This window comes from Flexivirga sp. B27, assembly GCF_052905685.1.
The window spans coordinates 225,878-282,572 of the sequence record NZ_JBPYUM010000003.1; the positions used below are offsets into that span (position 1 = coordinate 225,878).

The 56,695-nt window shown below is 66.5% G+C and carries 50 protein-coding genes, 1 tRNA gene and 1 riboswitch (2 of these 52 cut by a window edge); of the genes, 30 read left to right on the plus strand and 21 right to left on the minus strand.

Annotated elements, in window-relative coordinates; genetic code table 11:
* Window positions 1-1,582 carry the 5' portion of an LCP family protein gene (locus tag ACSZL9_RS13375; protein ID WP_446665998.1) on the minus strand. It extends 62 nt beyond the left edge of the window, so only the first 1,582 of its 1,644 coding nucleotides appear in the window; the start codon lies at window positions 1,580-1,582; its stop codon lies beyond the left edge, outside the window.
* A 202-nt stretch (window positions 1,583-1,784) separates the two neighbouring features.
* Here ACSZL9_RS13375 and ACSZL9_RS13380 point away from each other — a divergent pair.
* Window positions 1,785-1,875: transfer RNA gene (locus tag ACSZL9_RS13380), tRNA-Ser, on the plus strand.
* A 264-nt stretch (window positions 1,876-2,139) separates the two neighbouring features.
* Here the strand turns inward: ACSZL9_RS13380 and ACSZL9_RS13385 are convergent.
* The 3 genes from ACSZL9_RS13385 to ACSZL9_RS13395 form a co-directional block, all read right to left on the minus strand.
* Window positions 2,140-2,517 carry a GtrA family protein gene (locus ACSZL9_RS13385; protein WP_446665999.1) on the minus strand — a complete coding sequence of 126 codons (378 nt, stop codon included), beginning with the start codon at window positions 2,515-2,517 and terminating at the stop codon, window positions 2,140-2,142.
* Window positions 2,518-2,702: 185 nt separating this feature from the next.
* The gene (locus ACSZL9_RS13390; RefSeq protein ID WP_446666000.1) at window positions 2,703-4,283 is read right to left on the minus strand and encodes a sensor histidine kinase; all 1,581 of its coding nucleotides are present in this window, start codon (window positions 4,281-4,283) and stop codon (window positions 2,703-2,705) included.
* A gap of 30 nt (window positions 4,284-4,313) precedes the next feature.
* Window positions 4,314-5,036 carry a response regulator transcription factor gene (locus ACSZL9_RS13395; RefSeq protein WP_446666001.1) on the minus strand — a complete coding sequence of 241 codons (723 nt, stop codon included), beginning with the start codon at window positions 5,034-5,036 and terminating at the stop codon, window positions 4,314-4,316.
* A 194-nt stretch (window positions 5,037-5,230) separates the two neighbouring features.
* Here ACSZL9_RS13395 and ACSZL9_RS13400 point away from each other — a divergent pair, with 194 nt between their 5' ends.
* On the plus strand, window positions 5,231-6,337 hold the full coding sequence (locus tag ACSZL9_RS13400; protein WP_446666002.1) for a PQQ-dependent sugar dehydrogenase: 1,107 nt from the start codon (window positions 5,231-5,233) through the stop codon (window positions 6,335-6,337).
* 152 nt (window positions 6,338-6,489) lie between these two features.
* Here ACSZL9_RS13400 and ACSZL9_RS13405 read toward each other — a convergent pair whose 3' ends face one another.
* The 3 genes from ACSZL9_RS13405 to ACSZL9_RS13415 form a co-directional block, all read right to left on the minus strand.
* The gene (locus tag ACSZL9_RS13405) at window positions 6,490-8,217 is read right to left on the minus strand and encodes a glycerol-3-phosphate dehydrogenase/oxidase (protein WP_446666003.1); all 1,728 of its coding nucleotides are present in this window, start codon (window positions 8,215-8,217) and stop codon (window positions 6,490-6,492) included.
* 132 nt (window positions 8,218-8,349) lie between these two features.
* A complete protein-coding gene (gene glpK / locus ACSZL9_RS13410) occupies window positions 8,350-9,867 on the minus strand; it encodes a glycerol kinase GlpK (RefSeq protein ID WP_446666004.1) in 1,518 nt (505 codons plus the stop codon).
* A 47-nt stretch (window positions 9,868-9,914) separates the two neighbouring features.
* A complete protein-coding gene (locus tag ACSZL9_RS13415; protein WP_446666005.1) occupies window positions 9,915-10,874 on the minus strand; it encodes an MIP/aquaporin family protein in 960 nt (319 codons plus the stop codon).
* Window positions 10,875-11,050: 176 nt separating this feature from the next.
* Between ACSZL9_RS13415 and ACSZL9_RS13420 the strand changes: the two genes are divergently transcribed.
* Entirely contained in the window at window positions 11,051-11,812 is a 762-nt protein-coding gene (locus ACSZL9_RS13420) for an IclR family transcriptional regulator (protein WP_446666006.1), read from the plus strand.
* Between the two features lie 42 nt (window positions 11,813-11,854).
* The gene (glpK, locus tag ACSZL9_RS13425) at window positions 11,855-13,354 is read left to right on the plus strand and encodes a glycerol kinase GlpK (RefSeq protein WP_446666007.1); all 1,500 of its coding nucleotides are present in this window, start codon (window positions 11,855-11,857) and stop codon (window positions 13,352-13,354) included.
* Window positions 13,355-13,466: 112 nt separating this feature from the next.
* On the opposite strand, the gene ACSZL9_RS13430 is transcribed toward glpK (ACSZL9_RS13425), so the two are convergent.
* From ACSZL9_RS13430 to ACSZL9_RS13440, 3 genes are all read right to left on the minus strand, one after another.
* Complete coding sequence (locus tag ACSZL9_RS13430) at window positions 13,467-14,378, minus strand: hypothetical protein (RefSeq protein WP_446666008.1); 912 nt, start codon at window positions 14,376-14,378, stop codon at window positions 13,467-13,469.
* Entirely contained in the window at window positions 14,365-14,880 is a 516-nt protein-coding gene (locus ACSZL9_RS13435) for an RNA polymerase sigma factor (RefSeq protein ID WP_446666009.1), read from the minus strand. The genes ACSZL9_RS13430 and ACSZL9_RS13435 overlap by 14 nt, the downstream gene beginning before the upstream one ends.
* Window positions 14,881-15,169: 289 nt before the next feature.
* Window positions 15,170-15,808 (minus strand): nucleoside/nucleotide kinase family protein, encoded by a 639-nt coding sequence (locus ACSZL9_RS13440; protein WP_446666010.1) that lies wholly within the window; start codon window positions 15,806-15,808, stop codon window positions 15,170-15,172.
* Window positions 15,809-15,891: 83 nt separating this feature from the next.
* Window positions 15,892-16,029, plus strand: a riboswitch (cobalamin riboswitch).
* Between the two features lie 79 nt (window positions 16,030-16,108).
* Here ACSZL9_RS13440 and ACSZL9_RS13445 point away from each other — a divergent pair.
* Genes ACSZL9_RS13445 through ACSZL9_RS13460 form a run of 4 tightly spaced genes read left to right on the plus strand, consistent with a single transcriptional unit; the run spans window position 16,109 to window position 20,734 of the window.
* Window positions 16,109-17,149 (plus strand): hypothetical protein, encoded by a 1,041-nt coding sequence (locus ACSZL9_RS13445; protein WP_446666011.1) that lies wholly within the window; start codon window positions 16,109-16,111, stop codon window positions 17,147-17,149.
* Window positions 17,146-18,279, plus strand: coding sequence for an energy-coupling factor transporter transmembrane component T (locus tag ACSZL9_RS13450; RefSeq protein WP_446666012.1), 1,134 nt, complete (start codon window positions 17,146-17,148; stop codon window positions 18,277-18,279). Before ACSZL9_RS13445 ends, ACSZL9_RS13450 begins: the two co-directional genes overlap by 4 nt.
* The gene (locus tag ACSZL9_RS13455) at window positions 18,276-19,871 is read left to right on the plus strand and encodes an ABC transporter ATP-binding protein (protein ID WP_446666013.1); all 1,596 of its coding nucleotides are present in this window, start codon (window positions 18,276-18,278) and stop codon (window positions 19,869-19,871) included. The genes ACSZL9_RS13450 and ACSZL9_RS13455 overlap by 4 nt, the downstream gene beginning before the upstream one ends.
* Window positions 19,868-20,734, plus strand: a complete 867-nt coding sequence (locus tag ACSZL9_RS13460) for an ECF transporter S component (RefSeq protein ID WP_446666014.1) — start codon at window positions 19,868-19,870, stop codon at window positions 20,732-20,734. The genes ACSZL9_RS13455 and ACSZL9_RS13460 overlap by 4 nt, the downstream gene beginning before the upstream one ends.
* Before the next feature lie 95 nt (window positions 20,735-20,829).
* Here the strand turns inward: ACSZL9_RS13460 and ACSZL9_RS13465 are convergent, their stop codons facing one another.
* Together ACSZL9_RS13465 and ACSZL9_RS13470 are read right to left on the minus strand one after the other, a co-directional pair.
* Window positions 20,830-21,669, minus strand: a complete 840-nt coding sequence (locus ACSZL9_RS13465) for an aldo/keto reductase (protein WP_446666015.1) — start codon at window positions 21,667-21,669, stop codon at window positions 20,830-20,832.
* A gap of 10 nt (window positions 21,670-21,679) precedes the next feature.
* On the minus strand, window positions 21,680-22,867 hold the full coding sequence (locus tag ACSZL9_RS13470) for a serine hydrolase domain-containing protein (RefSeq protein WP_446666016.1): 1,188 nt from the start codon (window positions 22,865-22,867) through the stop codon (window positions 21,680-21,682).
* A 237-nt stretch (window positions 22,868-23,104) separates the two neighbouring features.
* On the opposite strand from ACSZL9_RS13470, the gene ACSZL9_RS13475 reads away from it, so the two are divergent.
* The 4 genes from ACSZL9_RS13475 (at window position 23,105) to ACSZL9_RS13490 (ending at window position 29,049) form a co-directional block, all read left to right on the plus strand.
* Window positions 23,105-23,839: an HAD family hydrolase gene (locus ACSZL9_RS13475; protein WP_446666017.1), complete on the plus strand. Its 735-nt coding sequence runs from the start codon at window positions 23,105-23,107 to the stop codon at window positions 23,837-23,839.
* Between the two features lie 4 nt (window positions 23,840-23,843).
* Window positions 23,844-26,216 (plus strand): glycoside hydrolase family 65 protein, encoded by a 2,373-nt coding sequence (locus ACSZL9_RS13480; RefSeq protein ID WP_446666018.1) that lies wholly within the window; start codon window positions 23,844-23,846, stop codon window positions 26,214-26,216.
* Window positions 26,217-26,351: 135 nt separating this feature from the next.
* The gene (locus tag ACSZL9_RS13485) at window positions 26,352-27,767 is read left to right on the plus strand and encodes a class II fumarate hydratase (protein WP_446666019.1); all 1,416 of its coding nucleotides are present in this window, start codon (window positions 26,352-26,354) and stop codon (window positions 27,765-27,767) included.
* A 130-nt stretch (window positions 27,768-27,897) separates the two neighbouring features.
* Complete coding sequence (locus tag ACSZL9_RS13490; RefSeq protein ID WP_446666020.1) at window positions 27,898-29,049, plus strand: magnesium and cobalt transport protein CorA; 1,152 nt, start codon at window positions 27,898-27,900, stop codon at window positions 29,047-29,049.
* 136 nt (window positions 29,050-29,185) lie between these two features.
* On the opposite strand, the gene ACSZL9_RS13495 is transcribed toward ACSZL9_RS13490, so the two are convergent.
* Window positions 29,186-30,409, minus strand: coding sequence for a calcium:proton antiporter (locus ACSZL9_RS13495; protein ID WP_446666021.1), 1,224 nt, complete (start codon window positions 30,407-30,409; stop codon window positions 29,186-29,188).
* Between the two features lie 142 nt (window positions 30,410-30,551).
* The gene (locus ACSZL9_RS13500; protein ID WP_446666022.1) at window positions 30,552-32,228 is read right to left on the minus strand and encodes an HAD family acid phosphatase; all 1,677 of its coding nucleotides are present in this window, start codon (window positions 32,226-32,228) and stop codon (window positions 30,552-30,554) included.
* Window positions 32,229-32,495: 267 nt separating this feature from the next.
* On the opposite strand from ACSZL9_RS13500, the gene ACSZL9_RS13505 reads away from it, so the two are divergent.
* Window positions 32,496-33,548: an alpha/beta hydrolase gene (locus ACSZL9_RS13505; RefSeq protein WP_446666023.1), complete on the plus strand. Its 1,053-nt coding sequence runs from the start codon at window positions 32,496-32,498 to the stop codon at window positions 33,546-33,548.
* Between the two features lie 126 nt (window positions 33,549-33,674).
* Here ACSZL9_RS13505 and ACSZL9_RS13510 read toward each other — a convergent pair whose 3' ends face one another.
* A complete protein-coding gene (locus ACSZL9_RS13510; RefSeq protein ID WP_446666024.1) occupies window positions 33,675-34,589 on the minus strand; it encodes an SH3 domain-containing protein in 915 nt (304 codons plus the stop codon).
* Window positions 34,590-34,825: 236 nt separating this feature from the next.
* On the opposite strand from ACSZL9_RS13510, the gene ACSZL9_RS13515 reads away from it, so the two are divergent.
* From ACSZL9_RS13515 to ACSZL9_RS13565, 11 genes are all read left to right on the plus strand, one after another.
* Window positions 34,826-35,737, plus strand: a complete 912-nt coding sequence (locus ACSZL9_RS13515) for a LysR family transcriptional regulator (RefSeq protein WP_446666025.1) — start codon at window positions 34,826-34,828, stop codon at window positions 35,735-35,737.
* 368 nt (window positions 35,738-36,105) lie between these two features.
* The gene (locus ACSZL9_RS13520) at window positions 36,106-37,671 is read left to right on the plus strand and encodes a 4-hydroxyphenylacetate 3-hydroxylase N-terminal domain-containing protein (RefSeq protein WP_446666026.1); all 1,566 of its coding nucleotides are present in this window, start codon (window positions 36,106-36,108) and stop codon (window positions 37,669-37,671) included.
* Between the two features lies 1 nt (window position 37,672).
* On the plus strand, window positions 37,673-38,608 hold the full coding sequence (locus tag ACSZL9_RS13525; RefSeq protein ID WP_446666027.1) for a VOC family protein: 936 nt from the start codon (window positions 37,673-37,675) through the stop codon (window positions 38,606-38,608).
* The gene (locus ACSZL9_RS13530) at window positions 38,605-39,345 is read left to right on the plus strand and encodes a ribonuclease activity regulator RraA (RefSeq protein ID WP_446666028.1); all 741 of its coding nucleotides are present in this window, start codon (window positions 38,605-38,607) and stop codon (window positions 39,343-39,345) included. Before ACSZL9_RS13525 ends, ACSZL9_RS13530 begins: the two co-directional genes overlap by 4 nt.
* A gap of 5 nt (window positions 39,346-39,350) precedes the next feature.
* Window positions 39,351-39,779, plus strand: a complete 429-nt coding sequence (locus ACSZL9_RS13535) for a cupin domain-containing protein (RefSeq protein WP_446666029.1) — start codon at window positions 39,351-39,353, stop codon at window positions 39,777-39,779.
* A gap of 79 nt (window positions 39,780-39,858) precedes the next feature.
* Window positions 39,859-41,376 carry an aldehyde dehydrogenase family protein gene (locus ACSZL9_RS13540; RefSeq protein ID WP_446666030.1) on the plus strand — a complete coding sequence of 506 codons (1,518 nt, stop codon included), beginning with the start codon at window positions 39,859-39,861 and terminating at the stop codon, window positions 41,374-41,376.
* A 5-nt stretch (window positions 41,377-41,381) separates the two neighbouring features.
* Window positions 41,382-41,780 carry a RidA family protein gene (locus tag ACSZL9_RS13545; RefSeq protein ID WP_446666031.1) on the plus strand — a complete coding sequence of 133 codons (399 nt, stop codon included), beginning with the start codon at window positions 41,382-41,384 and terminating at the stop codon, window positions 41,778-41,780.
* A gap of 70 nt (window positions 41,781-41,850) precedes the next feature.
* Window positions 41,851-43,347, plus strand: a complete 1,497-nt coding sequence (locus ACSZL9_RS13550) for a purine-cytosine permease family protein (protein ID WP_446666032.1) — start codon at window positions 41,851-41,853, stop codon at window positions 43,345-43,347.
* 76 nt (window positions 43,348-43,423) lie between these two features.
* The gene (locus tag ACSZL9_RS13555; protein WP_446666033.1) at window positions 43,424-43,999 is read left to right on the plus strand and encodes a flavin reductase family protein; all 576 of its coding nucleotides are present in this window, start codon (window positions 43,424-43,426) and stop codon (window positions 43,997-43,999) included.
* The gene (locus ACSZL9_RS13560) at window positions 43,996-45,183 is read left to right on the plus strand and encodes a hypothetical protein (RefSeq protein ID WP_446666034.1); all 1,188 of its coding nucleotides are present in this window, start codon (window positions 43,996-43,998) and stop codon (window positions 45,181-45,183) included. Before ACSZL9_RS13555 ends, ACSZL9_RS13560 begins: the two co-directional genes overlap by 4 nt.
* Window positions 45,184-45,389: 206 nt before the next feature.
* Complete coding sequence (locus tag ACSZL9_RS13565) at window positions 45,390-46,412, plus strand: MBL fold metallo-hydrolase (RefSeq protein WP_446666035.1); 1,023 nt, start codon at window positions 45,390-45,392, stop codon at window positions 46,410-46,412.
* 27 nt (window positions 46,413-46,439) lie between these two features.
* Here the strand turns inward: ACSZL9_RS13565 and ACSZL9_RS13570 are convergent, their stop codons facing one another.
* Window positions 46,440-47,132 (minus strand): SDR family NAD(P)-dependent oxidoreductase, encoded by a 693-nt coding sequence (locus ACSZL9_RS13570; protein WP_446666036.1) that lies wholly within the window; start codon window positions 47,130-47,132, stop codon window positions 46,440-46,442.
* A gap of 217 nt (window positions 47,133-47,349) precedes the next feature.
* Here ACSZL9_RS13570 and ACSZL9_RS13575 point away from each other — a divergent pair, with 217 nt between their 5' ends.
* On the plus strand, window positions 47,350-47,691 hold the full coding sequence (locus ACSZL9_RS13575) for a RidA family protein (RefSeq protein ID WP_446666037.1): 342 nt from the start codon (window positions 47,350-47,352) through the stop codon (window positions 47,689-47,691).
* On the plus strand, window positions 47,688-48,572 hold the full coding sequence (locus tag ACSZL9_RS13580) for a fumarylacetoacetate hydrolase family protein (protein WP_446666038.1): 885 nt from the start codon (window positions 47,688-47,690) through the stop codon (window positions 48,570-48,572). The genes ACSZL9_RS13575 and ACSZL9_RS13580 overlap by 4 nt, the downstream gene beginning before the upstream one ends.
* 26 nt (window positions 48,573-48,598) lie before the next feature.
* Here the strand turns inward: ACSZL9_RS13580 and ACSZL9_RS13585 are convergent, their stop codons facing one another.
* Both ACSZL9_RS13585 and ACSZL9_RS13590 read right to left on the minus strand, forming a co-directional pair.
* Window positions 48,599-49,303 (minus strand): GntR family transcriptional regulator, encoded by a 705-nt coding sequence (locus ACSZL9_RS13585; RefSeq protein WP_446666039.1) that lies wholly within the window; start codon window positions 49,301-49,303, stop codon window positions 48,599-48,601.
* A 96-nt stretch (window positions 49,304-49,399) separates the two neighbouring features.
* Entirely contained in the window at window positions 49,400-49,819 is a 420-nt protein-coding gene (locus tag ACSZL9_RS13590) for a MarR family winged helix-turn-helix transcriptional regulator (protein ID WP_446666040.1), read from the minus strand.
* Between the two features lie 139 nt (window positions 49,820-49,958).
* Between ACSZL9_RS13590 and ACSZL9_RS13595 the strand changes: the two genes are divergently transcribed.
* Window positions 49,959-51,794, plus strand: coding sequence for a chloride channel protein (locus ACSZL9_RS13595; protein ID WP_446666041.1), 1,836 nt, complete (start codon window positions 49,959-49,961; stop codon window positions 51,792-51,794).
* 120 nt (window positions 51,795-51,914) lie between these two features.
* Here the strand turns inward: ACSZL9_RS13595 and ACSZL9_RS13600 are convergent, their stop codons facing one another.
* Both ACSZL9_RS13600 and ACSZL9_RS13605 read right to left on the minus strand, forming a co-directional pair.
* A complete protein-coding gene (locus tag ACSZL9_RS13600; protein ID WP_446666042.1) occupies window positions 51,915-52,580 on the minus strand; it encodes a response regulator in 666 nt (221 codons plus the stop codon).
* Window positions 52,577-53,542, minus strand: coding sequence for a HAMP domain-containing sensor histidine kinase (locus ACSZL9_RS13605; RefSeq protein ID WP_446666043.1), 966 nt, complete (start codon window positions 53,540-53,542; stop codon window positions 52,577-52,579). Before ACSZL9_RS13605 ends, ACSZL9_RS13600 begins: the two co-directional genes overlap by 4 nt.
* A 254-nt stretch (window positions 53,543-53,796) precedes the next feature.
* Here ACSZL9_RS13605 and ACSZL9_RS13610 point away from each other — a divergent pair, with 254 nt between their 5' ends.
* Complete coding sequence (locus ACSZL9_RS13610; protein ID WP_446666044.1) at window positions 53,797-54,645, plus strand: CBS domain-containing protein; 849 nt, start codon at window positions 53,797-53,799, stop codon at window positions 54,643-54,645.
* A 78-nt stretch (window positions 54,646-54,723) separates the two neighbouring features.
* On the plus strand, window positions 54,724-56,016 hold the full coding sequence (locus ACSZL9_RS13615; protein ID WP_446666045.1) for an SLC13 family permease: 1,293 nt from the start codon (window positions 54,724-54,726) through the stop codon (window positions 56,014-56,016).
* Window positions 56,017-56,111: 95 nt separating this feature from the next.
* On the opposite strand, the gene ACSZL9_RS13620 is transcribed toward ACSZL9_RS13615, so the two are convergent.
* Window positions 56,112-56,438, minus strand: a complete 327-nt coding sequence (locus tag ACSZL9_RS13620) for a rhodanese-like domain-containing protein (protein WP_446666046.1) — start codon at window positions 56,436-56,438, stop codon at window positions 56,112-56,114.
* A 62-nt stretch (window positions 56,439-56,500) separates the two neighbouring features.
* Between ACSZL9_RS13620 and ACSZL9_RS13625 the strand changes: the two genes are divergently transcribed.
* Window positions 56,501-56,695, plus strand: partial view of a resistance to Congo red protein gene (locus tag ACSZL9_RS13625; protein WP_446666047.1) — the 5' end (the start) only. It continues 228 nt past the right edge of the window; 195 of the gene's 423 nt are visible here — the first part of the coding sequence; it begins with the start codon at window positions 56,501-56,503; the stop codon falls past the right edge of the window.

Sequence of the window (56,695 nt, forward strand, 5' to 3'; positions counted from 1 at the left end):
ACGACGTGGAGCTGCTGGTGCTGGAGGTCGCCCTGCCCTTCTTCGGCGTCGGTGCCTTCTTGCTGTGCTTGGCGGTGATGGCCTTCTTCACCAGCTTGTGGATCTTCTGGTAGTCCGGGTCCCAGTTGCTGCGCGGGTTGGAGATGTCGACCGTGCGCATGTTGCCGCTCTTCATCCTGTTGGCGAGTTCGGCGAAGGCGGGCAGGTCGTCCTGGCTGATGTCGATGCGGATGTTGTCCGAGGCGACCTGCATGATGCTGGAGAACTTCTTCACCATCTGGAAAGGGTTCACTTGGGAGACGAGGCTGTTGATCATGCAGCGTTGCCTGCGCATCCGGTTGTCGTCACCAGTCGCGGATCCGACCCGACTGCGGGAGTACCACAGCGCGTCGTGGCCGTTGAGCTTCTGGTAGCCGGGCTTGATCCAGCCGGTGATGGAGCCCGGCTTGATCACGCCGTTCTCGATCTCGCCACCGATCGGGATGCCCTTCTTGGGGTCGAAGGTTGACCCGGGGTCGGCCTTGACGTTGACATAGACGCCGCCCATGGCGTTGACCAGCTCCTCGAAGCCGTCCATGTCGACCGTGGCGGTGTAGTCGATCTTCAGGCCTGTCACGCCAGAGACAGCGTCTCTGGTCGCAGTGAGGCCAGGATTGGGGTCGTCCTTGGGGAAGAGGTCCTTGTGCTCGTTGCCGAGCAGCCACACAGCCTCCATGAGCCCGGCGGCGTTGTCGGTATCACCGGGTCGCTTGGTGTATCCGTTCGGGTAGAGCTTGTGCAGCGGGTCGTCCTTCGGGAAGGGCACGTGACCCATGTTGCGCGGCACGCTGACCAGCACGGTGTCGCCGGTCTTGGTGTCGACGCTGGCCACGATCAGCGAGTCGGGACGTTGATTGATGCGGTCGGCCCCCGCGTCCGAGCCGAAGAGCAAGATGTTGACGCGGGGCACGTCCGCCCACGGGTTGCTGCCCCCGCCGGGAGTAGCGGCGTCGGTATTGGAGGTGTAGCGGTCGTGGAAGATGTTGTTGAACGCGTTGCGGGTGACCCACACGTCGCGTGCGGCATAGGCAGCCGGAGTGGCGACGACGAGGCACATGACGGTGGCGAAGATCCGGTGCATCCAGCGGGTCTGCTCCGGCCAGCGCTTCCCGCTCGTCGTGACCGCCGTCAGCACGATGCCGGCGACCCAGAGCAGGCCACCGCCGATCGTGCACATGAGCAGCAGGACCAGGCCCTTCTTGGTCAGCAACTGGGCGGTGCCGTGGATGAGCCCGCCACTGGAGACGATGATGCCGAGGCAGATCGCGCCGATGAGTGTCACGCCGATCATCGCGAGGCCGACCATCTTGCGCCTGGTCCAGACCAGTCCGAGTCCGGGCAGCAGCACCGACAACGCGGTCAGGCCCAGGGCGCGGCGGACGTCGCGCGCACGCGCGGTGCGAACCTCGTGGCGTGATCGGGCACCGGACTGGCCAGCGGCCTGACGCCGAACGAGCTCACGCCGCGTGGCGATGATCGTCTCGTCCGGGTCATGGTCCGGTATGTTGCGTCGTCCTCCGACGCCCCCGACGTTGCCCGTCATCCGCCCGCCTTCATTGTGCTGCCGTTACCGTTCTGTGATCATTCGACCAACGAGTCTGACCGACGGAAAGTGCCGACCACAAATCGAGGGCCCCGTCACAGTAGACGCCGAACCTTTGCCCGGGGTTGCTGGCCGGAGGACCCGTTTTGAACTCCGGCCCCTCCCTTGGGTAGCCTTGCCACGCTTCACCCCGGTGAGGCATGGAGGCGTCGCCTAGTCTGGTCTATGGCGCCCGCCTGCTAAGCGGGTTTGGGGATAAAACCCCATCGAGGGTTCAAATCCCTCCGCCTCCGCAAAACGACGATTGACCCCCGACGCGCACTTTGGCGGGGGTCAATCGTCGTTTTATCGGACGCTGCGGGATTTGGGAGGAGTCCGCGAGGTGCCGAGGAACGAGGCAGCTCACGGACGACGGCTCCCTCCGCCTCGACGCCCCGGGACACGCTGGTGCCATCGCTCGGCGGGGGCCTCGAGACGCTCGTTCCTCGCTCCTCGGCCACCTCCAGACACTCGCTCGTGCCTCACGAGTTCCTCGGCCACCTCGGGACGGCGTGACGTTACTCCTGCGCGGCGACCGTACGCTGCGGCGCGAACCACCGCCGCAGCATCACGAAGCGGATGACGGTCGCGACCACGTTGCCGACCAACTGCACCACTGACTGCGCGGTGTGTGACGCGTCCGGGCTCGCGCGCAACAGGAGGAAGAGTGCCAGCGCCGTCGCTGCCCACATGATCAGCCACAGCACGAGGCCTTGCAGTTGCGCACGCGCGGCGCCTCCGCGGGATCGGACACCGAACGTGAAACGCCGATTGGCGGCGGTGTTGAAGATCGTGGTGATGATCAGCGACAACGCATTGGCCACCTGCGCGTTCATCGTCAGGTTGAGCAGGTAGAAGAGGACGACGTTGGCGAGCGTGCTCGCGACACCGATCACCGCGAAGCTGCTCAGTTGGTGCTTCAGGCGGGTATGGCGAGGGGACCTCGAGACGCTCGTACCTCGCTCCTCGGCCACCTTGGGGAAGCCGCTCGATCCTCGCGGTCCCTGAGGAGTCCGTGAGGTACGAGCGGACGTCTCGAAGGGCTCGGCCGCCCCGGGGGACGTATGGCGCGGCGCGCCCGTCATACGGCGGGTTGGGGGGTCGCGGGTGCGGGGGCCGCCTGACGACGCGGCAGCCAGATGGCGAAGACGGTCTCGCCCGGCCGGGAGGTGACGTCGACCTTCCCGTGGTGAGCGGCGACGACGGCCGACACGATCGACAGGCCGAGACCGGTCGAGCCCTCCGTGCGGGTGCGAGCGGCGTCGCCGCGGATGAAGCGCTCGAAGATGCGCGGGACGAGTTCGGGATCGATCCCGGGGCCGTTGTCGCGCACCTGCAGCAGCACGCCGGACCCTTGCGGATGCACCGAGAGGACGACGTGCGTGCCCGCAGGGGTGTGCTTGCGGGCATTGCCGAGCAGGTTGATCAGGATCTGCCGGATGCGTGCTTCGTCGGCCTCGATCTCCAGGCCCTCCTCCGGCAGGTCCAGGCCCCACACGTGATCGGGGCCGGCCGCACGCGCGTCGCTGATGGTCTCGATCGCGACGATCGGCAGCTCCACAGGCTGGAAGTCGAGCTGGCGTCCGGCGTCGAGTCGGGCGAGCAGCAGCAGGTCCTCGACCAGCGTGGTCATCCGGCCGGCTTCGGACTCGATGCGACCCAGTGCATGCGTGATGCCCTGCGGGACGGGCTCGGTCTCGCGGCGGGAGAGCTCGGCATACCCGCGGATCGAGGCCAGTGGGGTGCGCAGCTCGTGGGAGGCGTCGGCGACGAACTGCCGCACCTGCATCTCGCTGGCCTGCCGCGCGGTCAGCGCGTGGTAGACGTGATCGAGCATGTCGTTGAGTGACGCCCCGACCTGGCCGACCTCGGTGCGTTCGTCGGTGTCGCGTGGTTCGACGCGTTCGGGCATGACGACCTCGCCGGAGGAGAGCGGCAGCTTGGAGACGCGAGTCGCGGTCGCGGCGACGCGGCGCAGCGGCTCCAGGTTGCGGCGGATGATGTATGTCGTCGCGAGCGCGACCAGGATCACGCCCGACCCGCTGAGCAACGCGACGGCGATGGCAGTCTTGGCCACCGTTGTCCGGTTGGCGTCCAGTGGCAGGCCGATGACAGTGATGACGGCTTCGGGCTCAGTGTTCACCTGCGTCCCTGCGGCATTGATTGCGGTGATCACCGTCATGTTGTGCTTGACAGCGACCACCCGGTAGTCACCGAGGTGTCCGCCGAGGTGCACGGTCATCGGGCGACGACCGATGTCGGCTGCTTTCAGCGCATGGACCTGCGCTCTGGTCAGGCTGTCGGTCCTGCCGTAGCCGGACACGAAATTGTCGGGCTTCGGCTGCACGAGATGGCTCTGGCTATCGCCATACGGGATCGGCAGTTGGACGATCTGACCGTTCGACACCTGGAAGCTCAGCCGGAGCGAGCGGCCCGCAGTGGGCTGCGGACCACCCGGTGCAGAGTCTGCCAGCTGGTTGCCGACGTTCACGGCGGATTGGACGAGCTGATTGTCGAGTTGGCCCCGCAGCGTTCGGCTGAGCTGCCAGACGGTCAACGCACCGACGGCCAGCGTCACCACGATGAAGAGCAGCAGCATCCAGGCGACGAGCTTGGTGCGCAGGGTCCATCGTCGGGGTCGCCAGAATGCGGTGGTGGTCATCGGGGAGTCGGGTCAGCGGCCGGGCCCGGCTCAGCTGGCGGGTTTGAGGACGTAACCGGCGCCGCGCATGGTGTGGATCATCGGATCGCGGCCGGCGTCGATCTTCTTACGCAGGTAGGAGATGTAGAGCTCAACGACGTTGGCCTGGCCACCGAAGTCGTAGTGCCACACGCGGTCCAGGATCTGTGCCTTGGACAGCACCCGCTTGGGGTTGCGCATGAGGTAGCGCAGCAGCTCGAATTCCGTTGCGGTCAAGGAGATCTCGGTGTCGCCGCGGAAGACCTCGTGGCTGTCCTCGTCCAGTCGCAGGTCGCCGACGACGAGCATGGACGAGGCGTCCTCGGTCATCGCGACCGAGCGACGGAGCAACGCCCGCACACGAGCAACGACCTCCTCCAGGGAGAAGGGCTTGGTGACGTAGTCGTCGCCGCCGGCGGTCAGTCCGGCGACACGGTCCTCGACCGCGTCGCGTGCGGTGAGGAAGAGCACCGGCACCGTCGGGTCCTCGTCGCGCAGCCTGCGCAGCACCTCCATGCCGTCGAAGTCCGGCAGCATGATGTCGAGCACGACGGCGTCCGGTCGGAACTCCTTGGCGGTGCGCACCGCGCTCGTGCCGGTGCCCGCACTCTTGATCTCCCAACCCTCATAGCGCAGTGCCATCGAGAGAAGCTCGGTCAGGTTGCTCTCGTCGTCGACGACGAGGACACGCACGGGGGATCCGTCAGGGCGTCTCAGGCCGGATTTGTCGCTCATGATGCCGCCCTCCTGCGTCGGGCAGCATCACCCGCCGACATTGGGCGCTCGCTTCGCTCGCTCATGATCCTCACCCTTTCGTCGCACGCTGTGTGCGGACGTGGTCGAGTCTATGGCTCACCTGTGTGAAGTCTGTATGACGACAGCTCGCCCTCCGTAGGCTGGACCGGACCGTGATTGTGGAGGTGGTGGCTGTGTCCGCAGCGTCCGGACCGAGCCGGCGAGCACTCATGGGGGTGCTCGGAGCCGCATCGGTTGCCACCATCGCCAGCGCCTGCACATCCGACAGTCCTGCGAGCACAACGGATTCGAGCAGCACCGGCACCGGACGGGCTGACGGCGTCACCGACGTCGTGACCGACCTGAAGGCGCCCTGGTCGGCGGTGTGGGTCGACGGTGCGCCGCTGATCAGCCAGCGCGACGACGCGCGGATCCGGCAACTCGTCGACGGCAAGCTGCGTGACGTCGTCACCGTGCCCGGGGTGAAGCACGGTGGCGAGGGCGGGTTGCTCGGCATGGCCGTCCGGTCGGGATCGCTGGTCGTCTATTACACCGGTGAGGACGACACCAACCGCGTCGTGCGCTACGGCTGCGACATGCGTGGCGATGCCGTGCGACTCACCGGGCGGAAGCAGATCCTTGGCGGCATACCGGCCGGTGCTGTGCACAACGGCGGGCGTGTGGAGTTCGGCCCGGACGGCAAGCTCTATGTCTCGACGGGTGACAGCACGCAGCGCGAACTCGCCCAGGACAGAACGAGTTTGGCGGGCAAGATCCTCCGCGTCGATCCGGACGGACGGGTGCCGGCGGACAATCCCTTCCCGAAGAGTCCGGTTTGGTCGATGGGGCACCGCAACGTGCAGGGGATGGCCTGGGCGTCCGACGGCACGATGTTCGCGGTGGAGTTCGGTGAGAACACCTGGGACGAACTCAACGTCATCGTTCGCGGCGGCAACTACGGGTGGCCGGTGCACGAAGGGCGGTCGGACGACACTCAATCGGCCAACTATCGCAATCCGGTGCAGCAATGGCCGACGTCCGACGCCAGCCCGAGCGGTATGGCGATCCTGCGCGACACCATCTACATCGCGGCACTCGGCGGCGAGCGACTGATTGTGGTGCCGGTGAAGAAGCCGTCGACGTCGAAGGAGTTCTTCGTCGACACCTACGGCCGGCTGCGGGATGTCGTCGTCGCGCCGGACAAGTCGTTGTGGGTGCTGACGAACAACACCGACACCCGCGGCTCGCCGCGCCCCGGTGACGACCGCATCCTGCGCGTCGACCCGAAAAAGCTGACCTGAGGGAGACCGAGACGGGACATGCCGTCAAACCCACTACTGTCGCGAGTTATTCGCCGAAATCGTCGGGAAGTGGCGAATAACTCGCGACAGTAGCGAGCGGCTCGGCGGTCCGAGCGGCTCTGCGGTGTCCCCCGGCACTCGACCAGCTTGTGCTACGTGGTGGCGGTCACCCGGCGCAGGCCCTGGCGCATCTCAGGGGCACGCAGGCGGGCCGCGTCGCTCTCGGTGTCGGTGTCCAGCTCCTGCGAGGCCCGCTCGGCTGAGACGCGCTCGGTGTAGGTCTCGATCTCCCTTTGCTTGGTCGCGTCGTCCCAGCCGAGCACCGGCGCCATGATGTCCGCGGCCTCCTGCGCCGCGTCGACACCGCGGTGCTTGGTCTCGATCGACATCCGGGTGCGGCGCGCGAGCACGTCCGCGAGGTGCAGCGCTCCCTCGTGCGTCACCGCGTATTTCAACTCCACCCGCAGGTAGGTCTCCGCGGACTCGACCGGCTCCAGCAGCGTCGAGTCCTCCGCCGCGAGGGCGAGCAGCTCGTCCAGCTTCGATCCGTATCGGTTGAGCAGGTGCTCGATCCGCCACGGCGGCAAGCCGGTCTGCTCGGACAGCTCATGAGTGAGGTTGCGCATGGCGGCATACCCGTCGGCACCGACCAGCGGCACCCGGTCGGTGACCGACTCCTTGATCTCGCCGATGTCCTTGCCGGCAATGTCGATCGCGTCCTTGGCCATCACCCGGTAGGTCGTGTACTTGCCGCCCGCGATCGAGACCAGGCCGGGTTGCGGCCGCGCGACGGCGTGCTCACGTGACAACTGGCTGGTGTCCTCGCTCTCACCGGCGAGCAGCGGCCGGAGGCCGGCATACACACCGAGGATGTCGTCCTTGGTGATCGGTGTCGCGAGCACCGTATTGGCATGCTCCAGAAGGTATTCGATGTCCGACGCAGTCGCGGCGGGGTGTGCCAGGTCGAGGGTCCAGTCGGTGTCGGTCGTGCCGATCAGCCACTGCTGTCCCCACGGTATGACGAACAGCACCGACTTCTCGGTGCGCAGGATCAGCCCGACCTCACCGGCGATCCGGTCCCGCGGCACCAGGATGTGCACGCCCTTCGACGCGCGCACCCGGAAGCGCCCCCGGCCGCCGCTCATCCGCTGGACGTCGTCGGTCCAGACGCCGGTGGCGTTGACGACGACCTTGGCGCGGACGGTGATCCGCTCGTCGGTCTCGACGTCGCGGACCACGGCCCCGACGACCCGGTCCGCCTCCTTGACGATCTCGACGACCTCGGTCGACGTGCGAAGGACCGCGCCGTAGTGAGCGGCGGTGCGCGCGACCGTCATCGTGTGCCGGGCGTCGTCGGCCTGCGCGTCGTAGTAACGCACCGCGCCGACCAGTGCGTCTGATTTCAGGCTCGGGAAGAGCTTGAGCGCACCACCACGGGTGAGGTGCTTCTGGCGCGGCACCGAGCGAGCGCCGCCCATCTGGTCGTACATCGCCAAACCCGTTGCGACATAAGGGCGTTCCCATCCGCGGTGTGACAATGGATAGAGGAACGACACCGGGTGCACCAGGTGTGGGGCGATCGTCGTCAGCATGAGCTCGCGCTCCCGCAGCGCTTCTGCGACGAGGCCGAAGTTCATCTGCTCGAGATAGCGCAGCCCGCCGTGGAAGAGTTTGCTGCTGCGTGACGACGTGCCGCTGGCGAAGTCACGCGACTCGACCAGCGCGGTGCGCAGCCCGCGGGTTGCCGCATCCAGGGCAGCACCGGCGCCCGTGACCCCACCGCCGATGACGAGCACGTCGAACTCGCGCTCTTGCAAGTCTTTCCAGGCTTGTTCGCGTTCCTCCGGTCCGAGCCGGGCGCTGTTGGGCTGCATCACCATGAAAATTCCTCCTGGCTTCCGGGCGTCTGACCGCCGGTGTTGTCCACCTTAGGTATGTGCTGGTCTGGCTTGTCGGGGGTGTGGTGGTTGAGCCTGTCGAGGCCGGGTGGCCTCGACAGGCTCAACCTCCTGCTACTCGACGTCGACCCAGTCGAGCGTGCGCTGCACGGCCTTCTGCCAGCCGGCATACCCGGTGGAGCGCTGCTCGGCGTCCCACTCCGGCGACCAGCGCTGGTCCTCGTTCCAGTTCTGTCGCAACTCGTCGGTGTTGTTCCAGAAGCCGGTCGCCAGACCCGCCGCGTATGCCGCACCCAGCGCCGTGGTCTCCGCGACGACCGGTCGGGAGACCGGCACGCCGAGGATGTCGGCCTGCAACTGCATGCACAGGCTGTTGGCGGTGACGCCGCCGTCGACCTTGAGCACGTCGAGCTTGACGCCGGAGTCCTTCTCCATCGCGTCGGCGACGTCCTTGCTCTGGTAGCAAATGGATTCGAGCGTCGCCCGGGCGAGATGCGCGTTGGTGTTGAAGCGCGACATACCGACGATCGCGCCGCGTGCGTCCGAGCGCCAGTAGGGGGCGAAGAGCCCGGAGAACGCCGGAACGAAATACATCCCGCCGGTGTCCTTCACCTGCCGGGCGAGCTGCTCGGTCTCGGCGGCGCCGGAGATGATGCCGAGCTGGTCACGCAGCCACTGGACCGCGCTGCCGGTCACCGCGATGGAGCCCTCCAGCGCATAGACCGGCTTGTTGTCGCCGAACTTGTACGCCGGTGTGGTGAGCAGTCCGCTCTTGCTGCGGACGATCTCCTCACCGGTGTTCATCAGCAGGAAGTTGCCGGTGCCGTAGGTGTTCTTCGCCTCGCCGGGGGAGAAGCACACCTGGCCGACGGTGGCTGCCTGCTGGTCGCCGAGGTCGCCGCAGAGCGGGACCTCGCCGCCGATCGGGCCGCTGCGCAGCGTCATACCGTAGTAATTCGGGTCGGAGCTGGGCCGGATCTCCGGCAGCATCGAGCGTGGTATGTCGAAGAACGACAGCAACTCGTCGTCCCAGTCCAGCGTCTCCAGGTCCATCAACATGGTGCGGCTGGCGTTGGTCACGTCGGTGACGTGCACACCGCCGTCGGTGCCACCGGTGAGGTTCCACAGCACCCAGCAGTCGGTGTTGCCGAAGATGGCGTCACCGGCCTCGGCCGCCTGCCGGAGCCCGTCGACGTTCTCCAACATCCACTTGATCTTGCCGCCGGAGAAATAGGTCGCCGGCGGGATGCCGGCCTTCTGCCGAATGACGTCACCCTTGCCCTCGCGTTCGAGTGCAGAGGCGATCTTGTCGGTGCGGGTGTCCTGCCACACAATCGCGTTGTAGTAGGGGCGGCCGGTCTTCTTGTTCCAGACGACCGTCGTCTCTCGCTGGTTGGTGATGCCGATCGAATCCAGGTCGGATGCCTGCAGATTGGCGTTGGCCAGAGCCGCGCCCATGACGGTGCGGGTCCGGTCGATGATCTCCAGCGGGCTGTGCTCCACCCAGCCGGCCTCCGGCATGATCTGCTCGTGCTCGAGCTGCCGCTTGGCGATCTCGTTGCCGCCATGATCGAAGATCATGAAGCGGGTGCTCGTCGTGCCCTGGTCCAGGGCCCCTACGAAGTCGGGCATGGTGCCTCCTGAGAATTGTTGCTGATGTTCATTGTCGGGTGGGACGACTACTCGGCGTCGTCGATCGGTGGCACCTGCTCCGGCGCTTCCTCTGGTGCACCGAGCGCTTCGCGTGCTGCCAGCGCCTTCCCGATGAACAGGTCGTAGACCACGATGCCGATCACTCCACCGATCAGTGGGCCAACTATGGGCACCCACATGTAGCCGGTGAAGCCGCCCGGCCCGTGCAATGTGCCGGGTAGTGCCAACTCACCGAATCCGGCGAAGTAGGCCAGGACACGCGGGCCGAGGTCACGCGCGGGGTTGATCGCATAACCGGCGTTCGCTCCGAAGCTCATGCCGATCGCGGCGACGGAGAAGCCGATGATCAGCGGCCCGAGGTTTGCCTTGACGATGGTGTTCTTCGCGTCGACCACGGCGGCGATGCACAGCAGGAGCAGTGCTGTGCCGATGATCTGGTCGAGCAGCGGACCCCACATCGACCCGTTGAAGGCAGGTGACGGGAAGGTCGCGAAGATCGAGAACGTCGCGTTCGTGTGGCCGCTGACCAACTCGGCTCCGCCCTTGGCCGCCGCCTTGTCGTAGGCGTTGATGGAGTCGTGATAGTTCCACCAGACCAGCGCGGCTCCGACGAAGGCGCCGACGAGTTGAGCGCCCCAGTAGGGCGCGACCTTGCGCCAGGGGAACTTGCGACGTACGGCGAACGCGAGGGTGACGGCTGGGTTGAGGTGCGCGCCGGTGACGCCACCTGCGATGTAGACGCCGAAGCAGACCGCGAAGGCCCAGCCCCACGTGATCAGCAACCAGTCGCCGGAGGCGAGGAAGATGGTCGTGGCGTTCTCGGCTCGACCGGAGCCGGGGAGGGCGGCGACCGCCATGGCGACGACGCCGTCACCGAAGAGGATCAGGACGCAGGTGCCGAGGAACTCGGCTGCGCACTCACCCCACAGGCCGCCCATCTGTTTGAGTCCCCACCCGCGCTTCAGCGGTTCGGTCACGGCGCTCATCGCGTCACCTCGGCGGGTGGGTGGAAACCTGGTCGTCTCATGATGGGCCTGCCTTTCGATGATGTGAGGAGAGTCACAAATCGCTTGCGCAGCATCAACGTAGGTCGGGCCGGAGAGGCAGGGTTGCTCGTCGTTCGACATTGTCGAACCAGCTGTCCGGTCCTACGCTCGTGGGTATGCCGGGCAGCGTGCAATCGGTCGAGCGGGCGGCGGCGATCCTGCGCTTGCTTCGGGTCGGTCACGGGCGTGCCCTGGGGGACCTGTCCGACGCGCTGGGGCTTCACAAGAGCACCGTTCACGGCCTCCTGCGGACTCTCGTCGAGGTCGGATTCGTCGAGCAGGACACCGTCACGGGCGTATATCTGCTGACGCCCGAGACGTTCGAAGAACGCCCAAAACCCATGGATATCAACGAAATGCGCTCGCGAGCGACAAACTGGGTGGACGGCTTGGCAGCGCGCACCCGGCTGGCGACGCGGCTGGTGGTCCTACCCGACGCACCGGCGGCACGGATCGTCACCGGGCTGATCGCACACCACGTCTTCAGCGCGTCGAACGCGCCACAACGGGTCGAGATCGGCGACGTCGTCGACCTCGAGTCCGCGGCGGAGGGCAAGGTGCTGCTGGCACTCAGTCCGATCGGTGGACAGGTCCTCGACGGGCTGCAAAAACGCGGCGGGGCGGCGGGCGACGATAAATTCCGGGACGAGATCACCCGCGCCCGCCGCCACGGTTTCGCGATCTGCACCCGCTCCGACAGCTCCGGCGTGGCGGTGCCGGTGCGCAGCCACGGCGGAGTCGTTGTCGCGGCCCTCGGGGTGCGCGGCACGATCGAGCAGGTGCTCACCCCCGCACGCCGGGCGCGGCAGGACATTCTCCGCACGCTGGACGAGGCCGCTCGCGGCACCAGCCACGCACTGATGGCCAGGCGCTGGTAGTCACCCCACGAAGTTCTGCGCCAGTTTCGAGGAGGTACACAGATGAGCGCGAAGTATGTCGTGAGCATCGACCAGGGCACGACCTCGACGCGGGCCATGGTCTTCGACCAGCACGGGCGCCTCGCCGGCATGGGGCAGCGCGAGCACCGGCAGATCTTCCCGCAGCCCGGCTGGGTCGAGCACGACGCGGCGGAGATCTGGCACAACACCCGCCGCGTCATACCGGAGGCGCTCGCGGACCTGGGCATATCGGTCGCGGACGTGGCCGCTGTGGGTGTGGCCAACCAGCGCGAGACCTTCGTGCTGTGGGAGAGGGTCACCGGCCGCCCGGTGTGTCCGGCGATCGTCTGGCAGGACACCCGCACCCGTGCGTCCGCCGAGCAACTGCTGGCCGATCCCGGAGCGGGCTTCTTCCGCGAACGCGCCGGCATCCCGCCCGCCTCCTACTTCACCGCGGTGCGCCTGGCGTGGTTGATGAAGGACCGGCCGGACCTGCGGGAGCGTGCCCGACGTGGCGACCTGTTGGTGGGCACCATGGAGACCTGGCTGATCTGGAACCTGACCGGAGGGGTGGACGGCGGCATACACGTCACGGATGTGACCAACGCCAGCCGTACGTTGTTGATGAATCTCGAGAGACTCCAGTGGGATTCGGAGTTGCTCGACTTCTTCGACATTCCCGAGTCGATCCTGCCGCGCATCGTGCCGTCGTCGAGCGTCATAGGTATGGCGACCGGTGCGCTCGCCGGCGTCCCGGTCGCTGCAGCGGTCGGTGACCAGCAGGGCGCGCTCTTCGGTCAGACATGCTTCGAGGCCGGCGAGGCCAAGTGCACCTATGGCACCGGTGCCTTCCTGCTGATGAACACGGGCGACGAGATCGTCAGCTCGACACACGGGATGTTGCCGACCGTCGCGTATCAGCTCGGCGACGGCTCGAAGGCCTACGCGCTGGAAGGCTCGATCGCCGTGGCCGGCGGCCTCGTGCAGTGGGTCCGTGACGGGCTCGGGCTGATTGACACCGCGCCGGCGATCGAGACGCTTGCCCGGACCGTCGACGACAGCGGGGGCTGCGTCGTCGTGCCGGCGTTCACCGGGCTCTTCTCGCCCTACTGGTCCTCGAACGCGCGCGGTGTGATCGCGGGGCTCACCAGCTTCGTCACGGCCGGACACCTGGCACGGGCGGTGCTCGAGTCGTGTGCCTGGCAGACCAGTGATGTGGTGGAGGCAATGACCGCCGACAGCGGAGTTCCGTTGAAATCATTGCGTGTTGACGGCGGTATGACGGCCAACCACCTGATGATGCAGATGGTCGCAGACGTGCTCGACGTGTCGGTCGTGCGTCCGACGATGAGTGAGACCGTCAGCCTGGGTGCGGCATACCTCGCCGGCCTGGCGGTCGACTACTGGTCCGACATCCGCGTGCTCCGCCGCAACTGGCACCGTGCCGGTCAATGGGATCCGCAGATGTCACCTGAGATGCGCGAAATGCAGCGTGGCGCTTGGCGATCCGGCATCAAGCGTGCATTGCAGGACAACGCCTGACCGCTCGAGCGACAGGTCGGCCACCTCGCCGCCGAGTGACGGCGAGATCGCCGACTGACGGCGCCATACAACCGTCACTCGGCGAGGAAGCCGTCACTGGCGAAAATGGGTGTTACCAGGTGACGGTGAAGCTGCCCTTGTCGGTGATCGCACTGACCGTGTAGCCGGTGTGGGGGAAGCTCCAGCCGCCCCCGCTGCGGACCCAGCCCTGACCTGGCAGCGTCTGCTGCCAATAGGCCTCGATGTCGGTCGGCAGGTCGGTGATCCGGACGGTCAGGCTGTTGCCGCTCTCGGCCGTGCGCTCCCACTTGGTGCCGGACGGCATCGAGAGCTCCCGCAGCGAGCCGCCGGACGGGTCGCGCAGCGGGACGGCCCCGACATACTCCTGGTCGCCGAGCGGGCTGGCCTGCGGCAGACCGGCAGGCAACATCGGAGGCTGCCGCGCGGTGAGCGTCATCGACTCACTCGACGCGCGGCTCGGCGGACTGCTCGAAGCGGTCGGGCCGGTCGCGCCGGACATCGCACTGCTGCTCGGCGCGGTCGAGCCGGTGGCGCTGGACGGCGCCGTGGACGGCCCGGTGGCCGCACTCGACTGCGGCAGGGATGGCTGCGCGCCGCTCTGCTGGTTGGGGCGCATTGTCTTGCCGGTCGCGGTCTGCGGCGCAGACGTCGGTGACGTGGACGACGACGTGGCCGGGCTGTTGCCGGATGCGGTTGCCGGCGACGACGTCGTGCTGGCCGGCGGCAGCCCGTCGATGATCTCCGGGTGCCCACTGTCCTGTAGGCCGACGAAGGTGATGCCGACGATCGCAGCAGCGGCCGCGGCGGCACCGACGCCCGCGAACCAGCGGGTCGCCCGGTGACCGCGACGCTGCTCACTCAGTGCCGCAACCACCTCCTCCTCGCGCTCGCGGTCCAGGTCCGCGTCGGAGATCTGCAGGGCCTTCGCGCTGAACGCCTCCCGCAGGCGACGCTCGAGATCGGTCGTGTCGGTCTTGTCGTCATCGTGATCAGACGGATGCATCGTTGTCGCCTCCCTGCATGATCGTGCCCAGAGTCGCCATCGCACGACTCGCCTGTGACTTCACGGTCCCCTTGCTGATGCCGAGCGCCTCGGCGATCTCCGCCTCGGACATGTCCGACCAGTAGCGCAGCACGAGCACCTCACGCTGCCGTGGCGGCAGCTGGTCGACCGCCCGCAGCACCTCCTGATGCTCCTCGGAGAGCAGCACATCGGTGTCCGCCGGTGGTGCGATCTCCGGCTCGGCGACCTTCAGGTGCGCGCGCACGGTGCGCCGCCTGCGCAGCATCGAGCGGGACTGGTTGACCACGGCCCGACGCAAGTAACCGACAGCAGCGCGTGAGTCGCGCAGCGCCGCACGGTTGCGGTGCATCCCGAGGAAGGCGTCCTGCACCACGTCCTCGGCGCTGGCCATGTCGTCCACGAGCAGCCGCGCGAGCCGCACCATCTGCAGATGGTGCGTTCGATAGAGCTCGGCCAGGTCGACCGTGTCGTCGTCCGTCATCGCTTCATGGGCAGCGGTCGACCCGGAGTCATGGATCGGACCTCCCAAGCGATACGGCCTCTCGGCATACACGGCAGGTGCAGTGAGTGTCACGGCACGTCAACCCCTCGCCCAGACCCTAACCAGTCATCGCTCGATGAGGGAACGCCTCGTCGCGGTGAGCCGAGGCCCGGCTGCCGCTCGTCGACATACGCGTTGCGCCTCATGGTGGGAAGACGCATCACGGGCGCGAAGGTTGCCTCGCGGGCCGCGGCAGACGGCATTCGCCCGCGTGGGATCGGTCACATGCTCACGGCAGCAGGAGTATGGCGCCGGCGCGGTGCCGGGTGGAGCGCACCAACTCGGCGTTGCGCTCGTCGGTGCCCAGTGCCCGCTCCGCGGCCTCGGCCCGGCTGCGGCCGTATCGACGGTGCCGCTGGATCAGCCGGTCCTGGCGTAGCGGGTCGGGGGTGTCGACATACCAGACGGAGTCCAGCAGTCCGGGCAGTTCGCGCCACGGGGACTCGTCCAGCAACAGGTAGTTGCCCTCGGTGAGCACGACCTGCGTGTCCGGCGCGACGGCGATGGAGCCCGCGATCGGCTCCTCCAGCGACCGGTCGAACGCCGGCGCCCACACGGTCCGGTCGTGATCGCGCCGAATGCGCTGCAGCAGCGTGAGATAACCGTCGGCGTCGAAGGTGTGCGGCGCGCCCTTGACCGGCCCGAGACCGCGTTCGTCGAGCACGGCCTGGGCGAGGTGGAACCCGTCCATCGGCACCACAACGGTCCGCAGGCCGCGCTCGCGGCATCCGCGCTCCAACAGGTCGGCCGCGGTGGACTTGCCGGTGGCCGGCGGGCCGGTCAGGCCGACGACGACTCGGTCATGCGTGGCGGACAGGTCCACGAGGGTGCGCAGTGCTGCGTCGAGGTCGAGAGAGGGCTGGGTCACTCGCGAGACTCTGCGGCATACGGGCGCACTGCACAAGTTGACTGCACAAGCCGCAGCGAGTGTCCGGAGGCACCCTCGGACGCTGCTAATCTCGTGGGTGGCGTCCGTCGAGGGCGTCCAGGTGCGAGCAGGGGAAGCCGGTGCAAATCCGGCGCTGTCCCGCAGCCGTGAGTGACCAACGGGTCACGAGTCGGAATACCTGCGCCACCCGTCAACCGGATCGACTGTCGTGGACTGCAGTCGCGGGCGAGATCGTGTCGCACGCGTGGAAGTCCTGACACGAAAGGACCCACACCCGTCATGCCCAGCCGCTCGGTGCGCACCGCCGCCGCTCTCGCGCTCGCCACATCGGCGACCACCTTCGCGTATGTCGGATCGGCCGCGCCCGCACACGCGGAGGCCTACAACGGCTACTGCAAGACCAGCTCCGGGGTCACCGTCGTGGTCGACTTCCGCGGGCTCGGCGGTGGCGTGGCGATCCGGTGCTCGCCGGTCGGGAGCGGAGCGAGCGGCCTGGATGCGCTGCAGGCGGCCGGGATCCCGGTGGAAGGCACCAGGGACGTCGGCCTGTCGGTGGCGTGCCGGATCTACGGCAAGCCGACTGCGACGCAGGAGCTGCCGGGCGGTTACCACGAGTCGTGCGCGCGGATGCCTCCGACCAAGGCCTTCTGGAGCTATTGGCAGGCCCCCAACGGCGGGTCGTGGAGCTTCAGCCAGAAGGGCCTGTCGACCAGCCAGGTCATCCCGGGCGGGTTCGAGGGCTGGTCGTTCAGCGAGGGCTCCACGGTCGCGCCGGGCAAGGCACCGACGCGACCGTCCGAGCCGACGTCGCCGCCCGCGACCACCACCACGCAGCCGCCGCGTCATACGACCACGACCGCGCCGAAGCACGACCCGGCACCGGGCACCAGCACCAGCACCGCCGGAGACGCGGGCGGTGGCTCCGAGGCGAAGTCGACCGCGTCCGGCAAGGCTGCCGAGAGCAAGGCGGCCAAGTCCGCGGCAGCGAAGGGCAAGGCCGGCAAGAGCAAGGCCGCCGCCTCGAAGGCCGCGGCCAAGTCGAAGGCTGCGAAGAGCAAGAAGGCGAAGGCCTCGCACTCCTCGAGCAGCTCATCGAGCAAGTCGGCCAGCTCGTCCGCCGGCGCCGCCACGGGCGCCTCATCGGGCGCAGGCACCAACGCAGCCGGCGGCCCGGTCGCCAACAGCGACGACCTGATCAAGGACTCCAAGAAGGACTCCTCGGGCATCAACGCGACGACCGTGGTCGGCGGCGGAGTCCTCGGCGCGCTGGCCATCGGCGGTGGCGTGGTCGCGATCATCCGCAAGCGCAACCTGGGGTGAGCCGGCTACCCACTTCTGTGCACCCCGTCGCCTGGTGGCTCTGGGCGATCGGGCTGGCTGTTGCGGCGTCCTTCACCACCAACCCGCTGCTGCTGTTGCTGCTGGTCGGTGTCGCATGTTTCGTCGTGGTGCTCCGGCGCGGCAACGCACCGTGGGCGCGGTCGCTGCGCGTCTATCTGCTGCTCGGGGCGTTCGTGGTGCTGATCCGCGTGGCGTTCCGGTGTTTCCTCGGCGCGGCCGGTGGCGGACCGGTGGTGCTCGACCTGCCGGAGATCCCGTTGCCGGACTGGGCGGCCGGGATCACCTTGCTGGGGCCGGTGCACCTGTCCGACATCCTCGACGGCCTGTATGACGGACTGCGTCTCGCGACCATGATCATCTGCATCGGTGCGGCCAACTCGCTGGCCAACCCGAAGCGGCTGCTGAAGGTCGTGCCGATCGCGCTCTACGACATCGGCACGGTGGTCGTCGTCGCGGTGTCGGTCTTCCCGCAGATCGCCGACAGCCTGCGCCGGGTGCGGCGGGCACAACGGCTGCGGTCGGACAGCGACGGCGGCAAGTGGCATCTGGTCCGTCGGATCATGATCCCGGTGCTCGCCGACGCACTGGACCGGTCGCTGCACCTCGCGGCGGCGATGGACTCGCGCGGATACGGGCGTCGCGGGGCGACGCCGGAGCGCAGCCGGCGGGTGCTCGGTGTGCTGACCGTCGTCGGGCTGATCGCCCTGTGCATCGGGATCTTCGGTGTGCTGGACGAGCACTCGCCGGCGATCTTCCGCTGGCCGGCCTTCGTGGTCGGTGTCGCGCTGGCCGCTGCAGGACTGGCGTTCTCCTCCCGGGAGCGCACCGTCACGCGGTATCGACCTGATCCTTTCGACCTGATAGCTGCGGCCGTCGCGGTGAGTGGTCTGCTGTCGGGTGCGTTGATGATCGCAGCGACGAAATACGCTCCGGCACACCTGAACCCGTCGACGACACCCGCGGTCTGGCCCGTGGTGGACCTGTTGCCACTGGTCGCCGCGGTGGTCGGGCTGGTCGCTGCGGTGGTGTCGCCGCCCAGCGTCATACCGGATGGGTCGGGTGGGCCGGATGGGATCGAGTCGAAGCAGACCGAGGAGGTGGCGGCATGATCGAGCTGCGCAAGGTGTCCGTGCAGTATGACGAGGCGACTGCCCCCGAGCTGGCAGACGTCGACCTGCACATCGACGAGGGGGAGCTGGCGCTGGTCGTCGGCCGCACCGGCGTCGGCAAGTCCACGCTGCTCGGGACGATCAACGGGCTCGTGCCGCACTTCACCGGCGGCAGGTTGTCCGGGCACGTCACCGTCGCGGGCCTGGACACCAGGGATCACCCGCCGCGGGAGATGGCCGACGTGGTCGGCCGGGTTGGTCAGGACCCTGTCGCCGGCTTCGTCGCAGACACCGTCGAGGACGAAATCGCCTATGGAATGGAGCAATTGGGCGTGTCTCCGGCGATCATGCGGAAGCGCGTGGAGGAGACCCTGGATCTGCTCGGCATCGCGGAGCTGCGCCGTCGCGCGCTGATGACGCTGTCGGGCGGGCAGCAGCAGCGCGTCGCGATCGCCGCCGCACTGGTCACTGCGCCCAAAGTGTTGGTGCTCGACGAGCCGACCTCCGCGCTGGACCCCGGCTCGGCCGAGGAGGTGCTCGCGGCCATCACGCGTCTCGTGCACGACCTCGGCACGACAGTCGTCATGGCTGAGCACCGGCTGGAAAGAGCTGTGCAGTATGCCGATTCGGTGGTCGCTCTGACCGCCGGCGGGCTCGTGCGCAACGGTGATCCCGCGACGATGATGATCGACGCGCCGGTGGCCCCGCCGGTGGTGGAGCTGGGCCGGCTGTGCTCCTGGTCGCCGCTGCCGTTGTCGGTCCGAGACGCGCGCCGTGCGGCGCGTCCGTTGCGCGGCCGGCTGCCCGATCCCACGCCGCGCACCCGACCGGCGGGCGAGGTCGCGCTGCAGGCGAAGGGCGTCACCGTCCGGTATGCCGAGCGGATCGCCGTCCGGGAGGTCGACCTGGAGCTGCACGCCGGCACCGTCACCGCCCTGATGGGACGCAACGGATCCGGCAAGTCGTCGCTGATGTGGGCGCTGCAGGGCAGTGGCCGGCGCAGTGCCGGCTCGGTGCTGATCGACGGGGTCGAAACGGCGTCGAAGAGCGGCAAGCGGCGCGCCGACGACGGTCCGGCGCCGGTCGCGCTCGTCCCGCAGACTCCTGGCGACCTGCTCTATCTGGAGACCGTGGGTGAGGAGTGCGCGACCGCCGGCCCGGGTGCCCGGCAGCTCCTCGACGAGCTCGCGCCGGGCATCGCCGACGACCACAATCCGCGCGATCTGTCCGAGGGGCAACGACTTTCGCTGGTGCTCGCTATACAGCTGGCGGGGCGGCCGCGAGTGCTGTTGCTGGACGAGCCGACCCGCGGGCTGGACTACACGGCCAAGATGCTGCTGGCCGACCAATTGGACTCGCTGGCCCGCGACGGGCGAGCGGTGCTGGTGACCACACACGACGTGGAGTTCGTCGCGCGCCTGGCCGACCGGGTGGTCGTGCTGGCCGAGGGGGAGATCATCGCGGACGGACCGACCGCTGACGTCGTCGCCGCGTCGCCGATCTTCGCGCCCCAGGTCGCGAAAGTCCTGGCGCCGCAGGAGTTCCTGACGGTGGACGACGTGGCTGCTGTGCTGCCAGAGGGCACGTCGTGAAACAGGTCACCGATCCGGCAACGCCCCGAGGCGACGGTGACGGTCAGGGAGACTTCGTCGCGGCGCTGAGTCGGCGCGCGGTCCCGATCCGGTCCCGGTCCGCCCTGGTGCTGGTCCTGATCAGCATCGCCGGCCTGGCGATGTTCTGCTGGCCGCTGTTGACCCAGCACAGCGGGACCGACGCTGCTCACGTGACCGACGCCCCGATCATCTTTGCGATCACGCTGCCGCTGCTGGTCTTCGTCGTGCTCGCCGAATTCGCAGACGGGGGAATGGATTCCAAGGCCCTGGCGCTGTTGGGCGTGCTGTCGGCGGTCGATGCCGCGCTGCGACCGACCGGTGGCGGCACCGGTGGCGTCGAGACAGTCTTCTTCCTGCTCATCCTGGCCGGACGCGTCTTCGGACCGGGCTTCGGTTTCGTGCTCGGGTGCACCTCGCTCTTCGCGTCCGCACTGATCACTGCCGGCGTCGGGCCCTGGCTGCCCTTCCAGATGCTCTGCTCGGCGTGGATCGGGATGGGCGCCGGGCTGCTGCCGCGGCGCGTGCGCGGCACCCGTGAGGTGGTGATGCTGATCGGCTACGGCATCGTCGCGGCATACCTCTTCGGGTTGCTGATGAACCTCTACAGCTGGCCGTTCCTCGCCGGGACGGACATCTCCGGACACGCGAATCTCGCGTATGTTCCGGGCGATTCGCTGCTGGAGAACTTGCACCGCTTCGGCATCTACACCCTCGTCACGTCGACGGGCGGCTGGGACACCGGCCGCGCGATCACCAACGCCCTGGCCATCGCCCTGCTGGGCCGACCGGTGCTCGTCGTGCTGCGCCGCGCCGCACGGCGCGCGTCATACGACCCGCACTGAGAGTGGCCCCCCGCGGAGAACTTCGCGGGGTGCGGATTCGGGGTCCCCGCGAAGTATCGGGGGAGCGAAGCGGAGGAGAACTTCGTGGGGTGAACTTACATCTCCTCGTGGGTGTTGGGGTCGCCGCCGAAGAGTCGTCCGTCCGGGCGGCCGAGGCCGGTGATGGCGTTCATCTCCGCCTCGGACAGCTCGAAACCGAAGATGTCGATGTTGGACCGCTGCCGCCCCGGCGTGGCCGATTTCGGCAACGGCAGGCTGCCGAGCTGGTGATGCCACCGCAGGATGACCTGGGCCGGTGTCACGTCGTGGGCGCGCGCCGCGTCGGCGACCGGCGGCTCGTCGAAGGGCGCCTGCCGCTTGCCCATGGGGCTCCACGCCTCGGTCTGAATGCCCAGCTCCGCGTTGACCTTGCGCATCTCGTCCTGCGGGAAGTAGGGGTGCAGCTCGATCTGATTGACCGCCGGAGTCACGCCGGTCGCGTCGATGATGCGATCCAGTTGTGCAGCAGTGAAGTTGGAGACACCGATGGTTGTCACCAGGCCCTCCTGCTGCGCGGTGACCAGCGCCTTCCACGCTTCGACGTACTTGTCGACGCTGGGGTTCGGCCAGTGGATGAGATGGACGTCGATGCGGTCGAGCTGCAGTGTCTCCAGCGAGGTCCGGATCGACTCCAGCGCTTCGTCATACCCGTGGTGGCGCCCGGGGATCTTGGTCTGGATCTGCACCTCGTCGCGCGGGATGCCCGACCGGCGCAACGCATCACCGACCTCGGCTTCGTTCTCGTAATTGACTGCGCTGTCGAGCAATCGGTATCCCGCGGTGAGCGCGCTCTCGATCGCCGCGGTGCCGTCGTCGTCCCTGAGCGGGTAAGTGCCGAAACCGATTGCGGGCAGGGTCGTGCCGTCATTCAGGGTGTATGTCGGAAGGCTGCTCATCGAGCCAACGTTACGCGGGGCCGCCCGTCGCGCCATCGCCAGCGGTGTTGTCGCCTGTGTTGTCGCTGAAGTCGCCGGTGCCGCTCGCCAGGTCGAGGAAGGCGGCACGCGCCACGTCGGAGGGGAAAGCACCCGACGTGCCCTCCGGCGTGGTGTTGGTGAGCGCCACCACGACCGTGCGGGTGGCCGGGTCGATGGCCCAGGAGTGCCCGTAGGCACCGCCCCAGTGCACTGCGTCCAGCGGCAGGCCGTAGAGCGGGCTGGTGTCCGGAGAGGTCACCGCCCAGCCACGCGCGAAGGAGTCGCGCACCGCCGGAGTCAGCTGCCGCCCGATCCGCGCGGCATACATCTCGGTGACCGTGGAGGAGTGCAGGATCGGGGCGCCACCGAGTGCGACGGTGTTGAGGAAGCGCAGGACGTCGGGTGCGCTGGCGGCCGCGCCCGCTCCGCCGGACGGCCACTGCGAGCGGTCGAAGATCCGCTCGGGGGAGTAGCGAACAACGTTGACGTCGTTGGAAATCGGCTCATCGGTGATGGGGCTGAGTCCGTCGCTGTATGCCGTGGCCACCTGTGCCCGCTCACCGACCGCGAAGTCGAAACTGTGCAGTTGCAGTGGACCGCTGACGATCTCGTGCACGGCTCGCGGCAACGTGCTGCCGGTCGCGGCCTCGATGACGCCGCCGAGCACGTCATACGCCACGGAATAACGGAATTCGGTGCCGGGGACGCTGCGCAACTGGGCTTGACCGATGCGGGCGAGGTTGTCCTGCAGCGTCAACGAGGTCCGGTCCAGGCCATCGGAGACGCGCAGCGTGTCGTAGTCGCTGCCGGGCGGCTCGTGCATCCGATAGCTGAGTCCCGCGGTGTGGGTGAGCAGGTGGTCGACGGTGATGTCGGGGGTCGAACCGTCGGCGAGTGCGGGCCGGAAGTCGGGCAGCCATCGCGTGATCGGACTGGTGAGGTCGAGCGTTCCCTGCTCCACCAGGTGCATCGTCACGACGGCGATGACCGGTTTGGTGACCGATGCGAGGCGGAAGACGGTGGTCGGCGTCATCGGGGTCTGCGACTCGAGGTCGGCCATCCCGGCCGCCTGCTCATGAACGAGCCGGCCGTCCCTGGCGATGAGCACCACCGCACCGGCGATGCGCCGGTCGGCGACGGCGCGATCGATCGCTCGGGCAACTCCGGGAAGCGACATACGGTCAGCGTATGCCGCCGACCCTCCGCCAGTGACGGCTTCCTCGCCGAGCGACGGCGCCATTCGACCGTCACTCGACCGATCAGCCGTCACTCGGCGGGCGGCAGGCGTGCCGTGGTCCGGAAACACCGTCCGGATCTTCTGTGCTCTGCACGACTTCCGGTCTACCCTGCCAGGAGCCCACCAGAGATGCTGGACCGTCACGACACGCGTGCAGATGCGCCAAAGGAACGTTCGATGCTTGGACTGCCGGACTCGATCACGACCTGCCTCTTCGATCTCGACGGTGTGCTGACCGACACCGCCAGGGTGCACCGCACGGCGTGGAAGCAGATGTTCGATGCTTACCTGGAGTCCAAGGACGGCAAGGGTTTTCAACCCTTCACCGATGACGACTACAACAAGTATGTCGACGGCAAGCCACGCCAGGACGGGGTGCGTGACTTCCTCGCGTCGCGCGACATACACCTGCCGGACGGGTCACCGGACGACGGTGGCGACGCCGAAACGGTCTGGGGGCTGGGCAATCGCAAGAACGACAAGCTGCAGGACGAGATCGAGCGCAATGGCGTCGAGGTCTACGAAGGAAGCCGGCGTTATCTGCAGCTCGCCCAGGAGCAGGGCCTGCGTCGGATCGTGGTGTCCTCCAGTGCCAACACCGAGAAGGTCCTCGAGGTCACCGGGCTCGGTCAGTATGTCGAGGGACGTGTCGACGGCGTGACCCTTGCCGAGCAGCACATAAAGGGCAAACCGGCGCCGGACTCCTTCCTGGCCGGCGCGAAACTCGTTGGTGCCGCACCGGATCAAGCCGTTGTCTTCGAGGACGCCGTCTCCGGAGTCGCCGCCGGACGCGCCGGCGGCTTCGGCTACGTGGTGGGTGTCGACCGGGTCGGTCACGCCGACGCGCTGCAGCAGAACGGCGCCGACATCGTCGTGCGTGATCTGTCCGAACTCATCGACCAGAAAGGCTGACGCGATGACCGACAACGCCAAGAGCGAGTTCACCGTCGAGCCGTGGCGAGTCCGCGAGATCGGCGTCCACCCGGGCAATCTCGCCCAGTCCGAGTCAGTCTTCGCGCTGGCGAACGGGCACATCGGGGTCCGCGGCAACTACGACGAGTCGACACCCAACGCACTGCTCGGCACCTACCTCAACTCGTTCTACGAGGAGCGCCCGCTGCCGTATGCCGAAGCCGGTTACGGCTACCCCGAAGAGGGGCAGACGATCGTCAACGTCACTGACGGCAAGATCATTCGACTGCTCGTGGATGACCAGCCGCTCGACCTGCGCTACGGCGTGGTCCGCCATCAGGAGCGCTCCCTCGACCTGCGGGACGGCCTGTTGCACCGCGACCTGCTCTGGGAGACGCCGGCAGGAGCGCAGGTGCGCATCCGCTCGACTCGCTTGGTGTCCTTCACCCAACGCGCGATCCTCGCGCTGCGCTACACGGTCGAAGCCGTGAACCGGCCGGTGCGCATCGTCATGCAGTCGGAAATGGTCGCCAACGAGAACCTCGAGACGACGTCCAAGGATCCGCGGGTCGCGGCAGCGCTGAAGGACCCGCTGGACCCGGAGGAGCACTCGCACACCGACAACCGCTCCCTGCTGATCCACCGCACCCGGCGGAGCAAGCTGCGGATGGCGGTCGCCTGCGACCACGAGATCCACGCCGAGACCGACTTCCACAGCAACACCTACATCCAGCCCGACTGGACACGCACGACGGTCGGCACCGAGTTGCAGCCGGGCGAGACCGTCGGTCTGACGAAATTCGTTGCCTACGGCTGGAGTTCGCAGCGCACCTTGCCCGCGCTGCGGGACCAGGTGGACGCCGCCCTCTCGGCCGTGCTGCACACCGGATGGGACAGTCTGGTCGCCGAGCAGCGCAACTACCTCGACGAGTTCTGGGACGGAGCCGATGTCGAGGTCGACGGTGATCCGGTGATCCAGCAGGCCGTGCGTTTCGGGCTCTGGCACGTGCTGCAGTCCGGCGCCCGGTCGGAGGGCCGCGCCATACCCGCCAAGGGCCTGACCGGTCCGGGGTATGACGGGCACTGTTTCTGGGACAGCGAGATGTATGTGCTGCCGGTGCTGACTGCCACCGCGCCGCAGGCCGCGCGGGACGCACTGATGTGGCGCCTGTCGATCGCGAACCTTGCCGAAGAGCGCGCGCAGACTTTGAAGCTGAAGGGAATCACCTTCCCCTGGCGCACGATTCGCGGTCAGGAGTGTTCGGCCTACTGGCCGGCAGGCACCGCAGCCTTCCACATCAACTCGGCCGTCGCAGTGGCCGCGGCGCGCTATGTCTACTGGACGTTGGACGAGGAGTTCGACCGCGACGTCGCCCTGCCGCTGCTGGTGCGGACCGCTCGCTTGTGGGCCGACATCGGCTATCACGGCAGCGACGGCCGGTTCCACATCGACGGTGTCACGGGACCGGACGAATACAGCGCAATCGTGGACGACAACCTCTACACCAACCTGATGGCGGCGCGGAACATGCGCTACGCGGCCGAGGCCGTCGAGCGCTGGCCCAAGGCGGCGAAGGAGCTCAAGGTCACCGAGGCCGAGCGCGCGGACTGGTGGACAGCCGTCGAGACGATCGCGGTGCCCTATGACAGCGAACGCGACGTGCACATGCAGGACTCCGCCTTCACCGGGCACCGGGTCTGGAACTTCCAGGAGACGCACGACAACAAGAGCTACCCGCTGCTGTTGCACTACCCATATGTCGACATCTACCCGCGGCAGGTGATCAAGCAGGCCGACCTGGTGCTCGCAATGCATTGGTGCGGCGACGAATTCACCGCTGAGCAGAAGGCGCGTGCGTTCGCTTACTACGAGCCGTTGACCACCCGGGACTCGTCGTTGTCGGCGTGCACCCAGGCGGTCATCGCCGCGGAGGTCGGACACGTCGACCTGGCACACGACTACGCGACCGAAGCCGCGCTGATGGATCTGCACGACCTCGAGCACAACACCAAGGACGGTGTGCACGTCGCGTCACTGGCCGGTGCCTGGCTCGCGCTGGTGTGCGGTTTCGGCGGAATGCGCGATCATCACGGTCAGCTCAGCTTCGCCCCCGCGCTGCCGGAGGGCATCGAACGGCTGGCGTTCACGATCCGCTGGCAGAGTTGCAAGATCCGGGTCGAGATCACCCACGAGCGCACGGTCTACGAGTTGGTCGACGGTCCGGACGGGCACGCCAGCATCAAGCACTACGGCCGAAAGTTCACCTTGCGATCGGGCAAGCCGACCTCGCGGGCGACGAAGGCGGCGAAGCCACTCACGCCTCGACCGGAGCAACCGGCCGGTCGAGCGCCGATGAAGGCCGGTTCAGGCGGCTGAACGCGTCGCGTGGCTCAGTGGCAGACTTGCTGAGTAGGTCCGAAGTAGGTCCGAAGTCTGCTGTGGTCATGGTGCTCGAGGCTTCGGTCACGACAGCGACGGGAGCCGAGAACAATGACTGCACAGGATGATTCGATGTCCGATTCGGTGTCCGATCCGATGCCCGCAACCCGCATCGAGCACGACTCGATGGGTGAGGTCGAGGTGCCGGCCGACGCCAAGTGGCGCGCTCAGACGCAGCGAGCCGTGGAGAATTTCCCCATCTCCGGCAAGCACATCCAGCGGGAGCTGATCGGTGCGCTGGCGTCGATCAAGGGCTGCTCGGCGGTCGTGCGCGGTGAGAACGGCGCGCTCTCCGCCGAGAAGGCGCGCGCGATCCAGGAAGCTGCCGCCGACGTGGCACGGGGCGCCTGGGACGACGAGTTCCCCATCGACGTCTTCCAGACAGGCTCGGGCACGTCGTCCAACATGAACGCCAACGAGGTGATCGCCACGCTGGCGCAGGACTCGCTCGGTGCACCGGTCCACCCCAACGACGACGTCAACGATCCCTTCTCCTCCAACGACCAGTTCCCTGCCGCCATACACATCGCTGCTGCACGTTCGGTCGTGCAGCAGCTCCTGCCGTCGCTTGCGCATCTCGCAGAAGCCTTGGAGCGCAAGGCGACCGAGTTCTCGGACGTGGTCAAATCCGGGCGCACACACCTGATGGACGCGACGCCGGTGACGCTCGGTCAGGAGTTCGGCGGGTATGCCGCCCAGGTCCGCCAGGGCATCGTCCGGCTGGAGAGCGTGCTGCCCAGGGTGGGTGCGCTGCCGCTCGGCGGGACAGCCGTCGGCACCGGCATCAATGCACCGGAAGGTCTTGCCGCAGAAGTGATCTCGCGTCTCGCGAAGGATCTGGGTCTCCCGCTCACCGAGGCCGCGGATCACTTCGAGGCACAGGGTGCGCGCGACTCGCTGGTCGAGCTGTCCGGTGTGCTGCGGACGATCGTGGTCGGGCTGATGAAGATCGCCAACGACATCCGGTGGATGGGCTCCGGTCCGCGCACGGGCCTGACCGAGATCTTCCTGCCCGACCTACAACCCGGCAGCTCGATCATGCCCGGAAAGGTCAATCCCGTGCTGGCAGAGGCCGTTTGCCAGGTCGCGGCACAGGTCGTCGGCAACGACGCCGCGGTGGCGTGGGGCGGTGCGGCCGGCAACTTCGAGCTCAACGTGATGCTCCCGGTCATTGCCGACAACCTGCTGGAGTCGATCGAGCTCATCGCCAATGTCAGCGTGCTCTTCGCGGATCGGTGCATCGACGGCATCACCGCCAACGTCGAACGCTGCCGGGTCTTCGCCGAGTCGTCACCGTCGATCGTCACGCCCCTGAACCATTACGTCGGGTATGACGAGGCGTCCGCCATCGCCAAGCAGTCCCTCAAGGAGGGCAAGACCATCCGGGAAGTGGTCGTAGCTCGCGGGCACGTGGCGAACGGCTCGATCAGTGAGGCCGACCTCGACCGCGTGCTGGACGTGCTCGCGATGGCCCACCCGCACGACTGATCCATCCTCACCGAGCGGACACCATCGGGACCGAGCGGACACGAAATTTGGCCCTGAGCGGCCAAATTTTCGTGTCCGCTGAGTGCATTTGGTGTCCGCTCGGTCGGTGGGGTGGCATTAGGCTCGGGGCGTGCCCAACTGGAGGAATCGCGCATTCCGAGCGACTGACGTGCTGGCGACCCGCCGGCACGCGTCGACGCGCGACGACGCACCCGAGCGGATCCTGCAGCCGCGACGCGAGCAGGACGCTGTGCCGGTCGAGGAGTCGGTGGTCGAGAAGGCCCTCTACTGCAACGGTCAACGGGTGGAGGCGCCACACTCGTTGCGCGAGGCGATGCACCGGCTGCGCGGGCCGGACAAGCCGATGGCCTGGATCGGTCTGTTCCACCCGACCGAGGACCAGATCAATGACATGGCAGAGGTTTTCGACCTCCACCCGCTGGCCGTCGAGGACGCGATCGTCGCCCATCAGCGCCCCAAGCTCGAGCGGTATGACGACACGCTCTTCGCGGTGTTGCGCCCGGCGATCTACTTGGATGCCTCCGAGACGGTGCAGATCGGAGAGTTGCACCTGTTCATCGGCCCGGACTTCGTGCTGACCGTCCGGCATTCCGACCGGCCGAAGCTGGCTCCGGTGCGGGAGCGGCTCGAAGGCGACCCCGAGCTCCTGGCCCGTGGCCCGGAGGCCGTGCTCTACGCGATGATCGACTTCGTCGTCGACCGCTACGCCCCGGTCGTCGCCGGGCTGGAGAACGACATCGACGAGATCGAGAACCAGGTCTTCGAGTCGGACCCGGCCGTGTCGCGCCGCATCTACGAGCTGTCCCGGGAGGTCGCCGAGCTGCAGCGCGCCACCAAGCCGTTGCTGCAGATCATGCGTGACCTCGAAGCCGGTTTCGACAAGTACGGCACCGACGAGGAACTGCAGCGCAACCTGCGCGACGTGCAGGACCACGCCACCAGCGTGGTCGAGCGCGTCGACGGTTTCCGCAGCACGCTCGCCGACATACTCAGCCTGAACGCCACGCTCGTCGCCCAGACCCAGAACGAAGAGATGCGCCGGCTCGCCGAAGCCGGTATGGAGCAGAGCGACGAGGTCAAGAAGATCTCCGCGTGGGCGGCGATCCTCTTCGCACCGTCACTGATCAGCGGCATCTACGGCATGAACTTCGACCACATGCCGGAGTTGCACTGGGCGTTCGGATACCCCTTCGGGATCGCGCTGATGCTCACGGTCTGCTGCGTGCTGTTCATCATCTTTCGCAAGCGCAACTGGTTGTGACCCCACGCCGGTCGAGTAGGCAACCCAAGCTGGTCGAGTAGGCGAGCCGCTAGGCGAGCCGTATCGAGACCCTCGGAGGTTCGAGACCCGTCGGAGGTCTCGATACGGGCTCGTTCCTCGCCCTACTCGACCACCTTTAGGGGTTCGCGGCCAGGAAGACGAACGCCGCCAGCAGCACCAGATGTATGCCGCCCTGCAGGCGCGTCGCGCGTCCGGGCATGACGGTGAGCACGCCGATGATCGCGGTCACGGCGAGAAGCACGATCTGCACCGTCTCCAGGCCGAGGTGCAGATCGGTCGGCAACCAGATCGAGGCGACGGCAAGCACCGGGATCGTCAGTCCGATGGAGGCCATCGCCGAGCCGTAGCCGAGGTTCATGCTGATCTGGATGCGGTCGCGGCGCGCGGCATTCACGGCCGCGAGGGTCTCGGGGGCGAGGACGAGCAGGGCGATGATCACGCCGACGAACGACTGTGGCAGGCCGATCGACGCGATGCCGTCCTCCAGCGGTTTGGACTCCACTTTCGCCAGGCCGACCACCGCGATGAGCGAGACGAGCAGTAACACCAGACTCTGCAGTGCGGCCCGCGTGCTCGGTGGCGGAGCGTGGTCACCCTCCGACTCCTGGGTCGAGGGGTCATCGAGGTCGGCGAGGGCATTGACGCTCTCGCCCGCGCCGTGGGCGGCCAACGCCTCCGACATACGTCCCGGCGTGACACCGCCGGCGCCGTTGCGTGCCAGCGGGCGGTAGTCCTCTCGGCGCACGGGCAGGAAGAAGTCGCGGTGGCGGACGGTCTGCGTCACCACGAAGAGTCCGTAGACGGCGAGTGACGCGACAGCGGCGAAGGTGAGCTGTGACCCGGAGAACTCCGGGCCGGGGACGCTGGTGGTGAAGTTCGGCAGCACGAGTGTCAGGGTCGCCAAGGTCAGCACGCAGGCGAGGGCGGCGCCGGTGCCCTCGGCGTTGAAGGTCACGGTGTGATGGCGAATACCACCAACCAGCAACGAGATTCCGATGATGCCGTTGCAGGTGATCATCGCCGCGGAGAAGACGGTGTCGCGTGCGAGCGTGTTGGTGTCCGGGCCACCACCGACCATCAGCGTCACGATCAGCGCGACCTCGATGACGGTCACCGCCACCGCCAGCACGAGCGACCCGAAGGGTTCGCCGACCCGATGTGCGACCACTTCGGCGTGATGCACGGCCGCGAGCACGGACGCCCCGAGCAGCGCCGCGACGATGACGATCCAGGCGACGCCGATGTGATGTCCCCAGGTCAAGGGCAGCGGCACGAGCGCCAGGATCGGAACCCAGACGGTCCAGCGGGTCAGGGCGGTGCGCAGTCGAGTCGGGTTCACTCGCGCCATTATCCAGGGCGGCGGAGGTCATGTTTTTGCCGACAGGCCCACCGATGCACTGACAGGCCCGGCAATTCCGCGTCATACGGGGCGGAATCGCTGGGCCTGTCGGAATTTGCCGGGCCTGTCGGTGAGGTAGTGGTTACGGGAGGTAGTAGGTCGGGTTCGGCAGCTTGACCGGGACGAGCGCGTTCCCGCCGATCAGGTCGCTGAACTGGTCACCGAAGTTCGCGATGATCGTGTAGTCACCGCCGGAGGGGGACTGCACGTGCGCCCGGGTCTGCGACTTGTATTCGATCGTCGTGCACTTGTCGGTCGCGCACTTGATGTATGACGGCTGCTGGCTGTCACCCTCGCCGGTCCACTTGGTGTAGTAGTTGCGGGTGGCGAAGCCGGAGTAACCGACCTTCTGCAGGTTGCCGATGGTCGCGGCTTTCTGGTCGTCGTTGCGACCGGTCAGGCCGATCAATGTGCAGCCGGACTTCTTCGCGGCATTCACCAGGCTCACCATGCCCGGGGTCGCCGGGAATTTCTGACCCTGCACCCACACGTCCTGCAGCGGCGGGTCGAAGTTGAAGTTCATCGCCCCGTCCTCCATGTCGTAGGTCATCAGCGTCGTGTCGTCGGCGTCCAGCACGATGGCCGGCTTGGCGCCGAAGACGCTGCCGAGAGCGCAAGCGGCCGTCAGCGCCGGGGTGATTCGCTTGGACATCTGGGTCATCTCGGTGATGTATGGCGATGAGGTCTTGTTCGCGATGCCGTCCGAGTCGGCGTTGTAGTAGGTGCGGATCGTCGACTTCACCGAGTCGATGTTCGGGATGCCTTCTCCACCAACGGTTTTCCCGCTCGACCCGTCAGCCTTCATGGTGAAGTGCGTGCGCGGTGCGAGTCGTGGCTCGTGCTTGCCGGGCAGGTCGGGGGAGGGCAGGTAGTAGGTCGGGTTGGGCAGTTTCAGCGTGTGGTCGGCATACCCGCCCTGCAGGTCGGAGAACTGATCGCCGACGTTGAGTGCGATGTCATAGCCCATCGACTCGATGTGCTTGCGCGTGCCCGCCTTGTATTCCACGGTCGTGCACTTGGCGGTCGCGCACTTGATGTATGACGGCTGCTGGCTGTCGCCCTTGCCGGTCCACTTCGTGTAGAACCGGTCGGTGGTGAAGCCGGTGTAGCCGACCTTCTTCAGGTTCGCCACGGTGGCGGCCTTCTGGTCGTCGTTGCGGCCGGTCAGCCCGAAGATGGTGAAGCCCATCTTCTCGGCGGCCTTGACGAAGCCGACCATCGCCGGCGTGGCCGGGAACTTCTGGCCCTGCACCCACACGTCCTGCAGCGCAGGATCGAAGTTGAAGTGCATGGCAGCGTCTTCCATGTCATAGGTCATCAGCGTCGTGTCGTCGGCGTCGAAGACGATGGCCGGCTTCTTGCCGTGCGCCTTGCTGCTCTGGTAGAGGCCCTTGAGCTTCTTCTCCTGCTTGGCGACGATCGCATTCATCTCGCTGATGTATGGCGACGAGGTCTTGTTCGCGATGCCGTCGGAGCCCGCGTTGTAGTAGGTGCGGATAGTGGACTTCACCGAGTCGATGTTCGGGATGCCTTCTCCGCCAACGGTTTTGCCGCTCGATCCGTCGGCTTCCATGGTGAAGTGCGTGCGTGGGGTGAGCTGGTGATCCGCCCAGGACGAGAGCGACTTCACGAAGCTGTGTGCTGACTTCGCGGGCGGTCCGTGGTGGGCGGAGTCGGCGCTCGCGCTGGGCGCGATGGTGAGCGCTGGTGCTGCCGCCGCGATGGTGATCGCGGCGATCGTTGCTGCACGACGGTGCATGGTTCATCTCCAAGTCGTGGCGGAACAGGGCCAACTGACACTACTGCGGTGAGCGGCCCGGTGCGGTCATGTCGGCGGAAGACGTTGTGATCGACCGCGGCGCCACCTTGGAAATGGATCTTCTTCCCTGTCGAGACTTTGAAACAAATTTACGTCGGCTTGGTCCGACGCGGCCCGGGCATCCGGCACTGTTGCTTGCAGGATCGGAGCTATCGGCTGTATGCCGCCCGCAGTGGGCGCCCGATGCCGGCCTTGGAAGGAGCCAGCATGACCACCCCTACGTCGCACCCGACCCGTTCACGAGTTCGGAAGGGAACGGCAGCGATCGCTGTCGCGCTGGTCGCGCCGGCGCTCGCCATGGTGGCGGCTGCCCCCGCCTCGGCGCAGGAGATTCCGACGCCGACGGACGGCCACAACATCAAAGTGTCCAGCTTCACGAAGGTGGAGGATCTGCAGCGGACATATGAAGTCACGATGACGGATCCGGCCATCAACTCGGTCTACAGCGTCTACGGCGCGAAATTGCGCGTGCGCATTACCCTGCCCGAGGGATATGCCGACTCGGGCCGTTCCTACCCGTCGCTCTACCTGCTGCACGGCCACCCCGGACACGTGGAGCAGTGGACCGACACCAAGGCATACGGCGGACAGGCCGAGCAGATCACGGCCGGCAAGGACGTCATCGTGGTCACTCCCGAGGGCGGCAAGGCCGGCTGGTACACCAACTGGACCAACAGCCGCTTCCCGCAGAACTGGGAGAAGTTCCACATCAACGACCTGATCCCCTGGGTGGACCAGAACTTCCGGACCGAAGCCAGCAAGCAGCATCGCGCGATCGGTGGACTGTCGATGGGCGGCTACGGCGCTGTGCACTACGCGTTCAAGCATCCGGACCTGTTCAACCACGTCTCCAGCTACTCCGGTGGTCTCGACATGGAGGACCAGGCCGTCCGCGTTGCGGTGATCGGCAGCGTGAATTACCAGGGCATGGGTCCGTTCGACAGCCCGTTCGGTAGTCCGATCTTCCCCTTCGACGGTGCGTGGAAGAACGAGAACCCGGTGCGGCACGCGGACCAACTGCGCGGTGTCGGGATCTCGTTGTATGCCGGCGACGGCCCGAACATCATCGAGCAGGGCGCCAAGAACTCCACCAACACCCTTGCGAATGCGCTTACCGCACAAGGGATTCCGCATGTCTGGGGCATGTACGGCCACGATGTGGACTACGGAGGCTTCCACTGCGACGGCAACCACAACCAGTCGTGCTTCAACATGGCGCTGGCCAAGGACATGCCCAGGATCCTGGCTGACATCGGCTGAGCGCTCGCGCTGGTTGAGCTCGGTCATCTCTTGTTGTGGCTGGCCGTCCAAGCTCTGGCCCGGGCATTGCTGACTGAGAGCTCCGCGATCCGCGTCGGACCCGCTGGGCGCTTCTGGACCGCTGCGTCAGCCAACGAAATTGAAGTGATAGTCCTCGCCCTCCTGCAGGGTGGGCGCGAACGGGTTGTCGAAGCCGAAGCTCGCCTGATGAGTGAGTAGCCAGTCGTTGGCGGGAGCGCCCCAGGAGTAGATGCCGGGGCCGTCGCCCTCCTCGAAGTCGATGGCCAGGCCGAGTCCGTGGTTGGACGTGCCCGGCTCCGCCGCACGTGGTCGGCCGAACTTGTCGAACCAGTACTCCTGCTCGGCATACGAGCGATAGGTGAGGTCGATCGTCGCGAAGTGACCGAAGCGCCGGCGGAAGGCCCGTTGCAGTCGGTGCAGCGCAGCAAGCGCGGCGCCGTTCAGATAGCGCGGCGTGGTGGGGGAGTAGCCGGGCTCGAAGTGCGCGTTTGCGTTGTAGTGCAACGGGATCGGGGACAGCAGGTGCTCGGGGATGCGGCCGTTGAGAGTGCTCGGATCGGTCGCGTGCACGGTGATCGTGCCTGCGTTGACGAAGCCGCGATCGGTGGCGACCCACGGGCCGTCGTCGACGAGTCGCCCGGTGACCAGCTCGTGGTGGGCGTAGCGGCCGACGACCCGGTGGTCGAAGCCGGGACCGGACCGGATGTTGGCGAACATGTTGTCGGTGGTGACCCGCCCGACGAACTGTGGACAGGGCACCGCCGGAGTCGTCGCGGGCCGCTCGGGCGTCAGGTAGTCGGTGCTGACCCAGGCGCCGACGAGCGACCCGTCGGTGATCTGCAGCCAGTCCCGACGGTGCAGCCCGGTGAGTTGGGCGCCCGGCGCCAAGCCGCCGACGCAGGGGTATGACGTGCTCGGCCCCATGCGGACACGGAGCTGATCGATGTCGGGCGCGACGTAGCGCGTGCAGGTGGCGTCGCTGGTCTCGGCGGTTGCCGACCCGGCGGGCACAGCAGACATGGTCGCTCCCTCCCTAGCGGTCACGAATCCATTGGACCAGAGTCTGCAGGACGGAGCGTGCGACTCACCCGATTGTCTTGCGAACTCGGGGGCAGGGCACCGTCAGGATCGCTGCCGGGGTGATGTAACACGGACTTCGCTGCTCTACTGTCAGCACTGATCGACGAGCGGAACCACGAAGTTCACGGGGCGGGGCGGTCAGCAAACTCGCAACAGCCAATGCCGGAGGACGCCCAATGGAGTTTCGCCAGTTGGAATACTTTCGCGCAGTAGCGGATCGGGGATCGCTGTCTGGAGCGGCGAAGTTGTTGGGACTGTCTCAGCCGGCTCTGACTGCCGCGATCAGGAAGCTCGAGCGAGACGTCGGCGTGCAGTTGCTTGAGCGGTCGGCCCGCGGCGTCGAGCCGACCGACGTCGGGCGGTATCTGTTGGCAAATGCCCGACGGCTCCTCGGTGAGCGGGATCGTTTGGACCAGACCATCTCGCTGATGGCGAACGGCCTGGTGGGCAACCTGAGTGTCGGCCTCGAACCCATGGTCATTCATGAAGTGATGGCCGATGTCCTGACCGAGTTCATTCGGCAGGCCCCCGGCGTCAACGTGACATTGACCGACACGACGCCGGATCGCATTCTGCACGGGATCCGGGACGGATCACTTGACGTCGGCTGTGTCCCCTTCGCCGCGGACCGCTTCGGCGACGCGGTTGCGCAGGTGTGTGACTGGTCGCCTATCGCTCGCATCGCTGTGCGGCTGGCCGTGCCTCGCGAGCGAGCGGGCGAGGTGCATCCTGACGGTCATGGCTGGGGCCGATGGATCCTGCCGCGTCAGATGGACGAGTTCTCCGGGATGCCCGACGACGCCCGTGCGGCCCTCGGCTCGGACCCGGACTTCTCGATGATCGAGGTGTCGACGCCGCAGACCGCGATTGCGTTCGTCGCCGCAGGTCTGGGTGTTTCGCCGGTCACCCAACAACTGGTGGGCGACGACCCCCGGGTCGCTGTCCTTGACGGACCGTCATGGATGCGGCCTATGCAAGCCACGGTGATATGGCGGCGGGATCAAGAGATGACCCCGCACATCCGTCGTTGGCTTGACGCGTCCCGACTCATCGCGACCCGCCGACTCGGGCCTGCGAATGTGATCTGAGCCATAAATTCTGTGTATGCCATGATCGAGCGGCTTTATCGCGATCAACGGGTTGAGTCAAATCAAGATCTCACTATTCGGAACGCATAAATAGCCGTTCCAGGAACGCTCGGATGCGTCCAAGGCGCACCGGAATCTCACGCATTTGCGCAGGTCAGCGCGCTGCGACCGCCTGGTCGTCGAACTGGTTCCTGGCTGCTGCCCGACGAACTCGAGTCGAGCAGTTCCGCCGAATCACTTGTCGCCGAACGTGTGATGCGCCACAACATGTCGCAGCGCCAGCGGTCGAGATTGACCACCGCGGCGCTCCCCAGATGTCGACCAGAGGCACTGCACACCACCCACCGGCAAGCCCATCGAGAGAAGTCATGACCCAGACAGCAACCGTGAACAACACCGACCCGACCAACAACGAATTCCTGCCGCTCACCGGCGAGGAGTATCTGGAGAGTCTCAACGACGGGCGCGAAGTGTGGATCTACGGCGAGCGCGTCGAGAACATCGCCGAACACCCTGCCTTCCGCAACTCCGCCCGGATGATCGCCCGGATGTATGACGCCCTGCATGACCCGGAGCGTCAAGAGATCCTGACCGTGCCCACCGAGTGGGGTGGGCGCACGCATCGCTTCTACCGGGCTCCGAGCACGGTCGAAGAACAGGTCGCGTCCCGCGACGCCATCGCAGAGTGGCAGAAGATCGCGTGGGGATGGATGGGCCGCTCGCCGGACTACAAGGGCTGTTTCCTGGGCACTCTCGGAGCGAATGCCGAGTTCTACCGTGGCTACGAAGACAATGCGCGTGCCTGGTACCGCAAGGCTCAGGAGCGCACGTGGTACATCAACCACGCGATCATGAATCCGCCCGTGGACCGGGCGAGCGGGCCTGGTGCCGGCAAGGACGTCTTCGTGCACGTGACCAAGGAGACCGACGCCGGTTTCTACGTCTCGGGCGCGAAGGTCGTCGCCACGGGATCTGCCCTGACGCACTACACGTTCGTCGGGCACGTCGGACCGGCCGGCGTTCAAGACGCGGCATACTCGCCGGTCTTCATCACTCCGACGAATGCTCCTGGCGTCAAACTGATTTCGCGGGTGTCGAACGAATACCGCGCTGCGACGACCGGCTCGCCGTTCGACTACCCACTGTCCAGTCGGCTTGACGAGAACGATGCCATCCTGGTGCTCGACAACGTGTTCATCCCGTGGGAGAACACCTTCATCTACAACGACCTCGAGCAGGCCAACAAGTACAACATCCACTCCGGTTACCTCGAGCGCGCTTCGTTGCACGGCTGCACACGTTTCGCAGTGAAGCTGGACTTCATCGTCGGACTACTGGCCAAGGCGCTGGACATCACCGGCGCTGGCCAATTCCACGGCGTGATGTCACAGCTGGGCGAGGTCATCGCATGGCGCAACACGTTCTGGGCCTTGTCCGACGCCATGGCCAAAAGCGAGGTGCCGTGGGTGGGCGGAATGATCCAGCCGGACGCGCAGTTCGCCGGCGCATACCGAGTCATGAACCAGCTCGCGATGCCGAAGATCAAGAACATCATCGAGCAGATCGTCGCCAGTGGACTGATCTACCTGAACTCCAGTGCGGACGACTTCAAGGTACCTGAGCTGAAGGGCTACCTCGACACCTACTTGCGCGGCTCGGACGGGATCCAGGCCGAGGAGCGGGTCAAGGTGATGAAGCTGCTGTGGGACTCGATCGGCACGGAGTTCGGCGCGCGTCACGAGCTGTACGAGATCAACTACATCGGCAGCAACGACGTAACCCGGCAGACCAACCTCTTCAGCGCACGCGGCAACGGCAAGCTCGAGGACTGGAAGGCGTTCGCCCAGAGCGCGATGGACGAGTACGACCTGGATGGCTGGACGGTGCCGGACCTCATTGGCCCGAACGACGTCAGCGTCTTCCGGAAGGGCTGACATGGCTATCGCAATCGACGCCGCGCAGGTGTCCTACGCAGTGCCCGATCTGGATGTTATGGAGCGGTTCCTGACGTCATTCGGTATGACGAAGGCGCCCGGCAGCGATGAGCAGACCCTCTACATGAGAGGCACCGGCACACAACACCACATCCATGTCACGCACAAATCCGCGACCCAGCAGTTCATCGGAACCTCGATAGAGGTTGCGACTCGGGACGACCTTGTGGAACTCGCCGACATGCCCGGTTCGTCGGCGATCACCGACTCCACGGAGCCCGGCGGTGGTGAGCAGGTCGTGATGCACACTCCTGATGGTTACGAGATCCGAGCGATCCATGGCCGAGCAGAAGCAACGCCGATCGAGACGCGGGAACCGTTCGAATTCAACAACATTCGCGACAAACGACGAGTGTCCGAGTGGGTCCGCGTGGAGCGGGCGCCGCAATCCATCGCCCGGTTGGGACACTTCGTGCTGCACGTGTCTGATCACGACCAGACGATGGGCTGGCTCAACGACCGGTTCAATTTCCTGCCCTCGGACTACTTCTTGCCGCCCGGCGAGGAAGGGCCGGTCGTCGGGACCTTCGTTCGCCTCGACCTGGGCAAGCAACTGGTCGACCACCACTTCACGCTGATCCTGCAGTCGGAGCGCGTCGGTGTGCACCACAGCGCGTTCGAAGTCACCGACATGGACGCGGTGATGGCATCGCACGACTTCCTCATCGAGCAGGGGTACACACAAGACGTCGGGGTCGGACGTCACCTGCTGGGCAGCCAGATCTTCGACTACTGGAAGGACCCGTTCGGCTTCCGGGTCGAGCACTACACCGACGGTGACGTGGTGGACGCGTCCCACCAGCCAGGTGCGTTCAATGGCACGGCGAGTGAGACGACCCAATGGGGCAACCGCCCGCCGCTGGAGTTCTTCGAATGAGCGTCGCTACTGCTCCGATCATCGATGACGACCTGCGGCACAAACTCACCCAGGCCGGGACCGCCGCCATCGCGAACCTGCTCTACAAGCGTGGGCTCCGCAACACCATGCCGCATGGTCTCCGCCCGCTTCGCGAGGGTCAGCCGGCACTGGTGGGCGAGGCCTTTACGCTCCGGTTCATCCCGGCGCGCGAGGACCTGGATGACATGAGTCGGTACTCCCGCGAGGACAACATTCACCGGCGGGCAATCGAGGAGTGTCCCGCAGGGAGCGTCCTGGTCATCGATGCTCAAGGCTGCACACGCGCTTCCAGCATGGGTGACCTGATGGCGACTCGGCTGCGAGCGCGTGGTGTCCGCGGGGTTGTCACCGACGGCGGATATCGCGACGGTTCCGGCATCGTGGAAACGAATTTGCCCTGTTTCCAGGCGCATCCGGCCCCACCGGCGACGCCGATCGCCCTTCACCCGGTCGCGTTGCAGGAGCCCATCGGCTGCGGAGGAGTCGCCGTATACCCAGGTGACGTGGTCCTCGGGGACAGCGATGGCGTCGTGGTGATCCCGAGTCACCTCGTCGCACAGGTGGCCGAGGAAGGCGCTGCGTCGGCGCAGTACGAGCACTTCGCAGGGCTGCAACTGAAGGCTGGACGCTCGCTCTTCGAGGTGTTCCCTGCGACTGACCAGAGCAAACGCGAATACGACGAGTGGGTCGCTGCGGGGCGGCCCGGGCAGGAGTGACCGACATGGCAGACAACGACCGGACCTTCGACAAGCTGTCTCTGGAGCGACTGGTGCATGACACCGACTTCGTCGAGGAGGAGTGGATCGACTACCCGGACTACGGATTCCGGCAGTACTTCCTGCACAAGAACACCGAGACCGGCGCGAGTATCGCACTGTTGGAATACGAAAAGGGCGGACGCATCCCGACGAAGCACACGCACGCGTCGAACCAGTTCATGTACTGCCTCGAAGGGGACTACGAATACACCGACTCGGGTCTCCGCTTGCACCCCGGATCGTTTTACGCGAACCCCAAGGATCACCCGCACGGGCCGACCATCGCCCACGAGCGCAGTGTGCTGATCGAAATTTACGACGGACCGCACTACTACGAGAAGCCGGAATATCACACCGACGAAACCATCGGCGATTTCCTCGCAACCGACTGACACACAACGCTTTTCACCTAAGGAACCCATCATGACAGCAACTACGACCGATAGGTCGGCCGTTTTCGATACTGCCGGTGTGCTCGCAAAGTTCGGGCTCGACTCGGTGCACGCGGGTGCCTACGCGCCCAGCAACGGCTGGTCCGACCCCACCGCGGCCGCGGGGGAACTACTGGAGGCCGTGTGCCCGGCCGATGGAACGGTGGTGGCGCGTATCGCGCCGGCGACCGGGCAGGACTACGACAGGATCATCGAGGACGCAATCACCGCGCAGCGTAAGTGGCGCGATGTCCCACCGCCTGCGCGTGGTGCCCTGGTCCGACGCATCGGGCAGTTGATCGAGCAGAACCTCGACGATCTGGCCGCACTCGTCTGTCTCGACACGGGCAAGTCGATCATGGAAGCCAAGGGTGAGCTGCGCGAGTCGATCGACATGTCGACCCTCGCTGCAGGGCAGGCCCGGATGCTCTACGGCGTCACCCAGCAGTCGCAGCGCGCCGATCACCGAATGTACGACCAGTGGTTGCCGCTCGGAGTCGTCGGGATCATCAGCGCCTACAACTTCCCCGGGAATGTCTGGGCGCAGAACGCGTTCCTCGCAGCGATCGCAGGTAACACGGTTATCTGGAAGCCCAGCCCGAAGGTTCCGCTCACTGCGATCGCGTTGCAGAAGCTGGCTGTTCAGGCCAGTGCGGAGCTTGGTCACGCAGGCGTCTTCTCGATGTTCATCCCGACCGATGACTCTGTCGCTGAGCGGATGGTGGCCGACGACCGAGTCGGACTCATCTCGTTCACCGGTTCGACCGGTGTCGGCAAGAAGGTCGCCGAGAGCGTGGGCCGCACTCTTGGTCGGCGTTACCAGCTGGAATGCTCCGGCAACAACGGGTGCATCGTGGACGAGACAGCCGACCTCGAATTGGCGGCCAAGGCACTCACGTTCGGCGTCGTGGGCACCACCGGACAGCGTTGCACCAGCACGCGGCGAGTCATCGCACACCGCAGCATCGCCAACCGACTCGTCGAACTGATGAGCCGGGCGTTCGACCAAATCGCGGTCGGTGACCCACGGGATCCCGAGACCGTCGTCGGCCCACTGATCGATCCGCCCGCGGTGACTCGTTTCCAGCAGGTTCTTGCCGACGCTGAGCGGGCCGGGGCTCGAATCGCTCACGGCGGCCGACTCATCGACCGGCCAGGTCTGTATGTCGAGCCCACCATCGTCGTCGATGTCGACCCGAAGTCGCAGATCGCGCAGGAAGAGACGTTTGCGCCCATTGTCTCCGTCCTGGTCTACGACGACTTGGACGAAGCGATCGCCATGCACAACGACGTCGCACAGGGCCTCGCATCGGGAATGCACAGCACCAACCTGATGAACATCGAGCGCTTCCTGTCCGCCCGCGGCAGCGATTGCGGCATCGTGCGGATCAACATGGGCACGACGGGCGCAGACGTCGGCGCGGCGTTCGGAGGCGAGAAGGAGACCGGGGGCGGTCGCACCGCAGGGTCCGATGCTTGGCGGGAGTTCATGCGCCGACAGAGCGTTTGTGTCAACTGGAGCGGGAAGTCGGCCTGGGACGATCGGATCCAGCTGTGACCGGGGTGCGGCAGAGGTTCCGCGCGGAGCAGGTGCGCGAGCCTGCCGACGGCATGTGGTCCAACTGCCTGCGCGTCGGCGATCTGATCTCCGTCTCGGGGATGACGGCCCGCGGAGCTGACGGGGAGACGGTCACGGGCGACGAATATGACCAGTCCATGGTCATATTCGGCAAGATCCGGGATCTCCTTTCGGCTGCGGGTGCGCAGATGGACGACGTGTTCAAGATGACGATCTTCGTCACCGATATCACCCAGAACAGCAAGGTTTGGGACGCGCGCAAGCAGTTCTTCACCGGTGATTTCCCGACCTGCACATTGGTCCAGGTCGCAGCCCTGGCCAAGCCGGAGATCTTGTTGGAGATCGAGGCCCTGGCAATCGCAGGCAGCAGCACCACTCACTGACGGTGTAGGTCCGCGCATCTCGCGCGGACCTACACCACCCTCCGAGACACTCCGAACCGAAGGAACAACCATGTCCACAGCCAAGTCACGACCGGTTCCGGTCGCTCAGCAGGTCGAGTCGGCGGCTCCCGGCGAGTCGATCGACTCATCCCTGGCTTCGGCCGCCGAGGACCATTCGCTGGTCAGCGTTCCCCCTGAAGACCGCAAGAGTGGGTGGGAACTCTCGCTCAGTCCGATGAGTGTAGGCACCGCGCTGGTGATCTTCGCGATCTCCGGATTCACTGTCGTGCTCGCGGGCTTCGGGCTTGGCCTCCTGGCGGGCCTGATCGTGGCGGTCGTCGGGGTGCTGCTGGGTCGGGCACTGGGCCAAATGGCCTATCAGACCGGTATGTCGAGCACGCTGACCGCACGCTTCTTCGGCTTTGGCCTCCGCGGCTCCGCAGCCGGCTCAGTGATATTTGCGGTGATGATTCTGGGGTTCCTCGCCGTGGAGTCAGCACTCCTCTACGAAGGCACGCTGCTGGCCTTCGGTTGGAGCGACACCTGGCTGACCAAGATCGTCATCTACGGGATCCTCGCGATTCTGTGGACCGCCCTGGCGATCTTCGGCCTGAAGCTGGCGTTGCGGGCGACCGGGGTCTTGATCGTTGTCACCATCGTGGTTGCGGTCTACATGGTCTTCCACATCTACGCCGCCGGGGACGCCAGTATGTCAACGGTTTTCAGCTACCACGGGGTCGTGCCCGGCGGTTGGTGGCCTCGACTGGAGGCAGCGCTCGGACTGATGGGCGCGACCGGCGGGACCATCGCGCTGGTGACCACCGACTTCGCCCGCTACTGCCGGACCGGACGGGACGTCACGATCCTGTCCGTCAGCGGGCCATTCATGCAGAACATCGTGATGACGGTGCTGGGTTCGCTGGTGGTCATCGGTGGCATGCCAGAGGTCGTGAAATACCTGATGGCCCACAACTCCGGGATGACCGCGGCCCAGGCCGGTGAGGTGGGTTCCGGCTACGTGATGGGGAACACCGGCGCGTTCTTCGTCATCTTCGCAGGCTGGCTCGGCTTCGTCACGATCTACGCGGCTCAGGCCAAGGCGCAGGCAATCAATGCGTATTCGGGGTCGCTGTCTCTGGTCAACCTCGTGGACGTGCTGTCGGGTCGCAAGCCGGGTCGAGCAGTGATGGTCGTAGTTGCGAATGTCATTGCCCTGGCGATGATTGCGGCCGGGATTCTCGACAGCTTCAACAAGTATCTCGCCCATCTGGGCGCCTGCACCTTCGCGATGTGCGGTGTCATGATGGCCGACTTCTACCTGATGCGCCATCGGCGCTTCGACATCTCTCGCCAGCGGATGGAGATGTGGAACTGGGCCGGACTGATCAGCCTCGTGGTTGCTGCGGCAGTCGGGGTCGTGCTGATCGCGACAGAGGTGTTCCCGCTCGGATTCTTCGTGTCCTTCATCGTGGCGATCGTGCTCTACCCGGTATTGCGCACCGTCATGCCGGAGGGAACAGGCACATCGTTCGCCGTCGAGACCGAAGCTCTCGACGAGGCTGTCTGAGCGACCGATGTCTGCCACACCAGGTCACCCGATCGCTCCGCACCCCGGACGCACCCTCAGCAGGAAAGGAACCTCCATGTCGGAGTTGATGTGGAACTTCGAGTTGTACGAGAACGCCGACGAGGCCGTCACACTGCCCGCGGCATCGGCGCCGCCGCAGTTGACGGATCCGCGGTCGCTGCGTGATGCGCTCGGCAAATTTGCCACCGGTGTCGTTGTTCTCACTTACGAGGCCGGCGGCGTCTACTACGGCGTCACGGTCAACTCGTTCACCTCGGTGTCGATGGAGCCTCCGCTGGTATTGATCAGTATGCAGCGCAGCTCACGAGCGCTCAGCTACCTGCTCGAACGACCGTTCGCGGTCAACGTCATGGGCAACGAACAACTGCTCACTGCACTGCAATTCGCGGGCAAGCCGCAGACTCATCAGATCGAGTGGGTGTGTGACGAGAACGCCCCGTGGCTGAATGGCTCGCTGGCGTACTTCCAGTGCACTCCGTGGGCGGCATACGACGGTGGCGACCACGTGCTGGTGCTGGGCAAAGTGTCCTCGTTCGGGCAGGAAACGACCACCAAACCGTTGCTGTTCTACCAGGGCGCGTGGCGCGGGCTGGCGCAACCAAGCGATGGATCGACGGAGGTGTGGGGATGAGAACCACTGAACTGAGCCCGGATGTTGCGGCGGTGGTCGATCGCCTCACCGCGGCATACGACCTCTTCCAGCTCGAGGCCGAAGTGGGTGAACGATTGCGGCGTCCCAGCCCGGCGGTGCGTGACGCGCTGTGCGAGAGCGGCGTATTCAAGCTGATCATGCCGAGGGAACTCGGCGGCCTGGAGGCAACCCCGACCGAGGTGCTCGACGTCATCGAGAGCTTGTCGTACGCCGATGCGTCACTGGGCTGGTTGGCCAGGTCCATCGTCACCGAAACGGCACTCGCGGCGACCTACCTGCCGCAGGCGGCGATTGACGAGTTCCGCGCGGACGGCTTTCCGCTGGTCAGCGGGCACGCGACGTCCTACACCGGCACGACGAAAGAGGCAGACGGGGGATACCTGGTCACCGGCACATGGCATTTCGCCCCCGGGACGTCGGTGGCTACTCATCTGAACCTGTCGGTGACCAGCGCCGACGGCGAGCCGCTGGTCTGCCTCGTGCCGCGTAGCGATGTGTGGCTGGCGGACAACTGGGACATGCTCGGCCTACGCGCGACCGCAAGTCTCGACTACTCGGTCAAGGACCTGTTCGTGCCGGAGCGAATGACGTTCCGGATCCAGCCCGGGAAGGCACTGCGCGGCGGCGAATCCAGCCACCTCAGTCCGGCGCTGCTCGCTGGGCTGCACCAGTCCGCCTGGTCACAGGGAGTCGGGCGACGCATGTTGGAGGAACTCCGCGCGCTGGCTCAGCGTCGCGATCCGGCACAGGGAGCGCCCGTGACCACTGATGATTTCTTCGCGGAGTTCGCTCGGCACTACTCGCATGTGCGCGGCACGATGGCGTTGATGCGTGAAACCTGGTCGGGCATCGCGACTGAGCTCGGCTCGGCGCGGTCGCTGACCGACGAGCAGGAGACGATGGCCCGTCTTGCCTCGAGCCTGGCGACCCGCACGGCGCTCGAGATCGCTCAACTGGTGCACCGCTTCGCCGGTGCGCAGGTCATGCGGAAGAGCGCGATACAGCGATTCTTCCGGGACAGCCATGCCGGCAACTTGCACCGCGGTGCTTCGACCGTCGTCACGACCCAGTGCGGACGGATGCTGACCGAAACTCTCCCCGAAGGGACCCACTGGGGCTTCTTCGATCTCGCCACGCCGGACCCGATGCTGGCCCAGGGCTGACAGCCCTCGACCGAGAAGAACCGCGAAAATCCCTGCCGCTGAGACGGATTCGCACCTGGCAGGCGCACGTCAAATTAAGCAACCCCTTGAAATTGGAGATCTTCATGTGCACTCTTTGTGGCCCGAACGAGGCCGGAGGTCAGCACCAGGGAAGTGGTATCGGCCGGCGCGCGATGTTGGCCGGGGCAGCAGCGACACCGGCGCTGATGGCCGCTGGGGCAAGTGCCGCGACTGCCGCGCCGCGTAAGAAGCCTGCACACCTCGAGTTGGTGCTGCTCGGGACTAAGGCAGGGCCGCCCATCGATCCTCTCCGCACCGGGATCGCATCCGCGCTCGTGGTGGATGGTGCGACCTACGTGATCGATTGTGGGCGGTCCGCGACCACGCAATACCTGCGTGCAGGGCTGACGTTCAAGTCGCTCAAGGGCATCTTCGTGACCCATCTGCATGCGGATCACATCGCCGACTACTACAACTTCTTCCTACTCGCAGGCAGCGTTCCCAATCAAGAGGGCGACAGCCTGCCCGGGCCGATCCCGGTCTACGGTCCCGGGGCTGCGGGGGGCCTGCCTCCGACTTTTGGGGGTGGCACCTCCCCGACGATCAACCCGGACAGCCCTACGCCCGGCATTGCGGAGTTGACCGACGATTGCCACAACGCCTACGCCTACAGCAGCAATGTGTTCCTGCGAGACATGGGGATCCGTGACATCCGCGAACTGGCAGATGTGCACGAGATCGCAGTCCCGAGCAGCGCCGGCGCGACGTTCGAGAACACCGCGCCGCAGATGGCGCCGTTCGTGGTCATGGAGGACGAGAATGTTCGGGTGAGCGCGATCCTCGTGCCGCACGGTCCGGTGTTTCCGGCATTCGCCTTCCGGTTCGACACCAAGTACGGATCCGTCACCTTCTCGGGTGATACGACCTATACGCCGAACATCCCGCGGCTGGCGCGGGACACCGACGTCCTCGTGCACGAGGCGATCAATGTGCGGGGCTGGAGAAACGGCACTCCGGTGTTCGTCGACCATCTGTTGCAGTCCCACGTCGAGGTGCAGAAGGTGGGACCCATCGCCCGGCAGAGCCGCGCTCGGCACCTGGTCCTCAGTCACATCTCCGACCTGCGTGGCAACCCGCTGCCCGTCGCGCAATGGCGCAAGTGGGCGCGTGGCGGGTACCACGGCCCCGTGACGATCGGGGAAGACCTGCAGCGGATCCGGATCGCCTGAGCGCCGACAGCCGCCTCGGCTCGTTACTCACCAGGGCAACGGCACGCCGTCCTGGAAGAATCCGCCAGTGCCGCTGTCGCTCGGCAGGTCCACAACCTGTTTGATGCTGGCGGCGCCGTCGGGCACGGGGCGTCCGCCGTCGCTGGCTTCGGTGGCGGTCCAACCGGGGCTGGCGGCATGCACGGTGATGCCTTCCCCGTCGAGTTCCGCGGCCAGCGACCGGGTGAGCGCGTTGAGCGCTGCCTTCGAAAGACCGTAGGCGGGTTGACCCGCGGTCATCCGCGTCAACGACGCATTCTCGCTGGAGACGTTGACAATGCGCGCGTCGTGGCCGCAACGCAGCAGCGGCAACATGCACTGGATGACGCGCCACGCCGAAAAGAGGTTGAGCTCCAACGTGGCTCGCACCACGTCGAGGTCCGCGGTGGAGGCTCGCTGCGGGCCGTCGAAGAGGCCTCCCACGTTATTGACCAGCACATCGAGGTGACCGTGGTCTGCACGGATCCGCGCTGCCGCCGCTTGGACGCTCGTGGGATCCGTCACCTCGAGCTGGATCGGGTGCACGTCGCCGCGGATGTCGGTGGCCGCTGCAACGACGGCTTCTTCATCGCGTGCGCTGAGCAGCACCGTGTCACCCGCTGTCGCCAGTTGTTCGGCGAGCGCGCGACCGATGCCCCGGGTAGCGCCGGTGATCAGGACAGTGCGTGCAGGACGGGTCATAGGAGAGCACCTTCTGTGTCGAGTGCGTCGGAGTGGCGGTTGGAGAGCGAAGATCGGACCTAGATGATATATGATCAAATCTAAATCACAGGGCGCGCGTCCGATATTTCCCGTTGGCCGACGACGCCCGCTGACCCCAGGGAGACTCATGATTATCGAGACAGTTGTTGCGCCCGAGCTTGCCGAGCCCAACGGGCACTTCGCGCACGGTGCTGCCGTGAGCGTGCCCGCCGCGAGTCGGCTGGTCTTCCTCTCCGGCATGACCGCGCGCAATGCAGAGGGTGGCGTCACCGGGATTGGCGACATCACCGCCCAGGCCCATCAGGTGTGCCGCAACCTGAAGGCGACAGTGGAGGCTGCGGGCGGAACACTTGCGGACATCGCGCGGCTGGATGTCTACGTGCGGGACATGGCGGACTTCGACGCTATCCACGAGGTTCGCCGGCAGTACTTCACCGAGCACGCGCCGGCGTCCACGATGGTTGAAGTCTCTCGCTTCGTGAAGCCGGAGTACCTCATCGAGATCAATGCCATCGCGGCGATCGGTGGCGGGCGATGAAACTCGCCGCCGTGCGCCAGGGTGACGCGACAACGATCGGGGTCGTCACGGACAATCTGCACGGTGTGCGCGTGCTGTCGCAGTCGCTCGGCACGGTTGACGATCTCGTGCGTGGTGCAGTGGCCACGACGGACCTTGCCCACGCGGCACGCGATGTCGATCCGGTGCCCATCGCAGACGTGGATCTCGCGTCTCCGTTGCAGCGATTCAACCGCGACATCCTCTGCACCGGATGGAACTACTTGGACCATTTCTACGAGTCGATGGGTAAGCGCGAGGGTCAGGATCCGGACTCCTTGCCGACGCACCCGACCTTCTTCACCAAGGGTCCGGACACAGTCATCGGTCCGCACGACCCGATCGCTTACGACGAATCCGTCTCGCAGAAGTGGGACTACGAAGCCGAGATCGCGATCGTCATCGGCGCCGGCGGCCGGTCGATCCGGCAGGAGGATGCCTGGGACCACGTCTTCGCCTTCCTTCTCGCCAATGACGTCTCCCAGCGCGATCTGCAACGGGCACATGGCGGGCAGTGGCTGAAGGGGAAGAGCATCGACTGCACCATGCCCTTGGGGCCTTGGCTGACGACAGTCGATGAAGTCTCCGACGTTGAGGCACTCGCAATCGAGTGCCAGCTCAATGGCGAAGTCATGCAGCGGGCAACTATCGGCGAGATGGCGTTCCCGATCTCCCGTCTAATCAGCGAACTCAGCTTCGGGATGACGCTGCGCGCCGGCGACGTCATACTGACCGGCACGCCCAGCGGCATCGGGAACGCTCGCGAGCCTGCCGTCTTCCTCGGTGTGGACGACGTGATCGTCACCCGCGGAGGGGTCCTGGGCGAAATGCGCAATCCGGTGGTGCGCACCGCGCTGGCTTGATCCGGTGTCCCGTCGACTCGACTGGCTCAGTCCGCGGGGTGGACGTCCTCATCCGAGGGTGTCGACCGGGCCGCGTAGATGCTCTCGATCAGCGCAAGCGATGCCTGCAGGTGCTCGATGGTCCGGCTGCGTGCTGCGTCGCCGTCACCGTCGATAACCGCAGCGAGCATCGCTTCGTGCTCCTTCGCCCGCTGCGTCGACATGTCGGGACGGCGCATCGACTCCAGTCGATAGCGCTCCGCGTTGCGCCAGGGCGGCATGATCGATCGCAGCAGCCATGGGTTCCCGGCCGCCTCATAGATGGTGAAGTGGAAGAGTTCGTGAGCATCCCGAGCCGACTGCAGGCTGCCCGAGTCGAGGTGGTGGGCTCGCACCTCGAGCGCCTCCTGCGCTGTCTTCGCGGCCTCTGCCGTGAAGTGGCGAGCCGCTAGGAAGGCTGCCTCGCCCTCCAGCAGAAAGCGTGCCTCGTAGGTCGCTCGGACATCGTCCAGCGAAAGCTCTCGCACGAACGCGCCTCGGTGCGCCTCCACCTCGACCAAGCCGAGATGTTCGAGTCGCCGCAGCGCCTCGCGAACCGGCATCATGCTGAGTCCGAACTGTTCAGCCAACTCTGCCAGCCGAAGGTGTGAGCCCGGCGCTACCGTCCCGTCGACGATGCCGTTGAACAGCGCCGTCGTCGCGGCATCGGCTGCCGTCGTATGCGTGACGGGTCCGAGGTGCGAAGCGGTCACAGCAGGTCCTCAAGAATTGATCAAATCTGAATTTTTGCAGCTTAGCCTGCGCTGCAGAGCGTGGTTGAGGCAACTTGCGGGCGGAAGCCGTGGCGCTCAGGAGCGCTGCAAGGTGTCGCGGAGCTCGTCCACGACATCCGCCAGCCGGGCAAGCTCCTCGATGTGGTCGGCCGACAGCGCATTGAGCCGCTTGCGGCCTTCTTCGGTCAGCGCCAGCCGCACGACACGGTGATCGGTGCCGTCGCGCTGCCGGTCGATGAGGCCGAGCTCCTGGGTGCGGTTGGCCAGCTCGACAGCGGTGTTGTGTCGCACGAGCAGGTAGTCGGCGACCTCGCCGATCGTCGGTCCGTCGTAGTCGCTGTGCCCCCGGATGGCGAGCATCAACTGGTGCTGGCTGGCGGTCAGTCCCATGGCGGAAGCCTGCTCGGCACTCCAGTGCTCGAACTGGCGCAGCCGGGTGCGCAACCGCAGCAGCCGCGTGTAGTCGGCGTCGGTGACGCGTGGGCGAGTGGTCACGTAGCGGACCCTATCTTTCGTCGGTTGCGGCAAACCCTACTATTGTGTCGCTGCACGACATAGTCGTGTCACGACATAAATGTGAGCCACGCCACGACGACAACGGAAAGACCCCCTTGAAGCTGAACGAACGCAGGTCATGAGCACGACCCAGCCCATCGCACCCAATGACGTCCCACGCGACGTCCACCACCTCGGGGACTTCCGCGCCACTCCCCGGCTGGTGATCATCGCCGCGCTGGCGGTGCCCGTCGGCGCCGTCGCGGCAGTGGTCGCCTGGGCATTGCTGCGACTGATCGGACTGATCACCAACGCGGTCTTCTACCAGCGCATCGACACCGAACTGGTCGCACCCGGCGGCGGTCACGACCAGTGGTGGCTCGTGCTGACGGCACCCATCGTCGGCGGCCTGGTCATCGGGCTGATGGCGCGCTACGGCTCGGAGAAGATCCGCGGTCACGGCATGCCGGAGGCGATCGAGGCGATTCTGCTGGGCGGCAGCAAGGTGCAGCCGCGCGTCGCCATACTCAAGCCGGTCTCGTCCGCGATCGCGATCGGCACCGGTGGCCCGTTCGGCGCCGAGGGCCCGATCATCATGACCGGCGGTGCCGTCGGCTCCCTCTTCGCGCAGTTCCTGCGGCTGACCGCTGACGAGCGCAAGACGCTGCTCGTCGCGGGCGCGGCAGCGGGTATGGCGGCGACCTTCAACACGCCCTTCGCGGCGGTCATGCTCGCCGTCGAGTTGCTGCTCTTCGAATGGCGACCACGCAGCTACGTGCCCGTCGCGACTGCGGTGTGTGTCGCGACCGTCATACGCCACCCGATGCTGGGCGACGGCGTGCTCTTCCCCGTGCACGGCGCGCTGCACATCACTCCGGTCGCCGAATTGCTGTGTGTCGTCACGGGACTCGTCGCCGGGCTGCTGGCCATCGTCGCGACGATCCTGGTGTATGCCGCCGAGGACGGCTTCCGCAAGCTGCCCGTGCACTGGATGTGGTGGCCGGCGATCGGCGGCGTGATCATCGGCATCGGCGGGATGATCGTGCCGGAGTCGCTCGGTGTCGGATACAACATCATCGAGGCCGAGCTCGACGGCAGCATCGGCATGGACCTGGTCGTCGGCATCCTGATCGTCAAGACGCTGATCTGGTCGCTCTCGCTCGGGTCCGGCACGTCCGGTGGTGTCCTTGCGCCGATGTTCATGATCGGCGGCGCGCTCGGTGCGCTGGAGGCCAACATCTTCCCCGAGGTCGGCCCCGGCTTCTGGGCCCTGGTCGCGCTCGCGGGTGTGCTCGGAGGAGTGATGCGCTCGCCGTTCACCGGCGTCATCTTCGCCATGGAGCTCACCGGGCGATTCGACGCGATCCTGCCGCTGATCATCGGCGCCTCAACGGCTTTCGCGCTTTCGACGCTGTTGCTGAAGCGGTCGGTCCTCACCGAGAAGATCGCCCGTCGCGGCTACCACCTGACCCGGGAGTATGACGTCGACCCGCTCGAGATCTACTTCGTCGGCGAGGTGATGTCCCGCGATGTCCTCAGTTATGAGAGCGACCTGACCGCTGCGGAAGCGCTGGAGGTCATCTCCGGCACCGAGCCGGACAAGGTGGAGACGCGTCGGCAGATGCTCTATCCGGTCGTGGAGGACGGGGACAAGATCGTCGGTGTCGTCACTCGCACGCAGTTGGAGACCGCGGTGCACGAGCAGGGTGGTGACACCTCGCTGCGAGAGCTGTGCATCACTGCACCGATCGTCACGCACTCCGACCAGACACTGCGCGAGACGGCAAATGCCATGGCCGCCAACGCTGTTGACAAGATGCCGGTCGTGGACCGCGATGACTCCACACGACTGGTCGGCCTGGTGTCACTGACCATGCTGCTGGAAGGCCGGGTGCGCGACGTGCGGGAGGCGCGCGAGTCCGAGCGGGTGCTGCGGCTGCGCGTCGCCCGTCCGGGTTGGTTCGGACGGTCCTGACCCCGCCCAACTCATCGCGAATGACGGCTCTCTCGCCGACTGACGGTCTGATTCGGGCGTCAGTCGCCGAAGAAGCCGTCATTCGCGACGGGGGTCTTCGGTGACGGGAGGTCCTCGGTGTCAGGCCTGGATCAGCCCGGTCCGGATCGCGTAGCGGGTCAGCTCGACCCGGTCCCGCAAGCCGAGCTTGGCCAGCAGGTTCGCGCGGTGCCGCTCGACGGTCTTCGGGCTGATCACCAGCAGGTCGGCGATCTCCCGACTGGACCTGCCCTCCGCCACCAGCTTGAGGATCTCCTCCTCGCGCGGTGTGATGCGTGACTCGGTCGGGGTGTCCCCACGGGCGACCTGGTCCAGGTAGTTGCGGATGAGGGCGTTGACCGCGCCGTGGTAGAGGAACGGGCGGCCGCGCAGCGCCGCCCGGCAACCGTCGATCAGGTCGCGGTCGGCCACCGACTTCAGCACGTAACCGGCCGCACCGACCTTGAGCGCCTCGAAGAAGAACTCCTCGTTGTCGTGCATCGTGAGGATGAGGATCGGCATGTTCGGGCGATCGCGAGAGAGCTCCCGGGCTGCCTGCAAGCCGGTCATCCGCGGCATCGAGATGTCGAGAATCGCCAGGTCCGGCTGGTGCGTGCGTGCCTGCTCGAGCGCTTCGGCACCGTCGCCGGCCTCGGCGACAACGGTCAGGTCGGGCTCGCCGTCGATGATCAGCCGCACGCCGCGGCGTACGAGTGCGTGGTCGTCGGCCAGCAGGACGGTCGCCGGGGTCTGGGCGTTGAACGTCATACGGACTTCCTGTCGGGTGAGGTGACCGGGATCTTCAGGTGGACGTCGGTGCCCCGCCCGCTGTGGGACGTGCCGACGGACAGCTGTGCGCCGATGAGCAGGGCGCGCTCGCGCATCCCCTGCACGCCGGAGCCTTCGGCGGCGGCCGCCATACCGACCCCGTCGTCCTGGGCGCGCAACTCGACCCGCGACATGCCGTGGGTGAGGGACACTCGCGCCTGGTTGGCCCCGGAATGCCGGACGATGTTGGTCAGTGCTTCCTGGGCGACGCGGTAGATCACCAGCTCGGTCTCGGCGTCCAGCTCGGGCAGGTCGGACGTGCAGGTGTAGTCGATCCGGACGCCGCTGCGCTTCGCCGTGTCACTGGTGAGCACTTTCAGGGCGACCGGGAGCCCCAGCTCGGTCAGCACACCCGGCCGCAGCCGGTGGGCGATGCGGCGGATCTCGTCCAGGCTGCCGCGCGTGGTTTCCTGCACCTCGCGCAGCTGATCTCGCACCGATGCCGGTGCACCGTCGGCGACCCGCTTGAGGTCCAGCAGCACCGCCGTCAGCGTCTGGCCGACCTCGTCGTGCAGCTCCTGCGCGATGCGGCGTCGCTCGGCCTCCTGCGCCGACAGGGCACGAGCTGCGCTGCGTCCGCGCTCGGTCTCGAGCCGATCGATCATGGTGTTGAAGGTGCTGATCACCTCCCCGACGTCGCCCCCGCCGGCCTCGACCGGGCGTGGCACGGGTTGGAGCAGGTCGACCGAGGTCATCGAGCGGCTCAGCCGTCGCAGTGGTGCCAGGCCGATGCGGAAGAGGATGCCGTTCAGCGCCAGCAGCAGGACCAGGCCGAGGACCGCGACGACCACCTCGGTGAAGACCGGCTGGGTCGACACGCTCACCGGCCCGAAGACCACGCTGAATGTCGCGGCGACCAGGACCGCGGCGTTGAGCAGATAGATCCGCCAGAACAACGACATCGTGATCCTCCTGTCACAACCTCGCGATCGGCCGCCGCTGCTTGCAGCGAGCCTGACATGCGCGCCTGCCGCGCGTCCACGCGGCGGCAGGTGACTACATGGTGCACGCCGCAGAGATGGGTGCCGCCCCGGATGGTTCTGCGCGCGGTTCGACGGCATCGTGAGAGGTGCACACGGCATACGGATGAAGCCGTGCGGACGAGCCGATCCCGAAACAGCGAGGAGCATCCCGGCAGGGCAGGAGCGTGGGGACGATGACACGACGCAAGTTGCTGATCTGGCTGCTGGCCGCCGGTGTCCTCCTGGCCGTCATCGGTATGGCGCTCGGCCACACCTGGATCATCGCGACCGGCCTGGCCGCTGCCGGCCTGGCGGCGGTGGAGCCCCGGCGTCGATGGCATCCCGTGGACGACCCCGGTGGTGGGTCGTCCCCTGCAGATATGGGTGTCAGCACGGATACCGCCGACGAGCTTCCCGGGACAGACTGGGCACGGATCGACAGCAGCCACAATCGACGAGCAAAGGCCTCCATCATGGCGAAGGCAACGGTGACCGAAGAGGCAACCGGTGCCGTCGGGCTGCTGAAGCCACTGAGTCGCAGAACGGGATCGAGACATATGCAGGCTGGTGACATCGCCGCCCACGTGCCGACGGTGACCGTGGACGACGAGGTGATCCGGGCGGTGCGGATGATGGCCGTCAGCCGGATCCCGGGGCTGATCGTCGTCGATGACGCGGCGCGTCCGGTGACGGTGATCCCGGGCAGCCAGGTGTTGCGCCTGATGGTGCCGGACTCCTATCGGGACGACCCGGCGCTGGTCCGCACCGTGGACGAGTCGCATGCCGATCGTTTCTGGTCCGCGGTCGGCAGGCGCGCGATCGCCGATTGCCTGCCGGTGCCGATCCGGCCGCCGGTGGAGGTGCGGCGGGATGCGACTTTGCTCGAAGTGGCGGCGCTGATGGCACGACTGCGGAGTCCGGTCATCGCGGTCGTCGAGGACGACGGCACGCTCTATGGCGCGATCACCCTGGAACGCCTCATCACCAGCCTCGCCGTATCGGCCGGCGACGATCCGACCCCACCGCCGGAGCACAGCCCCTAGACGACGCCCCCCTGACCACCGCTCGGGTGAAGGAGACCGCCACGTGAACTGTCCGCCAGGTCCCGAGAGGTGCAGCCGGTGACGGCCGCGCTGGCCCTGACGATCTTCCTGATCGCGTTCTTCTTCATCGCAACGGAGAAGGCCGACAAGGTCGCGGTGGTGCTCATCGGATCAGGGGCCATGGCGGTCCTCCGGCTGATCCCGGGCAGCGAGGTCTTCTTCTCCGAGCACTCCGGCATCGACTGGAACGTCATCTTCCTGCTGCTCGGGATGATGATCATCGTCGGGATCATCAAGCAGACCGGACTGTTCGACTTCCTCGCCATCTGGGCGGCGAAGAAGTCAGGGGGGCGTCCCTATCGGCTGATGGTGATGCTGATGAGCATCACTGCGGTCGCGTCGCCGTTCCTCGACAACGTCACGACGATCATGTTGGTCGCCCCGGTCACCGTGGTGGTCTGTGATCGGCTGGCGGTCTCGGCACGGCCGTATCTGATCGCCGAGGTCCTCGCTTCGAACATCGGTGGTGCGGCGACCCTGATCGGCGATCCGCCGAACATCATCATCGGCAGCCGTGCCGGCCTGACGTTCACCGATTTTCTGGTGCACATGGCCCCGCCGGTGGTGGTGATCTTCGCGATCTTCGTGCTCGGCACCCGGGTGCTCTTCCGGTCGGAGTTCCGCTATCACCCGGAGCGGGTGGCCGAGGTGATGGCGCTGAACGAACGGCGTGCGATCACCGATCCGGCGATGCTCCGCCGCGCGCTTATCGTCTTCGTCGGTGTGGTTGCCGGCTTCAGCCTGCACGGGGCGTTGCAGCTCGACCCCGCGATCGTCGCGTTGCTCGGCGCAGGGGTCATGCTGCTGGTGACCCGGGTCGACCCGCAGGATGCAGTCGGCGAGGTCGAGTGGCCGACGCTGATCTTCTTCATGGGTCTGTTCGTCATGGTCGCCGGACTGACTCACACCGGAGTCATCGACACGTTCGGCGGCTGGGTCGCGGACGCCGTCGGCGACAACTTCTACGCCGCGGCCACCGCGTTGTTGTTCGGGTCCGCCATCCTCGGCGCCTTCTTCGACAACATCCCGTATGTCGCAACGATGGCCCCGGTCGTCGAGGAGCTCGCCGCTGATGCGCCCGACGCGCAGACCGGGCAGTCCCTGTGGTGGGCTTTCGCGCTGGGCGCCGACTTCGGCGGCAACGGGACCGCGGTCGCCGCAAGTGCCAACGTGGTCGCCATCGGCCTCGCCGCCCGCAACGGTCACCGGATCAGCTTCTGGCAGTTCACCCGCTACGGCATCGTGGTCACGGCTGTGACGACGACACTGGCGTGGGTCTACGTCTCACTGCGCTACTTCGCGTTCGCCTGACGCATGCGGAACCCACGCCGAATGACGGCTCTCTCGTCGGCTGACGGTCTGATTCGGGCGTCAGCCGGCGAAGAAGCCGTCACTCGCGATGGGGGTCAGATGACCTCCGGCTCGGAGTCGTCGGCGCTGCGCATCGGCTTGTCCGCGGCGTGCCACGCCTTCATGCCGCCGGTCACGTTGACCGCCTCGTATCCGTTGTCGTTGAGCCACTTGGTCGCTCGTGACGAGCGACCGCCTCCGCGGCATACAACGGGGACGGGTCCGTCGGTCGACGGCAGCTCCGCGAGTCGGTCCTGGAGCTCTTCGAAGGGGATATGGACGGCGGTCGGCGCGTGTCCGGCGTCCCACTCGTCCTGCCGGCGTACGTCGAGAATGACTGCGTCGTCGGCGAGTTCGGTCGGCTGAGTGCTGTTGTTGCTCATGTGCTGATCCTGCCAAGTGGGGGTGCAACGTCGTCGGCGGGGCATCGTGTCACGATGGCCCCATGGTTGCTGACTCGGGCATTTCGACGATGAACACCGGCGAACTCGTCGGCTACTTCGGCGCTTTCGCAATCTTCCTGATCGCTTCGATCCTGCTCATCGTGTTCGGCATCCGCCGGCTGATGAAGCGATCGGCGATGGAGCGGCAGCGCCAATACGGCGATCAGGCGACACCGTATGCCGCTCGCGGGCAGAGT

Coding starts and splice junctions, on each gene's coding strand:
- ACSZL9_RS13390 (WP_446666000.1), bottom strand. CDS start 4,283: ATGACCACCACCGCATTCTGGCGACCCCGACGATGGACCCTGCGCACC.
- ACSZL9_RS13395 (WP_446666001.1), bottom strand. CDS start 5,036: ATGAGCGACAAATCCGGCCTGAGACGCCCTGACGGATCCCCCGTGCGT.
- ACSZL9_RS13405 (WP_446666003.1), bottom strand. CDS start 8,217: ATGGTGATGCAGCCCAACAGCGCCCGGCTCGGACCGGAGGAACGCGAA.
- glpK (WP_446666004.1), bottom strand. CDS start 9,867: ATGCCCGACTTCGTAGGGGCCCTGGACCAGGGCACGACGAGCACCCGC.
- ACSZL9_RS13415 (WP_446666005.1), bottom strand. CDS start 10,874: ATGAGCGCCGTGACCGAACCGCTGAAGCGCGGGTGGGGACTCAAACAG.
- ACSZL9_RS13420 (WP_446666006.1), top strand. CDS start 11,051: ATGCCGGGCAGCGTGCAATCGGTCGAGCGGGCGGCGGCGATCCTGCGC.
- glpK (WP_446666007.1), top strand. CDS start 11,855: ATGAGCGCGAAGTATGTCGTGAGCATCGACCAGGGCACGACCTCGACG.
- ACSZL9_RS13430 (WP_446666008.1), bottom strand. CDS start 14,378: ATGCATCCGTCTGATCACGATGACGACAAGACCGACACGACCGATCTC.
- ACSZL9_RS13435 (WP_446666009.1), bottom strand. CDS start 14,880: ATGACGGACGACGACACGGTCGACCTGGCCGAGCTCTATCGAACGCAC.
- ACSZL9_RS13445 (WP_446666011.1), top strand. CDS start 16,109: ATGCCCAGCCGCTCGGTGCGCACCGCCGCCGCTCTCGCGCTCGCCACA.
- ACSZL9_RS13455 (WP_446666013.1), top strand. CDS start 18,276: ATGATCGAGCTGCGCAAGGTGTCCGTGCAGTATGACGAGGCGACTGCC.
- ACSZL9_RS13465 (WP_446666015.1), bottom strand. CDS start 21,669: ATGAGCAGCCTTCCGACATACACCCTGAATGACGGCACGACCCTGCCC.
- ACSZL9_RS13470 (WP_446666016.1), bottom strand. CDS start 22,867: ATGTCGCTTCCCGGAGTTGCCCGAGCGATCGATCGCGCCGTCGCCGAC.
- ACSZL9_RS13475 (WP_446666017.1), top strand. CDS start 23,105: ATGCTTGGACTGCCGGACTCGATCACGACCTGCCTCTTCGATCTCGAC.
- ACSZL9_RS13480 (WP_446666018.1), top strand. CDS start 23,844: ATGACCGACAACGCCAAGAGCGAGTTCACCGTCGAGCCGTGGCGAGTC.
- ACSZL9_RS13485 (WP_446666019.1), top strand. CDS start 26,352: ATGTCCGATTCGGTGTCCGATCCGATGCCCGCAACCCGCATCGAGCAC.
- ACSZL9_RS13500 (WP_446666022.1), bottom strand. CDS start 32,228: ATGCACCGTCGTGCAGCAACGATCGCCGCGATCACCATCGCGGCGGCA.
- ACSZL9_RS13505 (WP_446666023.1), top strand. CDS start 32,496: ATGACCACCCCTACGTCGCACCCGACCCGTTCACGAGTTCGGAAGGGA.
- ACSZL9_RS13510 (WP_446666024.1), bottom strand. CDS start 34,589: ATGTCTGCTGTGCCCGCCGGGTCGGCAACCGCCGAGACCAGCGACGCC.
- ACSZL9_RS13515 (WP_446666025.1), top strand. CDS start 34,826: ATGGAGTTTCGCCAGTTGGAATACTTTCGCGCAGTAGCGGATCGGGGA.
- ACSZL9_RS13520 (WP_446666026.1), top strand. CDS start 36,106: ATGACCCAGACAGCAACCGTGAACAACACCGACCCGACCAACAACGAA.
- ACSZL9_RS13525 (WP_446666027.1), top strand. CDS start 37,673: ATGGCTATCGCAATCGACGCCGCGCAGGTGTCCTACGCAGTGCCCGAT.
- ACSZL9_RS13530 (WP_446666028.1), top strand. CDS start 38,605: ATGAGCGTCGCTACTGCTCCGATCATCGATGACGACCTGCGGCACAAA.
- ACSZL9_RS13535 (WP_446666029.1), top strand. CDS start 39,351: ATGGCAGACAACGACCGGACCTTCGACAAGCTGTCTCTGGAGCGACTG.
- ACSZL9_RS13550 (WP_446666032.1), top strand. CDS start 41,851: ATGTCCACAGCCAAGTCACGACCGGTTCCGGTCGCTCAGCAGGTCGAG.
- ACSZL9_RS13555 (WP_446666033.1), top strand. CDS start 43,424: ATGTCGGAGTTGATGTGGAACTTCGAGTTGTACGAGAACGCCGACGAG.
- ACSZL9_RS13560 (WP_446666034.1), top strand. CDS start 43,996: ATGAGAACCACTGAACTGAGCCCGGATGTTGCGGCGGTGGTCGATCGC.
- ACSZL9_RS13565 (WP_446666035.1), top strand. CDS start 45,390: ATGGCCGCTGGGGCAAGTGCCGCGACTGCCGCGCCGCGTAAGAAGCCT.
- ACSZL9_RS13570 (WP_446666036.1), bottom strand. CDS start 47,132: ATGACCCGTCCTGCACGCACTGTCCTGATCACCGGCGCTACCCGGGGC.
- ACSZL9_RS13580 (WP_446666038.1), top strand. CDS start 47,688: ATGAAACTCGCCGCCGTGCGCCAGGGTGACGCGACAACGATCGGGGTC.
- ACSZL9_RS13595 (WP_446666041.1), top strand. CDS start 49,959: ATGAGCACGACCCAGCCCATCGCACCCAATGACGTCCCACGCGACGTC.
- ACSZL9_RS13600 (WP_446666042.1), bottom strand. CDS start 52,580: ATGACGTTCAACGCCCAGACCCCGGCGACCGTCCTGCTGGCCGACGAC.
- ACSZL9_RS13605 (WP_446666043.1), bottom strand. CDS start 53,542: ATGTCGTTGTTCTGGCGGATCTATCTGCTCAACGCCGCGGTCCTGGTC.
- ACSZL9_RS13610 (WP_446666044.1), top strand. CDS start 53,797: ATGACACGACGCAAGTTGCTGATCTGGCTGCTGGCCGCCGGTGTCCTC.
- ACSZL9_RS13620 (WP_446666046.1), bottom strand. CDS start 56,438: ATGAGCAACAACAGCACTCAGCCGACCGAACTCGCCGACGACGCAGTC.